Genomic DNA, 55687 nt, shown 5'->3' on the forward strand with positions numbered 1-55687 from the left:
ATCATCCCGAACACCGGCTACCGCAAGCAGGGCGGCCATCCCGACGCAATGGCCTATGCACAAATCCGCTTTCCGCTCGAAAAGGCGCCCGCCTTCGTCCGCTCGCAATCCTATGCCAAGCGGGACAAGACGGAGAGCGCGACCGTCTATCCCTGGCGCGACAATTTCTGCGAGTCCCGCAGTTTCGAGGTCTGGCAATGCGCGGGCGGTTACGGCCATCAGGGCGAGGACATCCGCGCCGCCGACTGCCCGCCGCACGGCGAAGGCCGCGAGCCCTGCGATCCCAAGCAGCGCGGTGTCGTCGCCGTGCGCGACGCCATCGTGATCCGCGCGTCCAAGGACCAGGCCGCGACGCTTCAAGTCAACAGCCGCACCGAGCACATCCGTTTCCGCTACATGCACATGAATCCGCACGCAATGAACGCCGATGGCGTGCTCAATGGCCGCATCGTCACCGAAGGCGAGAAGATCGGTGTGATCTCGAATTATCTCGATCATCCCGCCGGCACCTCGATGCATCTGCATTTCGACGTGCAGGTGTTCACACGCGACGGCTGGATCTGGGTCAGCCCCTACGTCACCCTGGTCTCCGCCTACGAACGACTGATCCGCGCCCGCGGCCGGGAGGTCGGCCCGGAGATCGCGGTCACGTCGCAGCCGGTCGCCCATGCGCTGCCGGACGACGTGATCAAGCCGGATCTGCGCGAGGGATCGAGCGGCGAGGAGAATTGAGGGCTTGCTCGCTCCAATGAAGGGCGGTGCAAGAGCTTGTTGTCGCGCGCACCGCCGGCTCAAACAAAAACAGGGATCGGGGTGATGAGTGTCGGACTGATCGGTCTTCTCGACGATATCGCGGCGATTGCAAAGGTGGCAGCGGCCTCGCTCGACGATGTAGCGAGCCAGGCTGCCAAAGCGGGCGCAAAGGCGGCTGGCGTGGTCATCGACGACGCTGCCGTCACGCCGAACTACGTCATCGGTTTTGCCTCGAAGCGCGAACTGCCGATCGTCGGCAAGATTGCGGTCGGATCGCTGCGCAACAAATTGCTGATTCTGCTTCCCGCTGCCCTGCTGCTTGGTTATTTCCTTCCCACCGCGGTGACGCCGCTGCTCATGCTGGGCGGAGCCTTTCTCTGCTACGAGGGTACCGAGAAGGTGCTCGAAGCCGTGATGCCGCATCATGCGCACCACCACGAAGCCCAGCTCGAGCCGATCGCGCTGAATGCCCGGTCGGTCGAGGACGAGAAGGTCGCGAGCGCCATCAAGACGGATTTCATCCTGTCGGCGGAAATCATGGCGATCACGCTGGCGGCCCTTCCGGCGGGCAGCATCTGGATGCAGGCGCTGGTGCTGGCGCTGGTCGGCTTCGGTATCACGGTCGGGGTCTACGGCGTGGTGGCCCTGATCGTGAAGGCGGACGATGCCGGGTTGGCCCTTGCGCGCTATGACGGCGCCTCAGTCATTGGCGCCGCGATCCGCTCGCTTGGACGCGCGCTGGTCCGCGGTATGCCCACCTTCCTGGCGGTGCTGAGCACCATCGGCACTGCCGCCATGATCTGGGTTGGCGGCGGCATCATCCTGCACGGCATCGAAAAATACGGCCCGCCGGTGGTCGGCCGCACGGTCCATGCCGCAACCGAGGCGGCCGCGCACGCCCTTCCATCCGTTGCCGGCATCATCGAATGGTCGGTCGAGGCAGCCATCTCAGGCGTGCTTGGACTACTTGTCGGCGCCGTTGCGATTCCGGCAGTCCAATACGGTCTCTCGCCGGCATGGAAACGGCTGAGGCGATCGCAGGACCGCGCCTCCTAGCCGCCATCCGGGCGACGGGTGCGGGCTACTCCAAGAACGTCGTGAGCTGCGCGCCCTCGTCCGCAACGAACACCGCGATCAATTCCGCGGGCTCCGTCGCGCTGGCGTTGGCCGAGACCAGGTGCGTCGAGCCCGGCGGTTCGAAGAAGGACTGGCCGACGCCAAACGTCGCGACAGGACCGCCGCCGAGCTGGGAGCGGATCTCGCCCTTGGTGATGTAGGCCGTCACGGATCCAGCGTGACGATGCGGCCGTGAAAACCCGCCCGGACCATAGGTCACCCGCACGATGGTGACGCGCTTGCCCGGCACGTTCGGCAATGCGTAGGAGCCGATCGGTTCGACCTTGTCGAGCGGCGAGCTCTCCGCCGCCGTGGCGCAGAGCGGCGCCAGCGCGCCGGAGACGGCATCCATCGTCACCGGCAGCGCTTTGCCGATCGCCAGCGCACAGGCCAGCCCTGCAACGACGGCGAGCGCCGTCGAACGCGACGGCGCCGGACGCTGTACGGCAGATAAACTCATTGCTGTCATCATAACCTCCCTTCGTGCCGATCAGGATGCCGCAGCATTCGCGGCCACCGGCCGCGGCGCCGGCGTCCAGCGAAAGGCAGCCCCAAAGCGATTCCAGACATTGATCGAGGCGACCGCCGAGGTCAGGTACATCAGCTCGGTCTCGGAGAACTCCCGGGCAGCTTCGGCATAGACGTCCTCGCTGACGCCGTCGGGCAGGACAGTCAGCGCCTCGGCCCAGGCCAGCGCGGCGCGCTCACGCGGCGAAAAGATCGGCGCCTCGCGCCAGACTGCGACCAAATGGAGCTTGTCGACGGGAACGCCGATCCGTTCCGACAGCAGGACATGATGCTGCACGCAGAAGGCGCAGCCATTGATCTGCGAGGCGCGCAGCTTGACGAGCTCGATGAGCTGCTTGTCGAGGCCGGCTTTGGCCGCAAGCTGACCCAGCGCCAGCACCAGATCATAGACGTCAGGAGCGATCTTCTTGAAATCCTCGTATTCGCTACGGGCATGTGACATTGCCGTTCACCTCGTCTTATTGTATGAAGGCTTACATCTTATAAGAGCTCTTATATGTCACGCAAGTCCGCAGCCGCCGCAAGACCCAAAACCGCGTACAAGGCGACCGCACCTAGCGGCGACGTGCGTGTACCCGCGCCCGGAGAAGGCAAGCGTGGCGAGCAAGGTTATCTCGGCTATCTCCTGCGCCAGGCCCATGCCGCGGTCCGCCTGACGATGGAACGGGCGCTGGCCGATCTCGGCGTGACATCGCCACAATTCGCGGTGTTGACCATGCTCAACGCGTATCCGGGACTATCAGGCGCCGACGTCGCCCGCCTCACCTTCCTGACGCCCCAGACTGTCGGCGTCATCATCCGCAACCTCGAACGCGACGGCGCGATTCTGATGACGCCCCATCCAGTCCACGGCCGCATTCAGCAATGGACGCTGACGCCGCGCGGCGCGACGCTGCTGAAGGACTGCCGCGAGCGTGTGATCGCGCTCGAGAAGCGACTTACTCGGGGTTTGGATAGCAAAGCGGAAACGACAATCCGGCGCTGGCTCGCCGGAATTGCGACTGATTTACAGCAGGACCAGGTGGATTGACGTTCGTCTCTGGCGAAGCCCTACCCGTCCTTCAACGCGTCCTTGACGTCGCCGGCGGGCCAAGTCTCGGTCGCGACGATCACCCGCACGCGGGATCGATCCGTGGCATTGACCAGCACGTGCGAAGTCACCCGGTCGCGGCTCGGCTCCAGGTGCAGAGTGGTTTCGGGCTTCCAGCTCAGCGTGATCGCCAGATCGCCCGGAAAAATCTGCCAGCGCGATCCGTCGTCGAGCTCGACGACATGGCTTTCCGCATGCGCTTGTATCTTCATTCCACCTCGAATTCTCGATGACAGGCTGCGTGCGCGGAAAAGGCCCCGGCGATCAGCCGGGGCCTGCTCCGTTAGTCGTTGTCGTGATGAATCACGGTCTTTTCGCGATTGCCGAATTCATCCTGCTTCTTGATCACCGTGGTGCGATCAGAGGGCTCGCGCTCCCTGATGACGGTGGTGCGGTCGCGATCACGGTCCCGCTCGCGATACTCGTGGGACTGACCGACCGTCACACCGGCGCCGACCGGGCCGACGTGAACGCCGACTTCATCTGCGAACGCGGGCGTCGCGACGGCGGTGATCATGGCGGCGGCAAACAGACATGTCCTCATCATCTTCTCCTCCTTCCGGATACGGAGTGAATGCAGGACTGCGACAGTTTGTTCCGACAGAAGCATGATCCCGGGCCGCGCAGAATCAGCCACGCGGCTGTTCCAGGAACCGACCCACACAGGCCATGTTTCGGGCTACAATGTGCCCATGACGCACGCTGATTCCTCCCTCCATCCGACTCGCCGCAGCCTGCTGCAATCGACGTTCGGTGCAGCCGCTCTGCTCGCATTCCCGACACGCGTCCTCGCCGCGCCTCCAGGCTTCGACGAATGGCGCGAGAGCTTCCGCGCACGTGCGATGGCCAAGGGCATTTCGGCCGCGACCTGGCAACGCGCGATGGGACGGGTCGAGCCCGACATGAGCGTGTTCAAGCAGATGCGCAGCCAGCCCGAATTCCACGAGCAGGTCTGGCAATACATCAATCGCCGCGTCTCCGACTGGCGCGTCATCAACGGCAAGATTGCGCTGAAGAACAACGAGGCGCTGCTGGCGCGCATCGAGCGGGATTTCGGTGTCGAGCGCGGCACGCTGCTGGCGCTGTGGGGCGTCGAGTCCGCTTATGGCGATCCCCTGGTGCAGCAGAACCACATGACGCCGGTATTTCCCTCGCTCGCCGCACTCGCCTGGAACGAGCCGCGCCGGAAGGCCTATTGGGAGACCGAGCTGATCAACGCGCTACGCATCGTCGACAAGGGCTGGAGCACGCCCGAGCAGATGCAGGGCTCCTGGGCCGGCGCGATGGGCCATTCGCAATGGATGCCGGAAGTCTGGCTCAATGTCGGCATCGACTATGACGGCGACGGCAAGGTCTCGCCCTTCGGCAAGCCCGACGACGCGCTGGGTTCGACCGCAAAATATCTCGTCAACCGCGGCAAATGGCATCGCGGCGAGCATTGGGGCTATGAGGTGCGCGCCGCCGGCAATATGAGCGGCAGCCGCACCTATGCGGCCTGGGCGTCAGCCGGCGTCACCCGCGCCGACGGCCAGCCGTTCCCGCAGCCAAACGCATCCGCGCAAATGTGGACGCCGGTTGCGGGCGGACCGACCTTCCTGCTCGGACCGAATTTCTATTCCGTGAAGAGCTACAACCCTTCCATGAACTATGCGCTCGCGATCTGCCATCTCGGCGATCGCTGCCTGGGGGCGCCGCCCTTCATCCAGCCCTTCCCCGGCTCCGAGCGCGCGCTGACGCTCGCCGAGGTGCAGGAGATGCAGACGCGCTTGACGAAAGCCGGTTTCGACACCGGCGGCACCGACGGCCGGGTCGGCAACGACACCATGAAGGCGATCAAGGATTTCCAGCAGCGCGCAGGGATTGCGCCGGCGGACGGCTATGGCGGGCTGAAGGTGCTGGCCAAGCTGCGGCAGGGGTCGTAGGTACGCCGTCATTCCGGGGCTCGCGTAGCGAGAACCCGGAATCCATTCCTCCACATTGCTTGCTGCACGATAGATTCCGGGCTCGCGCCGAGTGGCGCGCCCCGGAATGACAGCCTGCCTCAATGCCGGTACTGCGGCTCCTCGGCATCCAGTTGCCTGCGGATCGCGGCGAGATGCAGCCGCGCGGATTCGGAATCGCCCTCGCGCATCTGCCTGTAGGTCTCGGCCGCGATCGCGGGATCGACCGGCAGCACCTTGCGGCCCGTCGACATCGCCAGCACCTGTACCTCGGCGGCGCGTTCGAGGTAATAGAGATCGTCCCAGGCTTCCGCGATGGTGGGCGCCAGCACCATCACGCCGTGATGCTTCATGAAGACGATGTCGGCATCGCCGACGGCGGAGGCGATGCGCGCACCCTCCCGATTGTCGAGCGCAAGGCCGTTGTAGTCGCGGTCGACCGCGGTGCGGCCGTAGAATTTCAGCGCGGTCTGGCCGGCCCAGATCAAGGGATCGCCCTCGGTCATCGACAGCGCCGTCGCATAGGGCATGTGGGTATGGAACGCGACCTTGGCGCGCGGCAGGCGCTTGTGCATCTCGGCATGTATGTAGAACGCGGTCGCCTCCGGCACGCCCTCGCCGTCGAGCACGTTGCCGTGGAAGTCGCAGATCAGCAGCTTGGACGCGGTCAGCTCGCGGAAGGCGTAGCCGTAGGGATTAACGAGGAACAGATCGTCATGACCAGGCACGACGGCCGAGAAATGGTTGCAGATGCCTTCCTCAAAACCGTTGCGCGCGGCCATGCGGAAGCAGGCGGCGAGATCCTCGCGTGCGGTGCGAATTGCATCGGTGGCGAGGTCCGGCCGGTTCGAGCGGAATGGCGCTGACGCGGGTGAGGAAGCGTGGAGGCTGTGCGCCATGGCGAAGGACACCTCTGTCGGTCGAAAGCTGCCGTCTTGTACAGGGGCTGCGCCTGCGCGTCAGCCCCTGCGACCGCCACCCTGCCCTGCGCGGCTCAGGCCCGCCGCGGCACGCCGCCGGCATTCATGCCGCCGTCGATGACGAGCTCGCTGCCGGTGACGTAGCGCGAGGCATCGGAGGCCAGATACAGCACGCCTGAGGCGATCTCCACCGCCTCCCCCGCGCGGGCGAGCGGCGTGACGACCTTGGCACGCTCCTCGGGATCGATCGGCGCGTTCTGGCCGGCGCCGGTCGCACCGGTCGGGATCTTGCCCCAGATCGGGGTATCGATGATGCCGGGATGCACGGAATTGACTCGGATGCCGTCGCCGGCCGCCGCGCATTCCATCGCGATCGACTTGGCGAACAGCCGCACGCCGCCCTTGGTCGCCGAATAGGCGGACAGACCCGGCGAACCGCGCAGGCCCGCGAGCGAGGACATCATGACGATCGAGCCGCCGCCATGCTTGCGCATCAGCGGCAGGCAATGCTTGACCGAGAGAAACACGCCGTCGAGATTGATCGCGTTCTGCTTGCGCCAGTCGGCGAGCGTCATGTCGACGATCGATGGCACGGCGATGCCGATGCCGGCATTGGAGACGAGAATATCGAGCCTGCCGTAGAGCTTGGCGATTTCGGCGACGATATCGATCCAGCGCTCCTCGCTGGTGACGTCCTGTTCCAGGAATACCGCCTTGCCGCCGGCTTTCGTCACGCGCTTGGCGAGCTCGGGCCCGCGCAGCTCATCGATGTCGGTGATGACAACGGTCGCGCCCTCGCGCGCGAACAGCTCGACGATGGCCTCGCCGATACCCGAGGCGCCGCCGGTCACCAGCGCGACCTTGCCCTCAACCTGCCCTGCCATGTTCACTCCCTTTTTTGTTGTTTGAGGCCGTTATCTTTTACGCATGATCTCTGCGCAAACGCGTTCCGCGTTTGTCGCATCAGATCTTGCGTCATCTAATCACGGATGGCCCCTGGTCCGGTAGCGCGACGTCGATGACGCGGAACTGCACCCGCTCGACGCCCTGGTAGCGGTCGACCGAAAGCGAACCGGCGACATGCAGCTGCTGGCCGCGGTTGGCGAGCAGCGCGTTGCCGAGCTTCTGGCCGATCGAGCGGAACGCAATGCCGTTGACGATGGCGCCATCGCCCGACTTGAAGCGCAGACGCAGATGCGCCTGCCCGACCTCGTCGGCAAAAACGAGCTGGTGTGCCGGCAGCGCCAGCACGGCTTCCGGATTGCCGCTGCCGAACGGACCGGCACGGTTCAACGTCGCCGCAAGCTCAGTCGTCACCGCGCGCGCGGAGACCGCGCCGTCGATATAGAGCTCGTTGACGTGGCGCGCCTCGGCGACGTCCTGCGCCAGCGCGTTCTCGAGATAGGCGCGAAATTCGGCGAGCTTCTCTTTGCGGAGCGTCACGCCCGCAGCCATCGCGTGCCCGCCGCCCTTGAGCAGAATGCCGTCAGTGACCGCCTGTCGCACCGCCTTGCCGATATCGACGCCCGCGATCGAGCGGCCCGAGCCGGTGCCGATGCCGCCTGGCTCCAGAGCAATGGCGAAAGCGGGCCGCGAGAACTTTTCCTTCAGCCGGGAGGCCACGAGGCCGACGACGCCGGGGTGCCAGCCTTCGGACGCCGTGACGATGACGCTGAGCTTGTCCTCGAGCCCGATCGAGGCCAGCGCCTCGGCTTCGGCTTGCGCTTCGGCCGCCTGCTCGATAACGCGGCGCTCGCTGTTGAGGCGGTCGAGCTCGGCGGCGATCCGCGCGGCCTCGACGCTGTCGCCTTCCAGCAATAGCCGCACACCGAGATCGGCGCGGCCGATGCGACCGCCGGCATTGATGCGAGGCCCCAGCATGAAGCCGAGATGCCAGGCCTCCGGCGGCCCGTTGAGCCGCGCCACATCCATCAGCGCGGTATGGCCGACATGGTCGCGGCGCCGCATCGCGATCAGCCCCTTGGCGACGAAAGCGCGGTTGAGGCCGATCAGGGGCGCGACGTCGGCAACCGTCCCGAGGGCGACGTGATGCAGCATGCCGAGCAGATCGGGCTCGGGCATCTCCGTGCTCCAGAAGCCGCGCTGACGCAGCTCGCGGTTGACCGCAACCAGCGTCACCAGCACGAGACCTACAGCGGCGAGATGGCCGAGGCCGGAGAGATCATCGAGCCGGTTCGGATTGACCAGCGCGTCAACCTCCGGCAGCTCGGTGCCGGCCTGGTGATGGTCGATCACGACCACGGACATGCCGAGCCGTCTTGCTTCGGCGAGCGGCTCGATACTGGTGGTGCCGCAATCGACGGTGACGAGCAGCGTGGCGCCCTTTGCCGCCAGGCCACGAACCGCTTCGACATTGGGCCCGTAGCCTTCGAAAATGCGGTCGGGAATGTGGATCAGCGGATCGAGCCCGCAATGGCGCAGGTGCCAGGCGAGCAGCGCTGCCGAGGTCGCGCCGTCGACGTCGTAATCGCCGAAAATCGCGACCTTCTCGCCCTTCGCCGCGCCGTCCGCGATCCGCTTCGCCGCGGCCTCCATTTCCGTCACGGTAAAGGGGTCCGGCAGGAGCTTGCGGATGGTCGGATCGAGGAAGTCGGCGACTGCGTCGATGTCGACGCCGCGGCCGGCCAATACCCGGGCCAGCAGTTCGGGAAGCTGGTGCCGCTGCACCATGGCGAGCGCCTGGGCCGCTCCGCGGGGATCCAGCCGGTCGCGCCAGAGCTTGTCGGTCAGCGAGCGCGCAACGCCGAGAAACGCCTGGGGCGCTTCGACGGGCAAGGCGGTTGCAGGCGGCGTCATGGGTCGCAATTGGTTTGAGGAACCCGGAGCCGACGGTATCGGTCCGGCTTGCAGGACGATTGACCCGGAATCCTCAGGGATTTGCAATCTCCGCGCCGCACAAAGCGGTGGATTGCCGATTTGCTGCGCCGACTGACTATCATTTGGGCATTCGGCGGAACAGCAAATTAAGCAGGCGTTAGGCGGAATCCTCGAAAAAGAATCGTATTCGATCTGTAAGCGATTGTTCCGGGTTCATTGCAGATCAGACCTCATTGCCAAGGGAAATCCCCGATGTCTGCTGCGCTGGGTCTGAAAGCCAAGCCGATCGCCACCGAACCCGCTGACGATGATTCCGACATCTCCGCGCTGATCAACCGCCTCACCGCGGAGGTCAACCAGATCGCGGTCGACAAGACCAAGTCGATCCAACAGATCACCAACCAGATGAAGATGCTGGCGCTGAACGCGCTAATCGAGAGCTCGCGCGCCGGCGCGCAGGGCGCGGGTTTTGCGGTGGTGGCGCAGGAGGTGCGCGGCGTCGGCCAGCAGGTCGAGACCATCGCGCGCGAGCTCGAAAGCCAATTGACCAAACGCACCGGCGATCTCGTCGCCTCGATCGACCGCATGAGCCAGCGCTCGCGCGGCGAGCGGATGGTCGACCTGTCGCTCAACGCCATCGAGCTGATCGACCGCAACCTCTATGAGCGCACCTGCGATGTGCGCTGGTGGGCGACCGATTCCGCCGTGGTCGATTGCGCGGCCTCGCCGACCGCCGCAGCGATTTCCCACGCCTCGCAGCGCCTGGGCGTGATCCTCGGCGCCTACACCGTCTATCTCGATCTCTGGCTCTGCGACCTCGACGGCAACGTCATCGCCAATGGCCGCGCCGACCGCTTTCGCGTGGTCGGCCAGAACGTCGCCCACACCAAATGGTTTCGCGAGGCGCGAACCTTGCGCTCCGGTGACGACTACGTCGCCGGCGACGTCGAGAACCAGCCGCTGCTGGGCAATGCGCAGGTGGCGACCTATTGCGCCAGCGTCCGAGCCGGCGGTCAGGCCCACGGCGCCCCGATTGGCGTGCTCGCCATCCACTTCGACTGGGAGGCGCAGGCTCGCGCCATCGTGCAGGGCGTGCGCGTCGGCGACAGCGACAAGGCCCGCGTCCTGCTGGTCGATTCGAATTTCCGCATCATCGCGGCGTCCGACGGCCAGGGCATCCTCAGCGAGCGCATCTCGATCTCGCTGAACGGCCAGCGCTCCGGCTTCTACCATGACCGCTCGGGTGCCCTGGTCGCGTTCCATGCGACCCCGGGCTATGAGACCTATCGCGGGCTCGGCTGGTACGGCGTGATCGTCTGCGGGGCGTGAGACAGCCGGCCGATTCAAAAACCCGAAAACAACCCCATGCACAGTAGCCAAAGGGCTGCTTTCATTGGTGTTTTCAGCTGGGCTTGCTTCCTCGTTCTCTCAAACATTTTGACACGTCGGGCAAAACAGGGGCAATCTGCGAGCATCGCAGATCGTGTTTGCGGCATGAGGGAACGACCCTTCGCGGTTTTGTGACATCGCCCCCCGGCTTCTGAAGCAGTTTCCGGCAAGCCGCGCCCGTTACAGGCAAGAGGCCCGCGTCCGTGATCGAATAGAGTCGCCTCGCATCACGTTAATCGACGTGAGCGAGTCCGCCCTGGCTAACCATCTCGCGCTCGTCACATGCCAAGGAGACATGCCATGAAGATCGTCGTGATCGGCGGAACCGGATTGATCGGATCCAAGCTCGTGGCGAAGCTCAAGCAGCGGGGCCATGACGCGGTAGCGGCCTCGCCGAAATCAGGTGTGAACGCCGTGACCGGGGAAGGCCTCGCGGCGGCGCTGGCCGGCGCGGATGTCGTGGTCGACGTGGCCAATGCGCCGTCTTGGGAGCCCGCCGCCGTGCTCGAGTTCTTCGAGCGCTCGAGCCGAAATCTCGCCGCGACCGAGGCCGCCGCAGCCGTCAAGCATCACGTCGCGCTCTCGATCGTGGGGACCGACCGCTCGCCCGACATCGCGTATTTCCGTGCCAAGCTCGCCCAGGAGACCATCGTCAAGGCCTCCGCGGTCCCCTACTCTATCGTCCGCGCCACGCAGTTCTTCGAATTCCTCGGCGCCATTGGCGAGGCGGGAGCGGCCGGAGACAAGATCGTCGTTCCATCGGCGCTGTTTCAACCGATCGCCGCCGACGACGTGGTCGATTGCCTCGCAGAGATCGCAACGGGGCGGCCGCTGAATGGCACCATCGACATCGCAGGCCCCGAGAAGGCTCCCTTCAATGAGTTCGTCGCGCGCCGCCAGAAAGCCTCCGGCGACAGCCGTACGGTGGTCGGCGACCCAAAAGCGCAATATTACGGCGCCTCCATTCAGGACACATCGCTGAACCCGCTCGGCGAGGCTCGGCTCGGGAAGACGCCGCTCGCAACATGGCTCGCGCGCCTCTGAGGGGCCGCCAGTCCCGCAATCAATAAAGAAACGGCAATGAAGGAAATCCCATGCGCAGATTGCTGATCGCAACGGCGGTTTACGCCGCGTCTGTCCTGACGGTCCATGCGGCCGAGACGGCAGCACCATCGGCCAAGGTCACCGTCGTATTTGACCAGGCGCTGCCAAATGTCCCCGGCAAGAGCATGAAGGGCGTGCTGGTCGAATATGGTCCCGGGGGCTCGTCGCCGGCCCACATCCACGCGCCCTCCGCCTTCATCTACGCCACCGTCCTGGAAGGCGCGATCCGCAGTCAGGTCAATGACGGCCCGGCCAAGGTCTTTCAAAAGGGGGAGAACTTTTCCGAAAGCCCCGGCGACCGCCACGGCATCAGCGCGAACGCCAGCGATACCGAGCCTGCCAAGCTGCTGGCCGTGTTCGTGGTGGATACGGCCGACAAGCAGCTGACGACGCCTCTCGCGAAGTAGCGCCAGACCGGCAGGCTGGCTGGCGATTGCCACCAGCGTCAATTGGGACTCTCGACGAAAACGACTGGCGTGCCTTTCGACAGGCTCGCCGCGACGCGTTCGGCGTCCCAATTGGTGAGACGCACGCAGCCGTGAGATTCCGCCTTGGAGATCTTGCCCGGCGAAGGCGTGCCGTGAATGCCGTAGCCTTCAGCCGACAGGTTGATCCAGACAGTGCCGACCGGATTGTTCGGACCAGGCCTGATCTTGAAGGGTGTGCGGGAACGGACGCCCTTGAAGTGATAGTCGGGATTATAGCGATAGTACGGATTGCGGCTGATTTCCGTGACTTTGAGCGTGCCCGAAGGCGAAGGCTTGTCTTCGCTTCCGACCGTCGCGGGATAGAATCCGATCATGACATTTGATTTATCGAACAGCTTTACCGTCTGCCTGACCTTGTCGACCTCGACCCTGTCGGCCTTGGCAGGTGCACCATTGCCCTCGTTGCCAATGTTCACCACGACGATAATCTCGCCCGCCCGGTCGAAATGGCGCCCGGGGTTGAGCATCTCCAGGAGTTGCTCGCTCATGTGAAACTTCTCGGCCAGCGCTTCGCGCGGGCTGGTGTAGCCGAGCTTCGGGATGTCCTTCATGTCTTCCATCTTCGACGGGAGTCTGGTCAGGAAAGGACCCGCCACGTCCTGCTGGGCGATGGTGTAGGTCGCGGTCGCCGGCCGGTCATCCGCTTGCAGCGCCTTCCAAACATCGTCCGATAGGGTATCGGAACTCGGCAATTGCTGCGCTTCCGCATAGGCCCGCAGCGCTTTCCTGGCATTCTCTCCGAACTTGCCGTCGATCTCGCCTAGCGAGAAGTGCGCCCGATCCAGGAGGACCTGCAAGCGCACGCCCGCCGGGGTCGGCTTCTCATTCGAAAGGCTCTTCTTCGTTGGCTGGGCAGAATTGACGGCATCCGCCGACATCTCGGCAGCAAACGCTGGCGGGGCCGCCAGGGCAAAGACAAGTAAGATGCAAATCTGCCCCGTTTTCGTCAGGGACATCGCCGCCTCCTTTCAGGTTTCCTGCGGTTGCATGTTGAACCCTGGGGCTGCAGCGGCAACCAGCTCGCGATACCGTTGTTCATACTGCCGCGCCATTCGGCGTGCGGTGAAGCGTTCCTCGAAGCGGGCACGCACCTTCCTTCGATCCAGCTTGCCCAGTTCGTCGACGGCCTTGACCGCCTGCTCCTCGTTCTCGACGATGAAGCCGGTCACACCGTGTTCGATCACCTCAGGGACGGAGCCGGAACGGTAGGCGATCACGGGCGTGCCGCAAGCCATCGCCTCGATCATGACCAGCCCGAAAGGTTCCGGCCAGTCGATCGGAAACAAAAGCGCGGCCGCCTCGCTGAGGAAGGCCTGCTTTTTGACGTCATCGACTTCACCGATGAGCTGGATCTTCTCGCCGTCGATCCGGGGCTCGAGGTGCTTCCTGAAGTAGGCGGTCTCGGCGCGTGGGATCTTTGCGGCGATGCGGAGAGGCATCCGGGCCGCGTGCGCGATCCGGATAGCGTCCTCCGGCCCCTTCTCGGCGGTCAAACGACCAAGAAATGCCAGATAGGATCCGTCCTCATAGGAGGGGCGCAACAGCTCCGACGGCAATCCGTGCTGAATCGTTCCAATCCATTTCGCATCGGGAAGCGGCAAGCGCTGGTGATCGGAAATCGACACGAAGCTTGCCTCGGGGAATTGCCGGATCACGTCCGGTAACCCCGGCAGGTCGAGGCGGCCGTGCGTGGTCGTGAGGAACGGCACGCCAAGGCGAGTGAGCAGCGGCAGTGGCAGCCAGTCGACATGCGCGTGGATCACGTCGAATTCCCTCGCCCGCTTCGCGATCGCTTCCAGCAGCATCGCGCTGGCCGCCCCGGGATCCGTGCCCTTTCGGCCCAGTCGCAGCGCGCGTGGCCATACCGGGTGAAGCTTGCCGGTCGTTCGGGAGTCGCCACTGGCAAATAGCGTGACGTGGTGTCCAAGCTTGACGAGGTCGTCGACCAGCCAGGCGACTACCCGCTCGGTGCCGCCGTAGAGCTTTGGAGGGACGCTTTCGGCCAGGGGAGCAAGCTGAGCGATGCGCATGATAGCCGGCCGCTATATCGCTGATCGGACGATCAGCACGATGGCTGCGGACAGGAGGTTCGAAATCGCGAGCAACGTCCAAGCCGGTCTGGCGCTTGCGCGCGCCAGGCGGCACAGGAGTCTCTCAAGCGACATCAACATGAGTCATCGGAAAGCCGCTCGAGATAGGCAAGCCCGAAACCCGTGAGTTCCTGGGCGTCGCCGTCGCTCTCTCGCGCTTCCCGTCTCCCTCGCAGATGGCGCTCGAGCAGGCAGCGACGGCCGTCGGCAGCATCGACATCGCGATGCCGCGCGCGGTACACGCACCATGCGGTATCGACCGCTGTTCGTAGCGGGCCGTCGTCGACCATGTTCCCAGCTCCGACGTGAAGATGTTCATGGGACGCCAACTCGTCGCGACGGCGGAAGTTTCCAGTTTTTCCCGAAAGTCTAATACTGCCCGCAAGGCGAGTGCAGCAAGCGCTTGCTCCCTGGTGCGTGCAATCAGGCGGCGCGCCGCGCGGCCATCCCCGCGGCGAGCAGCAACGCGGCCCGGCTGGCTCCGATCGACGCGACGCCTTGCCCGGCGATGTCGTAAGCCGTGCCGTGCGCTGGCGTGCAGATCGGGAATGGAAAGCCGCCGAGCAAGGTCACGCCGCGGTCGAAGCCCATCAGCTTCATCGCGATCTGGCCCTGGTCGTGATACATCGTCAGCACGGCATCGAAAGCGCCGGCCTTGGCGCGCAGGAAGACGGTGTCGGCCGGGAACGGCCCCTCCGCGGCGATGCCCTCGCGCTGGCCGGCCGCGACCACGGGCGCAATGATATCGATCTCCTCGCGGCCGAAATTTCCGCCATCGCCCGCGTGCGGATTGAGACCGGCGACGGCGATGCGCGGCCGCGCGAAACCGCCGTTGCGCATGCAGGCATCGGTCAGCTGGAGCGCACGATGGATGCGTTCGCTGGACAACTTTGCAGCAACGTCCCTCAGCGGAATATGGGAGGTGACTCGCGCGTTCCACAGCCGGTCCAGCACGTTGAACTCGCTCGCCGCGGTCTTGAGGCCGACCACTTCGGCCGAAAACGCGATCTCGTCGTCGTACTCGGCGCGGGCAAGCCGCATCGCCTGCTTGTTGAAGGGGGTGAAGCAGACCGCCTCGACGCGGCCGTCGCGGCCGAGCTCGAGCGCGTGCTTGTAGTTCGCCAGCGCAAATTTTCCGCCGGCAAGGGTCGCGGTCTTCGGCTCGACCTCCTTGGGATCGAGTTGGCCGAGATCGACGAACAGCGCCTCGCCCCCCGCCGCGCGAAGATCGGCCCCTTGCTCCACCATCTTCAGCGCCGGCCTGACGCCGGCAATGCGCGCGCCCTCCTCGAAGATGCGGCGGTCACCGATCACGACGAGCCGGCAGCCCGCGCGGATGTCGTCCTGCGCCACCAGCTTGGCCGTCAGCTCCGGGCTGATGCCGGCGGGATCTCCCATTGCCAACGCAATCAGCGGCTTTGCGGTCATATGATCACCTTCTCCTGGGCGGTCGTTTCGGTCACGGGGGCGGGCTTGCGCCAGAGACGCGCGAGCTGCAACGCGAGCGGAAGCAGCAGCAGCGCGATGCCGGCCATGATCAGGCATGTCACCAGCTTGTTCGCAACGAAGATCCCGAGCGATCCCTTCGACATCAGCATCGACTGCCGGAACGCATCCTCGGCCTTGTCGCCGATGACGATCGCGAGCACCAGCGGGGCCAAGGGATAGAACAGCTTCTTGAAGAGATAGCCGACGATTCCGAAGCCCAGCATCATGACGACATCGAGATAGGAGTTCGACACCGAATAGGCGCCGACGACGCAGATGATGACGATCAGCGGCGCGATGACGACGAAGGGAATCCGCATCAAGGCGGCAAACACCGGTACGGTCAGCAGCACCAAGGCGACGGCGACGATGTTGCCGACATACATCGAGGCGATCAGGCCCCAGACGAAGTCCTTCTGGTCGACGAACAGCATCGGCCCGGGATTGAGGCCCCAGATCATCAGCCCGCCCATCATGACGGCCGCGGTCGCCGAGCCGGGAATGCCGAGCGAAAGCATCGGCAGCAGCGCGCTGGTGCCGGCGGCATGGTCAGCCGTCTCCGGCGAGATGATGCCTTCGACCTCTCCGGTGCCGAAATAGCGGCCCCGGCGCGAGAAGCGGCGGGCGATGCCATAGCTCATGAAGGACGCCGCGGTCGGCCCGCCCGGGGTGATCCCCATCCAGCAGCCGATTGCGGCGCTGCGCAGCAAGGCAACGCCATGCCGCGGCAGGCGGCCGACCGCGCGGAGCACCTCGCGCCAGTCGATCTTCGAGGACACCGCGCGGGCGTGGAATTCCTCTTCGACCGCAACCAGCAGTTCGCCGATGCCGAACAGGCCCATCACCGCGACGACGAAGCTCACGCCCTTGACGAGCTCGTCGACGCCCATGGTGAGGCGGACGCTGCCGGAGACGGTGTCGATGCCGATCGCGGCGATCGCAAAGCCGATCGCCAGCGCCACGAGGGTCTTGATCGGCGCGGCGCCGCCCATGCCGACGAAGCTGGCAAAGGCCAGGAAGTAGACGGCAAAGTATTCCGCCGGCCCGAAGGCCAGCGCGACCTGCGCCACCCAGGACGCGAGGAAGGTAATCAGGATGACGCCGATCAGCGCGCCGAACGCGGCCGAGCCGAAGGCGGTGGCGAGCGCCGTGGTCGGCCTTCCGTCACGCGCCATCGGATAGCCGTCGAAGGTGGTCGCAACCGACGACGGCTCGCCGGGAATGTTGAACAGGATCGAGGTGACCGAGCCGCCGAATAGCGCCCCCCAATACATGCTGGAGAGCAGAATGATCGCCGACACCGGCTGCATGCCGAAGGTCAGCGGCAGGAGCAGCGACACCCCGTTCGGCGCACCCAGCCCCGGCAGCACGCCGACGAGAATGCCGAGCAGCACGCCGACGACCATCAGCACCAGATGCGGCACGGTGACCGCGATGCTGAAGCCGTGGAGGAGTTCCCCGAGATTGTCCATCGGCCCTCCGTCAGAACCCGAAGGCGGCTGCGAGCGCGCCGTGCGGCAAGCTCACCTGGAACATGCGCTCGAACACCACGTAGAGCGCGAGCGCCGTCGCCGCCGCCATTCCCAGCGCGCGCGGCACCGATTGATGTCTGGGGATCGCCAGCACCGCGAAGACATAGAGCGCCGAGGCGACGTACATCCCGGCGAGCGGGATCGCGGCCACGAAGATCGCGGCCGGCACGAACAGGCCGGCAAGCCGGCGCAGCTCGATCGGCGTGATCGCGATGGGAACGTTTGCCAGGGACGCAACCGGCAACACGCCCCGCACCAGGTTGTAGAGGCTGCCGAGCACGATGACGATGCCAGTCAGGAACGGAAACGTGCCGGCATCGACGCCCGCGCTCGACCAGCCGATGCCGTTGTCGAGGCTGGAGACGACGACGGCGACACCGAAGCTGCCGGTGAGGACGGCGGTCGCAAGTTCAAGCGCGCGGCGCGAGATCATGGAGGGCTCCGCTCAGAGGTCGGGCAATTGCCCGCTGTAGCCACGCATCCTTCACCGGCGCTCGGTGTCGTCCCTGCGAACGCAGGGACCCATAACCCCAGGGAGGAATTTGACGAAGACTCGAGGTCACGTCGGTACAGCGACCGACACTTCTCGCCAGATCACGCGGTATGGGTCCCTGCGCCTCCGCGCGCAATTGCGCGCTAGGCAGGGACGACAGCGGCGGATTTGGCATGATGGTCGACATGCTGCGGGAAGCCCTGCCCACATCGTCACCCCCGCTGCATGCGCCCCGCCTCACTTGACGAGCCAGCCCTGCTCGCCCGCCACCTGCTTGACGTGCTCGAGATCCTCCTTGATGAACTTGTCGAACTCGGCACCCGTCAGGAAGGTGTCGACCTGGGACGTCTTCTCGATGTAGTCCTTCCACTCCGGCGTCGCCTGCACCTTCTTCATGAGGTCGACATAGAACGCGGCCTGGTCCGGCGTGACCTTGCCGGGCAGCCACACGGTGCGCGGCTGCTCATATTGCTTGATGTCGAGCCCTTGCTCGACGCAGGTCGGAACATCGCCCCAGCCTTCGGTCGCGGTGACCTTGGCGCCCTGCGGCAGCCGCTTCGGGCTGAAAACGCAGAGCGGCCGCTGCGTGCCGCCGCGCCATTGCCCGAGGCTTTCGCTGGGATTGTTGACGTGAGAATCGAGATGTCCGCCGGCGAGCTGCACGGCGGTCTCGGCGCCGCTCTTGAAGGGGATATAGGTCAGCTTGACCTTGCCGGCCTTCTCGATCATGCGCGTCAGCACCTCGTCGGTGTCCTTCGACTGGGCGCCGCCCATCTTGAACTCGCCCGATCCGGCCGCCTTCAGATAGTCACCCGCCGTTTTGTAAGGCGCGTCCTGCTTGACCCAGAGCAAAAACTCGTCCTGCGCCATCGCCGCTACGGGGGTGAGATCGGTGTAGTTGAAGGCGACCTTGGAGACGAGCGGCTGCTGCCAGGCGTTCGAGGTGCCGAAAATCACCTTGTAGGGATCGCCGGCGGAGGCCTTGCCATAGACATAGCCTTCCGCGCCGCTGCCGCCGCCCTTGTTGACGACGACGATCGGCTGCTCCGTCAGCTTGTGCTTGGTGATGATGTTCTGCACCGCGCGGGCGAGATTGTCGGTCCCGCCGCCCGGTCCGGCGGTGGCCACGAACTCGATCGGCTTTTGCGGTTGCCAGGCGCTGAGCGCCGGCATCGTGCCGGCGAGCATCGTCGCGGCTGCGGAGAGCAGAAATATCGACGTCCGACCCATGATTTCCTCCAGCGGATCTTGCCTTTTATCGTTGTCGTATCGACGCCCGGTCAGGCGACGCGTTCCTCGCGTCTTCCTGCGCCTAAGACGATTGCGCCTTCTTTTTCGAGCGCTTCGATTTGCTTCTGGTCGAACCCGTACTCGGCCAGCACCTCGCTCGTATGCTCACCATAGACCGGCGCGCCCGAGAGGACTTTGCCTGGGGTCTCCGAAAACTTGACGGGCAGACCGATCGTCTTCACCGGGCCGAGCGTGGAATGCTCGACCTCGACGACCATCTCGCGCGCCAGCGTCTGGGGATCCCTGAGCGCCTCCAGCATGTCATGCACCGGTCCGCACGGCACGCCCTTCTCGTCCAGCGCCGCGAGCCAGTACGCTCGCGACCGGGTGCGAAAGCGCTCGCTCAGGACCGCTTCGAGCACTTTCAGATTTGCCATGCGGTCGGCCCCGGTGACGAAGCGCGGATCGGCGGCGAGTTCGCTGGCGCCAAGGGCTTCCAGCATCAAGAGCCAGTGCTTCTTGTTGGCGCCGCCGACCACGAGCCAGCCGTCGGAAGCCTCGAACGCCTGGTAGGGCGCATTGAGCGGATGGGCCGACCCCATGGCACGCGGTGCCGTGCCGGCGGCGAGTGCGATGGTCGATTGCCAATAGGTTTGCACCAGGGCGGCCTCATAGAGCGAGGTCTCGACCCACTGCCCCTCGCCGGTCTTGAGGCGATGTGTATAGGCTGCGAGGATGCCCATGCTGGCGAGCAGGCCGGCGGTGATGTCCGAGAGCGGCGGGCCGCATTTGACCGGCGGACCGTCGGGGCGTTCGCCGGTAAAGCTCATGATGCCGCTCATGGCCTGCGCGACGAGGTCGAAGCCGCGGCGGTGCTTGTAGGGACCGGTGCGGCCGAAGCCCGACAGCGAGCAGTAGATCAGCGCCGGGAATTGCTCGTGCAGCGCCTCGTAGCCGAAGCCGAGGCGCTCCATCGCGCCCGGCGCAAAGTTCTCGACCAGCACGTCGGCATCAGCGATCAGCCGCCGTAGCACCTGCTTGCCGCCTTCGGTCTTCAGATCCAGCACGATGCCGCGCTTGTTGCGGTTCATCATCAGGAAGGAGGCCGCCTCCTCGCCGATCTTCGGCGGTACCGAATGGCGGGTGTCGTCGCCGTTCGGCGATTTCTCGATCTTGATGACGTCGGCGCCCATGTCGGCGAGCATCAGGGTGCAGGTCGGCCCGGCCATGACATGGGTGAGGTCGACGACCCTGAGGCCGGCAAGCGGTCCCGAACGGCGAGAATTGGATTGCGATCGATCGCTTTGCATCGGGCCCGTCCTATTGGCCGCGCCATTGCGGCGCGCGCTTGTTGAGGAAAGCATCGAGCCCTTCGCGAAAATCCTGGCTCGTGTAGCACATCAGGATGAGATCCTCGCCTTCGTCTCCCGTCAGCCGCTGTTGCAGCCGGCCGACCGCCTGCTTGGTCGCATTCAGCGTCAGCGGCGCATGACTGGCGACGAGCCGGGCCACTTCGTCGGCGCGCCGGTCCAGCGCAGCCAGATCCTCGACGATCTCGCCGAGCAGTCCGACGCTCGCCGCCTCCGTGGCATCGACAAGACGTGCGGTGAAGATCAGGTCCTTGACGCGCGCGGCGCCGATGAGTGCGGTGAGACGGCCGACATTGGACATCGACAGGCAATTGCCGAGCGTCCGGGCGATGGGGAATCCAATCTGGGCACTGCGTGTGCCGATGCGCAGGTCGCAGGCCGCGGCGATGCCGGCGCCTCCGCCGGTGCAGAACCCGTTGATCGCCGCGATGGTCGGCACCCGGCACTGTTCGAGCGTGGTCAGGACGCGATCGATACGGTTCTCGTAGTCGATCGCATCCTGCGGCGACTTGAACTCGCGGAACTGGTTGATGTCGGTGCCCGCGGCGAACGCCTTGTCGCCGGCCCCGCGCAGCACCAGCACCTTGATCGCATGATCGCTGTTGGCCTCTTCGCAGATCGCGGCGAGCCGCTCGTACATGGCGAAAGTGAAGGCGTTGCGGGCCTGGGGGCGGTTGAAGGTGATCCGCCCGATGCCGTCGTTGCATTCAAAAACGAGGTCGTCTGCCCCTACCGCCCGGTCCATTTCCTCATATCCTCTTGTTTTTTACATTTTTGAATGCAAAATCTGCGATTAGCAAGCTGGAACTTCGAAATATCGATCGAATACCCCAGTTTTGCATTCAAATTGGAGTGCTAGTCCCCCCATGCTTCACGAGGACGTCGTCGGCCGTATCCGGGCCATCCTGCTCGATGGCGAAATTCCGCCTGGCGCGCGGATTCCCGAACGCGAGCTATGTGAACGGCTCGAGATCTCGCGCACGCCGCTGCGCGAGGCACTCAAGGTGCTGGCCGCCGAAGGCCTCGTGCAGTTGCTGCCGCATCGCGGCTCGCGCGCGGCAAAGCTGACCGACAAGGACATGCGCGACCTGTTCGAGGTCTGCCAGGGCCTGGAGGCCCTCGCCGGCGAGCTCGCCTGCGAACGCATCACGGACGCCGAGATCGACGAGATCGCCGCCGCGCATGCGGCCATGGTGCTGCATTATCGCGACGGCGATCTGATCCAGTACTACCGCGGCAATCGCGCCATCCACGAGGCCATCGTCACCGCAGCCGGAAATCCCGTGCTCGCGGGGCTCTACACATCAGTGACAGCGCGCATCCGGCGCGCGCGCTACGTCACGCCGATGACGCCGCAGCGCTGGGCGCTCGCCGTGAAGGAGCATGACGCCATCCTGAACGCGCTCCAGCGCCGCGACGGCCTCGGCCTCTCCCACATTTTGCGCGCGCATCTCCGCCACAAGCGCGAAGAGGTCTTCCAGGCGGGTTTTGCCGAGACGGAAGGGAACGATCTCACGCTGAAAATTGCGTAAGGCGCAATTCGCGTTGTCCTGGCCAGTGAGTGCGTCACACGTGGCCTTCCCGCCCGGCAGCTCGTTCTCGCTCCGCGTGAATCTGCGCACTAATTCCACTTGCTAGCTTGTCGCGGCCGGAGCAGCATACTTCTCTGCCGACCTGCGGCCGCGTGGCCCGATCAGGCCGGTCCCAACGCGCGAACAATCGCGCAAAACAAAAGACAAAAGCGGAGGAAACGCATGACAATCGATGTCTCCCGTCGATCCCTACTCGCGCTCGGAGCTGGCCTTGGTGCCAGCGCCATGCTCGGCACCAGCGCGATGGCGCGGGCTCCCAAGCTCGGCACCCAGACGCCCTACTGGCACCGCTTCGTTCTCGGCGATGCCGAGGTCACCGTCGTGTCCGACGGGCCGCTGCCGCTCGGCGATCCCTCCGGAACCTTCACCGGCGTTCCCAAGGAAGAGGTGAAGAAGATGCTGGCGGACAATTTCCTGTCGCCGGACAACGTCGTGCTCGAACAGAACTCGCCGATCGTGAACACCGGCGACAAGCTCATCCTGTTCGATACCGGCATGGGCTCATCGAAGATGTTCGGCGCCAGCACCGGCCGGCAACAGAAGAGCATGACCGAGGCCGGCATCAAGCCGGGGGACATCGATGCCGTCGTGTGCTCGCATGCCCATATCGACCATATCGGAGGCATCGTCGACGAAGGCGGCAAGCCGCTGTTTCCGAACGCGCAGATCTACATCTCGCAGACCGATTTCGACTTCTGGACCGACGAAGGCAAGCTCGGCAGTCCGGCCAAGGACTTCGTCGTTCACGCCCGCAAGAACCTGCTGCCGGTCCGTGACCGGATCGTGTTCTTCAAGGACGGCCAGGAATTCCTGCCGGGCGTGCAGGCGATCTCCGCGCCCGGTCACACCGTCGGCCACACCATCTTCTTGGTGTCGTCGGCCGGCAAGTCCTTCGCCTTCCTCGGCGACCTCTCGCACCATTCCGTGCTGCTGCTCGAGCGGCCGCGCATGGAATTCTCCTACGACACCGATCCGAAGCAGGCCGCGGAATCGCGCGTCAAACTGCTGACGATGCTTGCGGCCAACAAGACCCCGGTGATGTCCTATCACTTCGCCTGGCCGGGCTACGGCCATGTCGCCAAGGCCGGTGAAGGCTTCCACTATTATCCCGAACCGATGCAGATGACCTTGTAGCTCGTCAGGTCCGGGCGGCGCGTGCGCCGCCCGGACCATGACTGCTCCTATTCCGCGGGCTCCGCGACCCCAGGAAGATTCGAGGTGGCGACGTCCGCCCGGGCACCGGGGAATATCCGCTTCACCAGCACGAACAGGGCTGGCACGAAGAAGATGCCGAGCACGGTCGCCGCGATCATGCCGCCGGCGACGCCGATGCCGACCGCATTCTGGCTGGCCGAGCCGGCGCCGGTCGCCACCGCCAGCGGCAACACGCCGAGGATGAAGGCGAGCGAGGTCATCAGGATCGGGCGCAGGCGCTGACGTGACGCGTGCAGGGTGGCATCGACGAGGCTCCGGCCGGCCGCGATCTGCTCCAGCGCGAATTCGACGATCAGGATCGCGTTCTTCGAGGCAAGACCGATCGTCGTGAGCAGACCGACCTGGAAATAGACGTCGTTGGCCTGGCTGAACAGCGTCGCCGCGAGCAGCGCGCCGAGCACGCCGATCGGCACCGTCAGCATCACCGCGAATGGGACGGACCAGCTCTCGTAGAGTGCCGCAAGGCTCAGGAAGACGATCAGCAGCGAGATCGAATAGAGATACAGCGTCTGGCTGCCGGTGAGCCGTTCCTGGAACGACAATCCGGTCCATTCGTGGCCATAGCCCTTGGGCAGCCTGGCCATCTGCTCCTCCACCGCCTGCATGGCAACGCCCGAGCTGATGCCCGGCCCCGCCTGCCCCTGCAACTCGACGGCGGCAACGCCGTTGTAGCGCTCGAGGCGCGGCGAGCCAAAGCTCCAGCGATCGGTAGCGACCGCCGAGAACGGCACCATCGAGCCCGAGGCGTTGCGCACATACCAGCGGCCGATGTCGCTGGTATCCATGCGGAACGGCGCATCGCTCTGCACATAGACCTGCTTGACGCGGCCGCGGTCGATGAAGTCGTTGACATAGGCCCCGCCCCAGGCCGCCGACAATGTGGTGTTGAGATCGCTGAGGTTGACGCCGAGCGCGGTGGCCTTGGCCTGGTCGACGTCGAGGTTGAATTGCGGCGTATCGTCCTGACCGTTCGGCCGGGCCTGCGCCACGCGCTTGTCCGCCGCGAGCTGCCCGAGCAGCTGGTTGCGCGCCTGGATCAGCGCCTCGTGACCGTTGCCGCCGGTGTCCTGGAGATAGACGTCGAATCCGCCGGCATTGCCGAAGCCGGGGATCGACGGCGGCAGCACCGCGAACACCATGGCGTCGCGGATTTTCATGAACGCCCCCATGGCACGGCCGGCCACGGCCTGCGCCGAGGCCGCAGGACTCTTGCGCTCGTCGAACGGCTTCAGGCTGACGAAGGCGAGGCCGACATTCTGCCCCTGCCCCGCGAAGCTGAAGCCGCTGACCGCGAACACGCCGTCGACGGCATCCTTCTCGTTGTCGAGATATTGATGCTCGACCTGCTTGATCACGTCGAGCGTGCGCGTCGACGTCGCGCCGACCGGGAGCTGGATCAGGGTCATGATCGTGCCCTGGTCCTCGTCGGGCAGGAACGAGCTCGGCAGCCGCTGGAACAGCAAGACCATGCCGGCGACGATCGCCGCGAAGGCGATCATCACCCCGGCGATGCGCCTGATCGCGGCGCCCGTGGTGCGCTGATAACCGTCGGCCATGCGGTCGAAGCCGCGGTTGAACAGGCCGAAGAAGCCGCGCTGCGCGCCATGGTGTTGCGGCGGCTTCAGGATCGTGACGCACAAAGCCGGCGTCAGGATCAGCGCGACCAGCACCGACAGCAGCATCGCCGTGACGATGGTGAGCGCGAACTGCCGGTAGATGATGCCGACCGAGCCGTTGAAGAACGCCATCGGGATGAAGACGGCCGAGAGCACGACGCCGATCCCGACCAGGGCCCCGGTGATCTCGCGCATGGATTTCTCGGTCGCCTCGCGCGGGCTAAGCTGCTCCTCGGCCATCACGCGCTCGACGTTTTCGACCACGACGATGGCATCGTCGACCAGGAGGCCGATCGCCAGCACCATCGCGAACATCGTCAGCGTATTGATGGAATAGCCGGCGAGCGAGAGCACGCCGAAGGTCCCGAGCAGCACCACCGGCACGGCAATGGTCGGAATGATGGTGGCGCGCCAGCTCTGCAGGAACACGAACATCACGACGAAAACCAGCGCGATCGCCTCGAACAGCGTGTGGATCACCTTCTCGATCGACAGCTTGACGAAGGGCGTGGTGTCGTAGGGGTAGACGACGCGGAGCCCCTCCGGCATGGTGGCGCTGAGCTGGGCAACGCGCGCCTTCACCGCTTCCGAGGTCGCGACCGCATTGGCGCCGGTCGCAAGGCTGATGCCCATGCCCGCGGCCGGCTTGCCGTTGTAGCGCGCGGCGGAATCATAGGACTTCGAACCGAGCTCGACCCGCGCGACGTCGCCGATACGGACCGTCTGACCGGTCGTGGCCGTGCGCAGGATGATGTCCTTGAATTGCTCGACCGTCTGCAGGCGGCTCTGCGAGGTGATGGTGGCATTGAGCTGCTGGCCGCCGACAGACGGCAGGCCGCCGAGCTGGCCGGCGGTCACCTGCGTGTTCTGGGTCTGGATCGCCGCGGTCACGTCGCTGGGCATCAGATTGTATTTGGCCAGCTTGTCGGGATCGAGCCAGATGCGCATGGCGTATTCGGCGCCGAACAACGTCACCTGCCCGACGCCGGCAACGCGACTGATCGGATCGTTGACCGAGGAGGCCACGTAGTCGGCGATGTCGCTGGCGGCAAGCCGACCGTCCTCGGAGACGAAACCCAGCACCATCAAGAAGCTCGCCGAGGACTTCACGACCTTGATGCCCTGCTGCTGCACGACCTGCGGCAGCAGCGGAGTTGCAAGCTGCAGCTTGTTCTGCACCTGCACCTGGGCGATGTCGGCATCGGCCCCGTTGGTGAAGGTCAGCGAGATCTGCACTTGGCCCGTCGAGGTGCTCGACGACGACATGTATTGCAGATAGTCGAGACCGGTCATGTTCTGCTCGATGACCTTGGTCACCGAGTTCTCCGCGGTCTCGGCATTGGCGCCGGGATAGGTCGCCGTGATCGTGACGACGGTCGGCGCGATCTGCGGATATTGCGCGATCGGCAGCCGCATGATCGCGAGCACGCCGCCCAGCATGATCAGGATGGCGATGACCCAGGCGAAGATCGGCCGCTTGATGAAGAAATGGGACATGACGGTTACTGCTCGGCTGTGGCGGCTGCAGGCCGCGCGTCGGCCTGCCGCGTCGGATTCACGGTGAGGCCGGTTGCGGGATTGACCGCGACCTCGACGGTCTTGACCGGCGCGCCGGGGCGAGCCTTCTGCGTTCCCTCGACGACCAGGCGGTCGCCCGCCTTGGCGCCGGAACGCACCAGCCAGTTGCTGCCGACGTCCTCTCCGAGTTCCAGCGTCCGCTGCTCGACCTTGCCGTCCTTGTCGACGAACATCGCCACCGCCTGCCCCAGCGGATTACGCGAGACCGCCCGCTGCGGCACCAGGATCGCGGCCGTGTCCACGCCGGCGACGACGCGGGCGCGCACATACATGCCCGGCAGCAGCGCCCGCTCGGGATTGGCGAAGACCGCGCGCGACGAGACCGAGCCGGTGCTCTCGTTGACACTGGCATCGGTGAAGCCGTACTTGCCCTTGTGGCCGTAAGCCCTGCCGCTCTCCATCAAGAGCTCGACCTGCACGCCTTCGGCAGGACGCTTAAGCCGGCCACTGGCGATCTGGTTGCGCAGGCGTTCCATCTCGGAGGTCGACTGATCGAGGTCGACATAGACAGGGTCGAGCTGCTGGATCGTCGTCATCGCGGTCGCCTGGCTGGCGGTGACCAGCGCACCGGGCGTGATGCTCGACTTGCCGATCCGGCCCGAGATCGAGGCCGTGACCTTGGTGCGATCCAGCGAGATCGCAGCCGTGTCGCGGTTGGCCTCCGCCGCCTTCACGTCGGCCTCGCCCTGCTTGTAGGCGGCGACCGCATCGTCGACATCCTGCTGGCTCGCCGCATTGGTTTGCAGAAGCTGGGTCTTGCGCGCGGCCTTGAGCTTGACGCTGACGAGCGTTGCCTCCGACCTCTGCACCGCGGCCTCGGCGCTGGCCAAGCCCGCCTTGTACTGCACCGGATCGATCTCATAGAGCAGGTCGCCTTCCCTGACCTCGGCGCCTTCCACGAAGTCGCGCTTGAGCAGAATGCCCGTGACCTGCGGCCGGACCTCGGAAACCTGGTAGGCGACGACGCGGCCCGGCAGCACCGTCGAGATCTTCGCTTCCTGCGGTTTCAGGGTCATGATGCCGACCTCTGGCACCATCTGCTGCAATGCCGCTTGCGGGTTCTGCTCCCCGCAAGCGGCAAGCAGCAGGGCAATCAAGGGAACAGCGCGGACGATCGGGGAACGCATGAGACGATCCATGGGTAAGTTGCGGCCCCTGAAGGGCATCGCGCGGAAACATTTGGAAACTATTCAGTTTCCATTGGGAAACTTGGTAGTTTCCTTCCCTGAAGTCAAGTGCTAGGCTGCCTGCACAACGGCGTTCAAGCAGTCGTGAAGCAGCTCAAATTCAAGCGGGTACGTCCATGGCGAAAGAAGCCAGCAGTCAGAGGCGCATTGCTCCGCCGTCGGAGCGGACCAAGCCGACCGTGGGCCCCGCCCCCGACGCTCGCATGAGGCAATTGCTGGCGGCGGCGAAGGACACCTTCACCAGCAAAGGGTTTGCCGCGACGACGATGGACGACATCGCCGGTGCCGCCGGGATGTCGAAGAAGACGCTCTACAAATTGTTCGAGAGCAAGACCGAGCTGTTCCGCGCCATGCTGCTGCGCAGCTTGCCGGAAGCCGATTACGCAGACACCCCTTCGGAAGGATCACCAGTGATCCGGCTTCGAAACATGCTGCGCGAGGCGGCCAACGTCGCGCTGTCGCCTGGCGAGATCGCCCTGCAGCGTTTGATCATCGGTGAACGTCAGGCGTCCCCGGAGCTGGGGCGTATGTTCGCCGAGGTCATCATGGAAAGCGGCACGGAGCATATCGTCGAGCTACTGAAGGCAGTTCGCCTGGAGCCCCGTTTTGAGGGCGTGCCGCTCCGCCTCATTGCCGAAATGCTGTTCGGCATGGTGTTCAGCCACGATCATTTCAGGCTGCTGACAGACACCGCATTCAAGTTCAATCGCCGCGCCCTGGACCGGCGGATCGATCTTGCCATTGCAACCTTCTGTGCGGCCGACGAATAAGCGTGAGCCGCCTCGCTCGGCTTGGAAGAAGGTCAGCAGCCGAGCCTATCGGCGATCCCGCCAAAGTCCTTGGCGACGATGTCCCACTTGCCGGTGGCTTCGAAATCGACCTTCTGGAGCGGACCGTACTCCGTCGGCCGTGCGACGAACGCGGTCTTCAGGCCGTTCTTCTGCGCCGCCGCGAGATCGCCGTTGTGGGCGGCGACCATCATCACCTCCTCCGGCTTGAGGCAGAGCAGCCTTGCTGCGCCCAGATAGGTTTCCGGATCGGGCTTGTAGTGCTCGAACAGCTCGGCCGACATGACGAGATCCCACGGCAGGCCGGCAAACTTCGCCATGTTGGTGAGCAGCGCGACATTGCCGTTCGATAGCGGCGAGATCACGAATTTCGACTTCAGCCGGGTGAGGCCCGCGACGCTGTCTGGCCAGGGATTGAGGCGATGCCAGCCCTTGGTGAGATAATCGAGATCGGCGTCAGTGAGGCCCTTGATCGCGAACTGCGCGACCAGCTTCTCTAGCGAGCGGCGGTGCAGATCATCCAGCATGACATAGCCGCGCTCGGGATGTTTGCGCACATCGTCCATCGAGGCCATGTACATGCCGCGCCAGCCGTCGACGAGCGCCGTCCAGTCGGCACTGATGCCGCGCTGCCTGCTCCACCACATGAAGTCGGTGATGAGGCTGGTGCGCCAGTCCACAACCGTGCCGAAGACGTCGAAGACAAGGGCTTTGACGGCGGAGAGTTCGGACATGGCGCTTCCCGTGATTGTTCTTGTTGTCATTCCGGGATGCGCCGTTAGGCGCAGGCCCGGAATCCATACTCCCGATCGTGGTTATGGATTCCGGGCTCGACGCTTTGCGTCGCCCCGGAATGACGGGCAGTTGTTATGCCCTACTTAGTCCAGATGGAACTTCGCAAGCTCGCGATGCTCGGCCTTGATGTAGCGCACGGTGCCGGTGACCGAACGCATCACCACCGTCTCGGTCTCGATCACGCCGTCCTTGCGAAATTTGACGCCCGAGAGCAGCGAGCCCGTGGTGACGCCGGTGGCGGCGAACAGGCAGTCGCCGCGCGCCATGTCCTCGATGCCGTAGATCATCTTGGGATCGTTGACGCCCATCTTGGCGGCGCGTTCACGCTTCTCGTCGGAATCGAGGATGAGACGGCACTGCATCTGGCCGCCGATGCAGCGCAGCGCCACGGCCGCGAGCACGCCTTCCGGCGCGCCGCCGGTGCCGAGATACATGTCGACGCCGGTGTTATCGGGGTCGGCGCAATGGATCACGCCGGCCACGTCGCCGTCGGTGATCAGGCGCACGGCGGCGCCGGTCGAGCGCACGCTCTCGATGATGCTGGCATGGCGCGGACGATCGAGCACCAGAACCGTGATGCCGTCGGGCTGGACACCCTTGGCCTTGGCGAGACGGCGGACGTTGTCGGCCGGCGTTGCATCGAGATCGACGACGCCCTTGTTGTAGCCCGGCCCGATCGCGAGCTTCTGCATGTAGACGTCGGGGGCGTGCAGCAGCGTACCGCCGTCGGCCATCGCCATGGTGGCAATCGAGCCCGGCATGTTCTTGGCGCACAGCGTGGTGCCTTCGAGCGGATCGACCGCGATGTCGACCTGCGGGCCGGCGTTCAGGCCGACCTTCTCGCCGATGAAGAGCATCGGCGCCTCGTCGCGCTCGCCCTCGCCGATCACGATGGTGCCCTCGATCGGGAGCTTGTTGAGCTCGCGGCGCATCGCATCCACCGCAGCCTGGTCGGCCGCTTTCTCGTTGCCGTGCCCGCGCAGCCGCGCCGACGACACCGCCGCCCGCTCCGTCACCCGCACGATCTCCAGCGTGAGGATGCGCTCGAGCAACGCGTGCGGGGGGACTGAAATATGGGTCGACATCGGCTCACTCCTTCGAAACGGTTTTGGACAGAAGTCTCTGCCCGCATCAACTCTCAACGCCCACGGTTCGTTCGTTCAAACCGCCTCATTGTTTCAGCATGACCTTTCCGGAAAACCGCTTCGCACTATGTGCTGGCGCGGTCCTTCGGATCCGGGACATGCTCAGTTCTTCTCGATCCGGATCACCTGCGGCCGTCCGCTGATCACCTTGTCCTTCTGCACGGCGGCGAGCGCGCGGCGCACCGCGTCCTCATGCGTCGCGTAGGTGATCAGGATGACGGGCACAGGAACCGCCTTGCCGTCGGCTGGCGCAGCGCCGCCATTGGGATGACGCTGCACGATCGACTCGATCGAAATCTTCTGCTCTGCCAGCCGCGTCGCGATCGCAGCCGCGGTGCCGGGGAAATCGCGCGCCAGAAGGCGGATGTAATAGCCGCCCTCGTGCCGCTCCATCGGCGCCTTCTTGGTGTCGCGCAAATGAGAAATGGGCCGGCCGAACGGATTGGCGCGGATTCCGCGCGCGACATCGGCGATATCGGCGACGACGGCGGATGCCGTCGCGGCACCGCCGGCGCCGGGGCCGACCAGCGTGATCGGCGGAATGCCCTCGCCGTCGATTGTGACCGCATTGGTGACGCCCATCACCTGCGCGATCGAGGAGGATTTCGGAACCATGGTCGGATGCACGCGCTGCTCGATGCCCTTGGCGGTGCGCACCGCAACGCCGAGCAGCTTGACGCGGTAGCCGAGATCGGCCGCCGCGCGCAGATCTTCCGGCGCGATGGAGGAGATGCCTTCGACATACACCGCGCTTTGAGCAACTTTCGTGCCGAAAGCGAGGCTGGCGAGAATGGCGAGTTTTTGCGCGGTGTCATGGCCGTCGACGTCGAAGGACGGGTTGGCCTCGGCATAACCGAGCCGCTGCGCATCCGCGAGGCATTCGGCGAAGGACAGGCCTTCCTGCTCCATCCGGGTCAGGATGTAATTGCAGGTGCCGTTGAGGATGCCATAGACGCGGTTGATGCCGGTTCCGGCAAGACCCTCGCGCAACGTCTTGATGACGGGGATCGCGGCGCCGACGGCTGCCTCGTAATTCAGCGCACCGCTGTGCTTTTCAGCGGCCTTTGCCAGTTTCAAACCGTGCTTCGCGAGCAGCGCCTTGTTTGCCGTGACCACTGACTTGCCGGCGCTGAGCGCGGCCTCGACCGCCGACAGCGCGGGATCGCCGGCGCCGCCCATCAGCTCGACGAAGCAATCGATGCCGGGATGCGTGGCCAGCGCCAACGGATCCTTGACCCATTCGACGCCGCGCAGGTCGATGCCGCGCTTCTTCGCCTTCGAGCGCGCGGTGACGGCGACGACGCGGATACCGCGGCCGCTGCGGCCTGCGAGCACGCGGGCCTGCGTTTCAATCAAACGGACAACTTCGGCGCCCACGGTGCCGAGCCCCGCTATGCCCACTTTCAGGGGTGCAACCATGATGACTTAGAAAACCTGCCGAAGAGAACTTAACGCCGATTGGCGAGCGGAACGACGTTGTGCAACGTTTCGATGCCGCTTTCAAGGAAGCGTCGCACGCCGCGCGCGGCCTGCCTGATCCGTTGCTCGTTTTCCACCATGGCGATGCGGACATATCCTTCACCATGCTCGCCGAAGCCGACGCCGGGCGAGACCGCAACGCCGGATTTCTCCACCATCAGGGTCGCGAATTGCATGCTGCCGACGCTGCGGAAGGCTTCGGGCAGCGGCACCCAGGCGAACATCGAGGCCTCCGGCGGCGGGATCTCCCAGCCGGCGCGGCCGAACGATTCCACCAGCGCATCGCGGCGCTTGCGGTAGGTGTCGCGCATCTCCTTGATGCAATCGTCGGGACCGTTCAGTGCGGCGGTCGCCGCGACCTGCACCGGCGTGAAGGCGCCGTAATCGAGATAGGATTTGACGCGGGCGAGCGCTGCGATCACGCGCTCGTTGCCGACCGCAAAGCCCATGCGCCAGCCGGCCATCGAATAGGTCTTCGACATCGAGGTGAACTCGACGGAGACGTCCATCGCGCCGGGCACCTGGAGCACCGAGGGCGGCGGATTGTTCTCGTCGAAATAGACCTCGGCATAAGCGAGATCGGACAGGATCAGGATCTCGTGCTTCTTCGCGAACGCGACGAGGTCCTTGTAGAAATCCAGGCTCGCGACATAGGCGGTCGGGTTCGAGGGATAGCAGACGACGAGCGCCAGCGGCTTGGGGATCGAATGCACGATCGCCCGCTCCACCGCCTCGAAGAACTGCGGCGTCGGCTCCGACGGCACCGAGCGGATCACGCCGCCCGCCATCAAAAAGCCGAAGGCGTGAATCGGGTAGCTCGGGTTCGGACAGAGGATGACGTCGCCGGGCGCGGTGATCGCCTGCGCCACGTTGGCAAAGCCTTCCTTCGAGCCCAGCGTCGCGACGATCTGGGTGTCGGGGTTGAGCTTCACGCCGAAGCGGCGGGCGTAGTAGCCGGCCTGGGCCCGGCGCAGTCCGGGGATGCCGCGGGACGCCGAGTAGCGATCGGTGCGCGGCTTGCCCAGCGTCTCCTTCAGCTTCTCAAGCACATGCGCCGGGGCCGGCAGATCCGGGTTGCCCATGCCGAGGTCGATGATATCGGCGCCGGCATTCCGCGCGGCCGCCTTGGCCCGATTGACCTGCTCGAACACGTAAGGCGGAAGGCGGCGGATGCGGTAAAATTCTTCCATGGCTCTCTGGGCTCCGGGGCAACCGGTCAGGACAGAATCGACAGGCCAGGACGGCGCTTCGGAAAGGCGTCCATTTTCGCCGTGAAAATTACTCAAAATCAAATGCTTAGAGCAATCATCGACGACGAAGACTGAAGTCGTTCGCCCTGACTCTCGGCTGAACGTGGTCTTTTAGCACGGCAAGGCGGGGGCGCCAGCGATTACCTTGGAGCGGCTCATTTCGCATCCTTGCCGGCGACGGCCTGGCGATCGCGCGCGGCGGCGAGCTCAGCCTCGATCTTGGCGCGCTGCTCCGGCGGGATGACCGCTTGATCACGATCCGGCGGCAGGTCGTGCACCGGCAGGTAGGTGCCGGGCTCCCTGGGATGCGCCTGCGCGTCCGCGGGGGTCATATCGGCGAGCTGGCTCGAGCAGCCGCCAACGGCGAGCGCCGCGATCAGCAGCGCGCAGCCGATCGGCAGCGTCTTTTGCAGGTCCCACAACGCCAACACTTGGGAAATCCCCTACTCGTCCCAAAGCACGGCCCCGGGCAACCTTACCCAAGACCGCGCCCAAGCTCAAACCATTGCTGCCCAAATGGTGCGAGCGAGAAAACAGCCATTGCCCACCAAGCCGAGCGGTGCGGCCCGAATGTGACGGAACCAAGAAGATTTGTCGCAGTGCAACACATCTTCGAGAGTGTTTAACGTCAAACATGCGAGCTTCGCGGTGACGAATACGGAATGAACCGTTACTGTTCTGCTCATGAGCATGGCCACGACCGATACGCCCAAACCCGAGACGAAGTTCGATGCGGAAGCCTTCGCGATGAATGTCGCGCGGGCGATGGAGAGCGGCGGCAAGGCGCTGGCCGCCTACCTCAAGCCGCGCGAGAGCGGCGAGGTGCAGGATCGCCCGCCGGCCGAGCTCGCCGAGGTCGTCAAGACCTTCACCTCGGTCGCCGAATACTGGCTGTCGGATACGTCCCGCTCCTCCGATCTGCAGACCAAGCTCGCCAAGGACTATCTCGACCTCTGGGGCTCGGCGGTGCGCCGCATGGCCGGCCAGGACGCAGCGCCCGCGATCGCGCCCTCGCCGCGCGACAAGCGCTTTGCCGACCCGGAATGGAAGTCGAACCAGTTCTTCGATTTCGTCATGCAGCTCTATCTGCTCACGACCAGATGGGCGCAGGAGCTGGTGCGCGACGCCGAAGGGCTCGATCCGCAGACCCGCCGCAAGGCGGAGTTCTACGTCCAGCAGGTCATCAACGCGATCTCGCCGTCCAACTTCGTGCTGACCAATCCGGAGGTGCTGCGCGAAACGGTGGCCAGCAGCGGCGAGAACCTCGCCCGCGGCCTGAAGATGCTGGCCGAGGATATCGCAGCCGGAAAGGGCATGCTGAAGATCCGCCAGTCCAACCCGGACAACCTCGTCGTCGGCGTCAACATGGCGACGACGCCGGGCAAGGTGATTTACCAGAACGAGATGATGCAGCTGATCCAGTATTCGCCGACCACGGAGACGGTGCTGCGCACTCCGCTCCTGATCGTGCCGCCCTGGATCAACAAGTTCTACATCCTCGATCTCAAGCCGGAGAAATCCTACATCAAGTGGTGCGTCGACCAGGGCATCACCGTGTTCGTGATCTCATGGGTCAATCCCGACAAGCGGCTCGGCAACAAGAGCTGGGAAGACTACATGAAGGAAGGCCCGCTCACGGCGATGGACGTGATCGAGAGGGTCACCGGCGAGATGAAGGTGCACACCGCCGGCTATTGCGTCGGCGGCACCATGCTCGCGACCACGCTGGCCTGGCTCGCCGAGAAGCGCCGCCAACGCGTGTCGTCGGCGACGTTCTTCGCCGCACAGGTCGACTTCACCCATGCGGGTGACCTCCTGGTGTTCGTCGACGAGGAGCAGATCGCGGCGCTCGAGCAGGACATGAAGGCGGCCGGCGTGCTCGAAGGCTCGAAGATGGCGATGGCCTTCAACATGCTGCGCTCCAACGATCTGATCTGGTCCTACGTCGTCAGCAACTACCTGAAGGGGCAGCAGCCGAGCGCGTTCGACCTCTTGCACTGGAATTCGGACGCGACGCGCATGACCGCGTCGAACCATTCCTATTATTTGCGCAATTGCTATCTGGAGAACCGGCTCTCCACCGGCACGATGGTGCTCGACAACACGCTGCTCGATCTCTCCAAGGTCAAGGTGCCCGTCTACAACCTCGCCACCCGCGAGGACCACATCGCGCCCGCTGAATCGGTGCTGTACGGCTCGCAGTTCTTCGGCGGTCCGGTGAAATACGTGCTGTCCGGCTCGGGCCACATCGCCGGCGTCGTCAATCCGCCCGCCTCGAACAAGTACCAGTACTGGACCAACGACAACATCAAGGACGTCAACGTCGCCCAATGGATGAAGGACGCGGTCGAGCACAAGGGCTCGTGGTGGCCGGATTGGCGTCAATGGCTGGGCGAGCTCGATCCGGAGCAAGTCCCGGCGCGCAGCGTCGGCAGCGACGCCCTGCCGGCGATCGAGGACGCGCCCGGCAGCTATGTCAGGGTTCGCGCATAGCGGAATCTTCCGCGCTTTTGTATAGACTCGCGCTCAACGCAGCGACGACAGAGGGGACCCGACCATGACGCGCGAATTGTTCTGGCTGACACTGACGGTGATCCTGACCGGGATCCTCTGGATCCCCTACACCATCAACCGCTGCCAGGTCCGCGGCCTCAGCGGCGCCATGGCCAACCCCTCGCGCGGCGACAAGCCGCAGGCGGAATGGGCGAACCGCCTGATGTTCGCGCATGACAACGCGGTCGAGAACCTTGTGCTCTTTGCGCCGCTGGTACTGATCCTCAACGCGATCGACTATTCCTCGAAATGGACCGTGCTGGCCTGCGCCGTCTATTTCTGGTCGCGCGTCGCGCATCTGATCGTCTACGCGCTCGGAATTCCCGTGTTCCGCACCCTGGCCTTCACCGTCGGCTTCCTCGCCCAGGCCGTGCTGGCGCTGGCGATCTTCAAGGTGGTTTGATTTCGTGTCCCGGACGCGCGAAGCGCGAGCCGGGACCCAGAACGCCGCAAACGAAACAGAAAACATGGGCCCCGGCTCTGCAGCGCACCGCTGAAGGAGCGCTGCGCTGCGTCCGGGGCGCGAGACTGCCCTACTCCTCCGGCAATCCCAGCATCAGCCGCATGTTCTGCACGGCGGCGCCCGAGGCGCCCTTGCCCAGATTGTCGAGCCGGGCGACCAGCACCGCCTGGTGATATTTGTCGCTGGCGAAGACGTAGAGCTCGAGCATGTTGGTCTCGTTGAGCGCCTCCGGCTCGATCCGGCCGCCTTTGGCCGCCTCGTTCTGGAGCGGCATCACCTTGACGTATTTCGAGCCGACGTAGCGCTTGGCGAGCGCAGCCTGCAGATCGGTACCGCCGGGCTTGCCGGGCAGCGTGTCGAGCTGCAGAGGCACCGAGACCAGCATGCCCTGCCGATAGTTGCCCACCGACGGAATGAAGATCGGCCGCCGCGTCAGGTTCGAATAGAGCTGCATTTCCGGCAGATGCTTGTGCTCGAAGCCGAGGCCGTAGAGCTCGAAGGACGGCGCGCTGCCGTCCTCGAAGCTCGCGATCATCGACTTGCCGCCGCCGGAATAGCCGCTCACCGCGTTGACGGCGACGGGATAATCGGGCGGCAACAGGCCGGCATCGACGATCGGCCGCAGCAGCGCAATCGCGCCGGTCGGATAGCAGCCGGGATTGGAGACCTTCTTCGCCGCCTTGATCTTGCCGGCCTGGTCAGCCGTCAGTTCCGGAAAGCCGTAGGCCCAATCGGGCGCAACCCGGTAGGCGGTCGAGGCGTCCAGCACCTTCGGGCCCGAAGCGCCCATGCTGTCGACCAGCGCAACCGTTTCCTTGGCGGCATCGTCGGGCAGGCAGAGGATGACGAGATCCACCTCCTCCATCAGCGCCTTCTTGGCCGCGGGGTCCTTGCGCTTGTCGTCGGCGATCGTCCTCACGACGACGTCGTTCTGGAGTTTCAGCCGCTCGTTGATGCCGAGCCCGGTGGTGCCGGAGCCGCCGTCGACGAAGACGGTCGCGGGTTTGGTGGCAGCGCCCTTCGGGGCCTGTTTGATGTCAGCGAGGCTCATGGTGCGCTCCCTTCGAGCATGTTCGTGTCGTCTGCAAAAACCTGCGGCCTGGCCTGCCGCATCAAAAGTGAGATCTGCTTGGCGTCGGCATCGCCGGCGCCGAGCGCATTGGCGATCGCCGTGTAGTCGGCGTCGGACTTGTGCTGGTTGAGCTTGAAGCTGCCTTCGACCTCCTCAACCGTCATCACCAGACCCACGATCGCCTTCTTCATCGCCTCGAGCCGTCCGGCCGTCATCTTGTCCGATGTCCACGGCTTCTTCGGCCGCAGCCAGTTCTCGAACTTGTCGCTGAGCGTGTCGATCTGCACCGCCAGCTCGTCGTCAGACAACATCCGCACCGGCCCGCTCAGATGCACCGACTGGTAGAGCCAGGTCGGCACCTGGTCCGGCGAGACGTACCAGTCCGGCGATACATAGGCATCGGGGCCATTGATCGCGAGCAGCCAGGATACCGTGCCGTCCGCGAGCTTTAGCAGCGGATTGTGACGGGCGACATGAAAGGCCGCCTGCGGCGTGCCATCGGCCGCATAGGTCAGATAGAACGGCAGCGGGGAAGCGACCGGCTTGTGACCGTCAAAGGCGCACATGGTGCCGAAGCCGCGCTCTTCGGCGAACTTCAGGCTTGCGGCGCGGTCCTGCTTGAAAAAGGGTGGCGTGTACATCGTGGTCTCCTGCTGGGCCTCCTTGGGGGGCCGCCGGATCAGATCGCGCTGACAGGAGAGAGAATGCCGCGGATCGGATCCAGCGGCAAAGACGATGATCTCAAACGCGATCGACCGCCCAAACCGCTAAAGAGCGGCGGCGGCGACGAGCGAACAGGATGGTCGCGGCGTTGATCATGGCGCGCGGCTATAAGGCCAGATCGGGTTTCCGTCAAGGTTTCGGCGTCAGATCACCCGCCAGATCCATTCCATGATCTTCGCGAGCACGTCGCCGAACATCAGGAGCACGGCGGACCAGATCAGGGCCGAGACGAAATTGGCGGCCTGGAAGCTCCAATAAGGCATCTCGAAGATGCCGGCCGCAAGCGGCACCGAGGCGCGCAAGGGCCCGAAGAAGCGGCCGATGAAGATGCTGGGGATGCCCCAGCTGCGCACGAAAGCCTCGCCCCTGGGCAGGAGCTCCGGATAGCGCGAGAGCGGCCACATCTGGGCGACCTTCTCCTTGTAGCGGTAGCCGAACCAGTACGAGACCCAATCGCCGAGCGCCGCGCCGAGGCCGCCGGCGATCCAGACCGGGTAGAAGCTGATGCCGCTCGCCCCGATCAGCGCACCGATCGCGACCAGCGCGCCCCAGGCCGGGACCAGCAGCGAGATGAAGGCGAGCGATTCCCCGAAGGCGAGCAGGAACACGATCGGAGCCGCCCAGGCCTGGTGAACGCGCACGAAATCGGCCAGGGCGTGCGCAAATTGCTCCATCTAAAAAAAGCCTTCCCGCCCCGTCTCAAGGTGCTGCTCGATGAAAAAGACTGGTAAGCCAAGGGCTTGTGTGACATCAAGTCACAAAACTCGCTCGGCGCCGACGGTCCGGTCAAATTGCCGGGAATTGCAGGGCCTGCGGCGTAAAATCGCCGGGATTGGCTCCCAACCAAACCGCCCGGCCCGCCCCGCGGTAACCTTTCCAAGTCAGAAGTGGCATAGTCGGCCTAACCGATTCGCCGCTTATGCGGCCCTCAAAGCGTATCAAGATATATGTCCAAACAGTTGAAACCCAAAGCAAAAGACGATTTTTTCGGCGGCGATGAGCCAAAGCCGCGCACGCCTGCGAAGGCGGCTTCGCGCGGAACCGGCGGCGAAGCCGACTACACGGCAGCCGACATCGAGGTGCTCGAAGGCCTGGAACCGGTGCGGCGCCGACCCGGCATGTATATCGGCGGCACCGATGAGAAGGCGCTGCATCATCTGTTCGCCGAGGTCATCGACAACTCGATGGACGAGGCGCTGGCGGGACATGCGACCTTCATCGGCGTCGAACTCTCCGCGGACGGCTTCCTGACCGTCACCGACAACGGCCGCGGCATCCCGATCGACCCGCATCCAAAATTTCCGAAGAAATCGGCGCTCGAAGTCATCATGTGCACGCTGCATTCGGGCGGCAAGTTCGACAGCAAGGTCTATGAGACCTCCGGCGGCTTGCACGGCGTCGGCATTTCCGTAGTGAACGCCCTCTCCTCGCTGCTCGAGGTCGAGGTCGCGCGCAGCCAGAAGCTCTACCGCATGACCTTCGAGCGCGGACACCCCAAGGGCAAGCTCGAGGATCTCGGCAAGATCAACAACCGCCGCGGCACGCGCGTCCGCTTCAAGCCCGATACCGACATCTTCGGCGCCAAGGCTGCGTTCAAGCCGCAGCGCCTGTTCAAGATGACGCGCTCGAAGGCGTATCTGTTCGGCGGCGTCGAGATCCGCTGGAATTGCGCGCCCGAACTGCTCAAAGGCGTCGAGGACGTACCGGCCGAAGCGACATTCCACTTCCCCGGCGGCCTCAAGGATTATCTGGCGGCAGCAATTCACGCCGACACGCTGGTCCACCCGGATATCTTCTCCGGCAAGTCGGGCCGCAACGGCGCGCATGGCGCCTGCGAATGGGCGGTGGCCTGGACCGCGGATGCCGACGGCTTCCTCTCTTCCTACACCAACACCGTCCCGACACCCGATGGCGGCACGCACGAATCCGGCCTGCGCAGCGCGCTGCTGCGCGGCCTGAAGGATCACGCCGAGCGCGTCGGTCAGGGCAAGCGCGCCTCGTCCATTACGTCGGAAGACGTGATGGTCGGTGCCGCCGTCATGCTTTCCGTGTTCGTGCGCGAGCCCGAATTCCAGGGCCAGACCAAGGATCGTCTCGCCACCGCGGAAGCGCAGCGCATCGTCGAACAGGCGATGAAGGATCCGTTCGATCACTGGCTGTCGGGCAATCCGAACATGGCCAACAGGCTGCTCGATTTCGTGATCGACCGCGCCGAGGAGCGGCTGCGCCGCCGCCAGGAAAAGGAGACGGCGCGCAAGACCGCCGGCAAGAAGCTGCGGCTGCCCGGCAAGCTCGCCGACTGCACCGATGCCGGCACCGAAGGCTCCGAGCTCTTCATCGTCGAAGGCGACTCGGCCGGCGGCAGCGCCAAGCAGGCGCGTGACCGCAAGACTCAGGCCGTGCTGCCGCTGCGCGGCAAGATCCTCAACGTCGCCTCCGCCGGCAAGGACAAGCTGACGGCCAATGCCCAGCTCTCCGACCTCGTGCAGGCGATCGGCTGCGGCCAGCTCCTGCAATACCGAGAAGAGGATCTGCGCTATCAGCGCATCATCATCATGACCGACGCCGACGTCGACGGCGCGCACATCGCTTCGCTGCTGATCACATTCTTCTACCGGCAGATGCCGCGGCTGATCGACGAGGGTCACCTCTTCCTGGCCGTGCCGCCGCTCTACAAGCTCACGCACGGCACCAAGTCGGTTTACGCGCGCGACGACAAGCACAAGGAAGAGTTGATCAAAAGCGCGTTCAACGCCAACGCCAAGGTCGAGGTGAACCGCTTCAAAGGCCTCGGCGAGATGATGCCGGCGCAGCTCAAGGAGACCACCATGGATCCGAGGAAGCGCACGCTGCTCAAGGTGGTGCTGCTCGCCGACGATCGCGACACCACGGCGGATTCGGTGGAACGGCTGATGGGCACCAAGGCCGAGGCGCGCTTCGCCTTCATCTCGGACAAGGCCGAATTTGCCAGCGAGGAGCTGCTGGACGTTTGAGCCCTCGGCCCTGTAGCGCTCCGTCAAGAGCCCCGGCGAAAAGCCGGGGCTCTTTTGCTTTGCGGGGGCGATGACGTCGCTGCGGTCCGTATGGCCTTGAGCGATTCCCGGAATCGTCGTTGCGACTCGGCCAACGACTCACGGCGCTCAGGCGGAGGCGCGACTGCCTCCATTTCGGACAAGGCCGGATTTGCTAACGAAACCTTACCCAAGGTTGAATTCCAAAAACCTCGGTAAGGCTTTGAATTTATGTAACTATTACAGATCTTGACAGCCGCGGCGGAAATACCCGCGTATCGGCGTTTTCCGGCAACTGTGCCTGCCCGGCAACAGCATTCCGGCGGGAAACGTCTATAGTCCGAGCATCAGATGACACGAACTTCAGTGCGCTCGCGCTGCTACACAGACCAAGGTTGGGGATTTTAACATGAAGAAGGTTTTGCTCGCTCTGACCGCGGTTGCCGCGATGACCGGTTCGGCCTCGGCGGCCGATCTCGGTGCCCGTCCCTACGTGAAGGCCCCGATGCCGGCGCCCGTCGCCAACTGGACCGGCTTCTACGTGTTCGGCGGCGGCGGCGGCGGCCTCTCCAATGCCGACCAGCACGTCCAGACCACCGTTGGTGCGGTTCCGCTGACGATCGACCAGCGTCAGGGCGGCTCCGGTTGGTTCGGCACCGTCGGCGCCGGTTACGACTGGCAGTTCAGCGGCACCTGGGTCGCCGGTGTGTTCGCTGACGGCCAGTTCGGCAGCATCCGCGCCACCATCCAGGATCCGATCGTCGGCATCACCGGTAACCAGAAGCTGGAAACCTCCTGGGCCGCGGGCGTGCGCCTCGGCTGGCTGGTCGCCCCGAACGTTCTCTCCTACGTCAACGGTGGTTACTCGGGCGCCCACTTCGGCCAGACCAACTTCACGACGCTGGGCGGCACTCCCGCCGGCATCCACCTCAACAGCTACAACCGCAACGGCTGGTTCGTCGGCGGCGGTGTCGAGAACAGCCTGAACATCTTCGGCGTCTCTTCGCCCGGCTGGTTCATGAAGACCGAGTATCGTTCGGCCTTCTACAACGCCAAGACCTCGAACGAGCTCTTCGACGGTACCAACGCGCTGGTCGGCCGCGACATCCGCGCCAACAGCTGGAACCAGACGATCTCGACCTCGCTGGTCTACCGCTTCAACTGGACCGGTCCGGTCGTCGCCAAGTACTGATCCGACCAAGTACTGATCCGAACGCAAGTTCAGACGTCAAAGCCCCGGCATCGCCGGGGCTTTTTCGTTATGGTCAGTCGGCGACCAAGCTCGACTTCAGCGTCGTACGCAGCGGCGAGCTGAGCTTTGATCACTCACATAACGTTGGTGACCGCCTGCCCCCCGCATCGCGACATGCGCTGGGCTTCGCCGCGTTGGCTTCTGCCGGCGGCGCCATTGTATCCGGACCAAAGCTACGGCTACTGTGGGCCCAAGCTCTCCTGACCGTGGCGATTGATGCCGCGGGTCGCGACGGAAGCGGACCGACGGGGAGGAATGCATGCGCAGATTTCTGCTTGTAGCAGGCCTGTTTGCCCTCGCCGTCGGGCTGCTCTGGATCGGACAGGGCACGGGTACGGTGCCCTGGCCGCGATCGAGCTTCATGGTCAACCAGCTGCATTGGGCCGGCTATGGCGCCGCCGTGGCCGGCTTCGGGCTGGTGCTGATCTGGCAGAGCAACCAATAAAAGAAACCAGGGAATACAAGCATGACATCCAGCCGGTTCGAGCTCCGCGGCAAGGTCGCGGTCGTAACAGGAGGCAATGGCGGCATCGGGCTCGGCATGGCGCGCGGCCTTGCCGATGCCGGCGCCGACATCGCCGTGGTCGGACGCAACGAGGCCAAGTCCAAAGCAGCCGTCGAAGATCTCAGGCAGCGCGGCGTCAAGGCGATCGCGATTGCGACCGATGTCACCGATAGGGCCGCCATCGAAGCCATGATCGCGCGCGTGGTGAAGGATCTCGGCCGCATCGACATCCTCGTCAACAATGCCGGAATGAGCATCCGCAAGCCGCCGCACGAGCTCGAGCTCGACGAGTGGAACAAGGTGATCGACACCAACCTCACCAGCGCCTTCCTGTGCTCGAAGCTTGCTTATCCGGCCTTGAAGGCGTCAGGCAACGGCAAGGTGATCAACATCGGCTCGATGATGTCGATCTTCGGTGCGAGCTTCGCCACCGCCTATGCGGCGAGCAAGGGCGGCATCGTGCAGTACACGCGTGCCTGCGCCAATGCCTGGGCGCCCGACAACATCCAGGTCAATGCGATCCTGCCGGGCTGGATCGACACCGACCTCACCCGCGGCGCGCGGCAGCAGGTGTCAGGATTGCACGAGCGGGTGCTGGCGCGCACGCCTGCGGGGCGCTGGGGCGACATCGACGATTTCGCCGGCATCGCCGTGTTCCTGGCATCGTCCGCGTCGAACTTCGTCACGGGCACCGCGATCCCCGTCGATGGCGGTTTCTCGGTGATGGCCTGAGGCCGGGCCTGTCGGCCATTCAACAACGCAAAAAAGAAGCCCCGGACAAATCCGGGGCTTTAATTTAGGCAGTGCTTTTTTTGATCGTTGGTCGCGTTGCGTCGTCGACGTGCTCAGTAACGGGCAATGACAGGTGCGTCGAACTTGTAGCTCGCGCGCACGACGGCCCACTGGATGTCGCGCGGCTTGGCATCGAAGGTGTAATTCCCCGACGTGCCGCCGAGCTGATAGGTCTGGCTGCCGAAGGCAGCGTAATTGTATTCGAGGCCGACGATCCAGTTGCGGGTGACGCCATATTCCCAGCCGGCGCCGACGGTCCAGCCGTTGGCCCAGTGGGTCTGTCCGCCCGAGCCCGACACACCGACGGTGTCGCTGACCGACAGACGGTTGTTCGCGCCGGCATAGCCGCCCTTGACGTAGAAGAGGTTGTTCTGCACGGCGAAGCCGGCGCGGCCGACCACGGTCGCGAGCACGTTGGTGCGCCAGGAGAACACGTCGTCGCCCGCACCGAACGCGGTGTTCGTGAACGAGCCCTTGTTGTCGAGGCCGGAGATCGTGCCTTCCATGCCGAACACGTAGTTGTTGGCTTGCCAGTTGTAGCCGATCTGGGCGCCGCCCATGATTCCTGCGCTGCGCTGACGATAGCCCTCGCCCGGGACGAGATCGCCGAACGGCGCACCGGTCCCGTTGTTGATGAACTGCTGGTTGGTCCATGCACCGCCGATGTGACCGCCGACATAGAAGCCGGTCCAGTTGAACAGCGGCTCCGCATAGGCGGGCGCCTTGGTGTAGCGCGCACCGAGATCGGCGGCGGAGGCCGCGCCCGCCGAAACCAGAGCGGTCGTGCAGGCGAAGGCGGCAATCAATTTGTTACGCATGGTACAACCCCGTGTCCTTTGATGGACGCACGGTCACAGACGGGTGTTACTAAAATTCGAATCAACAGAGTTAACGCGGCGCATGGGCACGCGCTGGTCCGCAGATCCGTCGGCGCTGTTGCTCGCCCGCAACGCCGCACGCGCGATTTAACGCGACATTATCCCTACCGAATTCCGCGCTACGATGCCGCTCTCGAATGTACGTGCTCGGGCCGCACGCCGAGCGCAAGCAGGCGCGCCGGAATGCCCTGCAGCCACGGCAGCGCGGTGATGAGGCGCACGATCAGCGGCACTTTGAGCGGCCGATCGCGCTCCTGCAAGGCACCGCTGATGATCTTGTTCTGCACGATCACCTGCATGCGCTGGGTCATCTTCACCGGGAACTCGCGGCGACGGCGCACGGCATCGAGATCGTTTTCGGACGGGCAGCCGTGCTGCATCTTGTCCGCCAGCAGATTGGCGGTCGCGACTGCGTCCTGCACGGCGAGATTGACGCCGACGCCGCCGACCGGAGACATCGCATGCGCGGCATCGCCGATGCAAAGCAGACCCGGCCGCGTCCAGCGCGTCAGGCGGTTGATCGCGACGGTAAGCAGCTTGACGTCGTCAAAGCTCTTCACGTCGGCGATGCCCGACCTGAGGATCGGGGCCATGCGCACGACGTCGTCGAGCAGTGCCTGCAGTCCCCTCGCCTTCACCGCTTCGTGCTGTCCCTTGGCGATGACATAGGCGCACTGCCAATAGTCGCCGCGATCGAACGTGATCATCATCTTGCCGGGCTCGACGCGCGCGAACACGCTTTCCGTCTCGTCGGCCTTGCGGCCGGCGCGGATCCACAGCACGTCCATCGGCGCGCCGATCTCCTCGACGCCAAGGCCGGCGCGCTCGCGCACCGTCGAATGCCGGCCGTCGCAGGCGATGGTGAGATCGGCTTCGATGTCGACGACGCCGTCAGGCGTTTTCGCCCGCACCCCCGCGATCTTCTCGCCGCGGCGGATCAGATCGACCGCCTCCGTGCTCATCATCACCTCGAGTGAGGCAAAGCGCCGGCCGGCCTCGCGCAGGAAATTCAAAAAATCCCATTGCGGCATGAAGGCGATGAAGGGGTATTTGGTGTGGAGCCGGCGGAGATCGGCGATGCGCACCGGCGTACCGCCGAACAGGCCGTCCATCTTCTGCAGGCGTTGATGCGGCAGCTTCAGGAAGCCGTCGATCAGGCCGAGTTCGTCCATGACCTCGAGCGTCGAGGGATGTACGGTGTCGCCGCGGAAATCGCGGAAGAAATCCGCATGCTTCTCCAGCACCACGACCTCGATGCCGGCCCGCCCCAGAAGATAGCCGAGCATCATGCCGGCCGGCCCGCCGCCGACGATGCAGCAACGGACTCTTTTCGTCCGGTTCGGTTGTTGGTCGGAGGTCATTGCAGCCGCTATCCACGATGCGAGTATCGATCAAGATATGCCGGACGATTGTAACGCCGGTTCAGGTCGATCGCAGCCTCAATCTGGACGGGTCTCGGCTAGGACGGCTGGCAGCTTCGGATCACCCCGGCCCTCGCGCCCCCGAATAAACCGCGGGCCCCGTTGTTGTGGGGAATACGACCCAAACGGCATCAGCGGGAACGTTCAACGTGGCATGGTTGCTTGCAGGCGTGGCAGCCTGGCTGGCCATCAACATCGCGCTCGTCTATCTGCGCACGCGGCGAAGCGGCAATGCGGAAGAGAGCGAGCCGAAGGTCTAGCTTTGCCTGCGGCGACGGCCGCGCGCGGCTCAGCCTTTCTCGTCAGAGCAGCCGGTCGCCACTTGCGAGGCAACGAGAAAGGCCCGCGCTGCGCGGGCCTTTCATGCAGCAGAGCCAGATTATTTCTGATCTTCATTGCTGGTCCCGGAGCCCGGAGTGCCGATCGGCAATCCGTTCGGCGCGTGACCAACACCAGCGTTCCGCTCGGCTTGCGCCGCTGTCGGCGACGTGCCGTTCGCAGTCGGCGACTGAACGTTCGGATTGTTCTGACCTCTGTTGGTGTTGACGTTGGCCCCGGTGGTGGTGCTATGCGTCCCCATTCCTGAAGGAGCCGACGGCCCTGAATTGGCGCTGCTGGATGACGTGCCTACTCCAGCACCCGAGCTGGCCGCGGATCCCGCGCCGGCGCCGCCGGTCCCCGTACCGGCAGCGGCACCCGCGCTGGCGCCGCCCGCACCACCGCTGCCCGCACCACCGCCGCCTCCCTGGGCAAAAGCGGACGTCGAAAGTGCAGCGCATGCGAAAGCTACGAGGATGGACTTGCGGATCATGGATCGTCTCCCTGGTTTGGTGGACAATCCAGGTGACCAAGGAGTTGTTCCTTCGCCTGCGGGGAACAGGCGCCCGCTACCTCAAGGCTTCGACTTCCGTTCCCATGGGCGCTTGCCGTCGGCGTCGCGGTCCCAGGGACGCGTCATCGGAGCTCCCTTTTCATCCTCGGCGGCCTTCGCACGGTCCGCCTGGACGCGTTCCCGGTCGGTCAGTGGCGGCGTGGGGATGGGAGTAGTTTGCGCCAGAACCGGAAGCGTCGTGAGGAGCGCGACGAGGAGGAATTTTGTCATCCCCGGCTCTAACATTTCCACCGTTGACTTGTCCGATTTAAGTTAGTCCATCCCGCCACGCCCGCCCGATCGATACGCCCTCAATTATTGCTGCGGTTCGCGCTGCGGAAACTCTTGATCTCCGAGACGCTGCCGTCGCGATAGGTCAGCTCTACGGAGACGGATTGTGTGCTCGGTGCGAGCTTCATGTAGAGCGGCATGCCCGCAGTGATCGCACTGGGGTCGCGCATGTCGCAAGCAGGCATCTTCAGCACCTGGTTGGGCACGGCAGTGTCGATGCCGATGCGCACCTCGCGGATGGCGCAGCGATAGGACACGAGGTGCGTGTAGTAGACCAGCAGCCCGTTGAACTCGCGGAACGACAGCCAGCTCGTCGATGTCATGTCGAGGATCTTGCGCTGGTCGCGGATCAGCGCGGCCTCGGGATCGAACCGGATCGGGAACGGCCCCTGCATGTCGCCGGACTGATCGACATAGCGGACCTCGATGGTGCCGGCCGCAGCATCCGGCGGCAATTCGATCGACGGGTTCGGCATCCGCTTGCGCGTGCGCGGATCGAGCGTGTCGATGAAGCCGGTCTCGCGGAAATCGCCCTTGCCGGCCATGCGCCAGGAAATGCCGAGCGTCGGGTCGGCGAACGAGAACACCACGCTCCAGCCGCCATTGTGCCGCGAGAAGCTCGCGATCGGCGCGTTGAGGGTCTCCTCCTTCGGCAGTTGCGGCACCGACACCGGCGGTAGCGCCGCGAGCTTCTGCGGTGGCGGATCAGCCGGCCGCGCGACGGCATCCTTCGCCATGCCGCTGAGGAAGACGTCGTCGACCATCTGGTCGAAATAGACCGGCACCTGCCTGTGCTTGACGGTATCGGCCATCTCGCTGACGGCACGGCGGGTGCGCTGCGCCACCTGCACGAGGTTCTCGCCGGGCTGAAGCAGCTCCTTGGCGAAAGTGCGCGTGAACACCGAATTGGGATTGGCGTCGTCGTTGGAGAGGCGATCGAGCGCGGTCTGGCGGGGACCAGCCGAAAACACCGAGAACACACCTTCGGGCAGCTGCACCATCGGAGCAAGCCCGCCGCCACCGGCCACCGCGCGGGTACCCTTGCGCTCGAACGGGTTGTTGCGGCAAGCGTCGAACACCAGGATCGAGGTTCGCGCCTTCTTGTTCTGGAGGCGCTCGACGATGCGGTCGGCCAGGATCGAGGCGTCACGCACCAGCTCTTCCTGCCCTTCGGTCGCCGCCGGCACGTCCGTCGGCAGCAAGTAGTTCTGGCCTGCGATCTCGAAGCCGTGGCCGGCGTAGAAGAAGAACGCCGTGTCACCTGGCTCGATCGCCTTGTCGAAGGCGAGCAGGGTCTCGGAAAATTGCTGCCGGCTCTGGTTCTCGGCGATCATCACCGAGAAGCCGAGCTGCTTCAGCGTGTCGCCCATGGTGCGGGCGTCGTTGACCGCCTTGAGCAGCTTCGGGACGTTCCTGTAGTCGTTGTTGCCGACGACGAGCGCGACACGCTTCTCGGCATGGGCGGGAGCTGCGAAGCCGCTCAGGCCCGCCGCCAGGCCAAGGGCCGCCAGAATTCTGAAAAGCCGACGCGTCATCGCAAGATTCCCGTTGCAGAACGGCGCCAAGCCGCTTCCCTCGAACAGCAGTTCATTGGACCCCCTGCCGCTGTGTGATAGTCGGCCCAGACGTAACCGTGGTTCAAGGAACCTGGGCCGCGGTTCCATGATCTGGCTATGGCAGATTCCCGTGGAATCTGCTCTTTCTAGGGCAATTGCGCTGCAAGTGAGGGCTGCCGTGTATCGCTGGTGTACCGACGAGGTCGAGCCGCACGATCGCTTCGACTATTGGCGCGAGGTGCGCTCCAAGGGATTGTTCGGTGTCACTGCCGAACTCGCGCGCGAACGGCGCGCGGACTTCTTCGGCGAGTTCTCGCTGCGCCAGCTTGGCGGCGCCGGCCTCGTCGAGCTGAAGGCCTCGCAATATGCGGTCGAGCGCAGCACCTCCGACATCGCCTACGCACCCGGCGACAGCATCTGCGTCTACCAGCAGCTCGGGAGCGGCGGCTGGTTCGGCGGCATGCGCGGCAACGACTTCGCGATCGCCCCCGGCAGTTTCGCCACCAGCCATACCGACCTGCCCTACCGCACGGCGCCGCTCGGCGCCGGGGGCTTTCACCTGCGGATCCTGAAGATTCCGGTCAGCACCATCCCGGCGCAGGACAAGCGCATGCGCGAGCTTGCGCCCCGGACGTTCGGCGACCCCACCCTGGCGCCCCTGCTCGGGGCCTGCTTTGCCGAGCTCGGCGAAGCCTCAACGGATCAGGGCGACAGCGATGCGACCTCTCTCGTCCAGGCTTTGGCCCATCTGGCGCTGATCGAGCGCGGCATCGTCAGGCCCGGCAGCCGGCGCGGACAGGCCGCGCTGCGGACCGCCCGCCTCTCGCGGGCCCGGCGCCTGATCGCGGGCCACCTGCAAAACCCGGATCTGGCACCGACGATGGTGGCCGACGAGCTCGGCGTGTCCGTGCGCCACCTGCACATGCTGTTCGAGACCGCGGCGAAGAGCTTCTCACAGACCGTGACGGACGAACGCCTGAAACAGAGCCGCCGCCTGATGCGTGAGGCACCCGAGCGGCTGATCGCCGACATCGCGACCTCCTGCGGCTTCGAGAGCCTGGCAACCTACTACCGGGTCTTCAATGCCGCTTATGGCATGGCCCCGGGTGACTTCCGGGCGCAGGGCTCGGATAGGCGTTAGCCGCCGTTTTGGCGGCTCAGGCCGGAGCGCGGGGTTGGGCGGAAAAACCCCAGTCGCACCCGCTATTTGGTAAAAACCTCAGGTTTTTTAGGACCTTCCCGCGCCCGCTCCATTGACTTTGGCCGATTCCCGCCTATGTTCCGGGGCGACGCGGCTCAGATCGAAGACCGATTCCTGAGCCTGGCGCTTTGTTCGCGTGAGTCAGCACCCCCAGCTTCTTTGAGAGCGCGCCGTTTCGGGGTGGAACGCGACAGCCTTATTACCCTCGATTCCGAACGGCGGTTTCGACCAGAGGCTCAATGTCCTTTTCAGATCTCGGACTGTCCGAAAAAGTCCTCGCCGCAGTGGCGGCCACCGGTTACACCACCCCCACCCCCATTCAGGAACAGGCGATCCCCCACGTCCTCGCACGCAAGGACGTGCTCGGCATCGCCCAGACCGGCACCGGCAAGACCGCGGCCTTCGTGCTGCCGATGCTCACCATCCTCGAGAAGGGCCGGGCCCGGGCGCGCATGCCGCGCACGCTGATCCTCGAGCCGACCCGCGAGCTCGCGGCCCAGGTCAAGGAAAACTTCGACCGCTACGGCGCCGGCCAGAAACTCAACGTCGCGCTTCTGATCGGCGGCGTTTCCTTCGGCGACCAGGATGCCAAGCTGACGCGCGGCGTCGACGTGCTGATCGCCACCCCCGGCCGTCTGCTCGACCACACCGAGCGCGGCGGTCTGCTCCTCACGGGGGTCGAGCTGCTCGTCATCGACGAGGCCGATCGCATGCTGGACATGGGCTTCATCCCCGACATCGAACGCGTCTGCAAGCTCGTCCCGTTCACGCGACAGACCCTGTTCTTTACCGCGACCATGCCGCCGGAAATCCGGCGCATCACCGAAGCCTTCCTGCACAATCCGCAGAAGGTCGAAGTGTCCAAGCCTGCCACCACTGCCGTGACCGTCACGCAATCCCAGGTGCCAGCCGGGCGCGAGGCGCACGAGAAGCGCGAGCTGCTTCGCCGCCTGCTGCGCGAAGCCAAGGATCTCAAGAACGCGATCATCTTCTGCAATCGCAAGCGCGAAGTCGCCATCGTTCACAAATCGCTCCAGAAGCATGGTTTCAGCGTCGGCGCACTGCACGGCGACATGGACCAGCCGGCCCGCATGGCGGCGCTCGAACAGTTCCGCAAGGGAGAGCTACCGCTCCTCGTCGCCTCGGATGTCGCCGCCCGCGGCCTCGACATTCCCGAGGTCAGCCACGTCTTCAATTTCGACGTTCCCCACCATCCCGATGACTACGTCCACCGCGTCGGCCGCACCGGCCGCGCCGGTCGCACCGGCACCGCGATCTCGATCGTGACGCCGCTCGACCAGAAGTCGATGGTGGCAATCGAGAAGCTGATCGGCCAGAGCATTCCGCGCGCCGAAGGCGACTTTGAAATCCACGCCGAAGCCTCCGATGGGACCGAGCGTCCGCGCGAGTCGCGTGGCCGCGAACGTTCACGCGGCGGACGCGGCAAGCCGCAGCGCGGCCGCGACCGTGAGCGCAGCCACGAGCCGCGCGAGCCCCGTGGCGAGGCAAGACATGCTTCCGAGGCCAAACATTCTTCTGAAGCAAGACATTCTTCCGAAGCAAAGAGTTCTTCGGAGGCAAGACAGCCCGCCGAAGCAAGGCATCGTTCCGACGACAAGCGCAGGGCGGAGCCGCGTCACGACGCGCGCCAGCAGGCCAATAATTCGCACGTGCCGTCGATCGGCCGTCCCGAACCCCGCCGCCAGCGCGAAGCCGACAGCGAGCCGGGCGATCACTCGCATCTGCCGGCGTTTCTGCTGCGGCCGGTCCGCTCCCCCGCCGGAGCCTGAGGCGCGAGGCGCCCCAGGTTTCGGTTGAGCAAAGCCGCCGCACAATTTTTTAGATGCATTCGTGAACGTATATTTACGGGGTGTTCACGATCGTCCGTTAGCCTACGAACATAATTTAAGCATTGCTGCGGTCGACGGCGCACCGACCGCTGTGGGGTATGTTCCGTGGTCAAGGTTCTCGACGAACACGAACGCACGATGGCGTTCGCCGAGGTAGCGCTCGGGCAGATCCGATCGCTGCGGCAGACGGCAATTCCCCGCAACTATGAGATTTGGTACGTCTACGCCACCGGCTACAACGCGCCGCTCAACAAGATCGTCAATGAGACGCTGGCGCGCAGCGGCAAGCTGACTGAAGCCGATCTCGAGCAGATCTACGAGACCTATCTCTCCCACATCAAGACCACCGACCGCATCGACAAGGTCGGCGCGCGCGTCATCGGCGAGATCGACGACGTGATGAAGGTCTTGAGCGATGCACTCGGCATGACCGGCTCCTACGATGCCAGCCTGTCGGGGGCCACAGAGAAACTGGCGTCGGCCAAGAACCGCGAGCAGATCAAGGCGATCGTCGAGACGCTGCTCCGTTCGACCAGCGAGATGCGCGAAACCAACAAGACGCTGGAAGACCGGCTGACGCTGTCGAAGAACGAGATCAGCAATCTCCAGCAGAGCCTGGAGGCGATCCGCGCCGAGAGCCTGACCGATCCGCTCACGGGCCTTGGCAACCGCAAATATTTCGACCGCATGATCGACATGGCGGTGCAGAGCGCCCTCGCCTCGGGCGAGCCGCTGTCGCTGCTGCTGTTCGACATCGATCATTTCAAGTCGTTCAACGATTCCTACGGCCATCTCACCGGCGATCAGGTGCTGCGGCTCGTCGGCCTGTCGCTGAAGCAGACCATCAAGGGCCAGGACATCACCGCGCGTTATGGCGGCGAGGAATTCGCGGTCGTGCTCCCCAACACCGCACTGCGTCAGGCCCTCACGGTGGCCGACCACATCCGCCGCGCAGTGATGGCGAAGGAATTGAAGAAGAAGTCCACCGGCGAGATCCTCGGCCGCGTCACCATCTCGGTCGGAGTCTCCATGCTCAAGCAGGGCGACGACACCGACGCGCTGATCGAGCGTGCGGATGCCTGCCTCTATGCCGCCAAGCGTAACGGCCGCAACCGCGTGATCTGCGAAGCCGATCCGGAATACGCGGTCGAGACCCACAGCCGGGTGGCGTGACGCGATCGCGGCATGCCGAACGGCTGTGCTTGACATTCCAACGTGACGACCGCCATCTTCTGCGCCGCCAGACCGCGAGCGTTGAGGACTTGTCGTCGTGCCCAATCCCCATGATTTTCACACGCCGCAACCGTCCTACACCAGGGACGAACTGCTGAAATCGAGCGACGGCGGCTATTTCGGGCCGGGCAATGCGCAACTGCCGGCCCCGCCGATGCTGATGATGGACCGCATCACGGAAATCAGCCTGGACGGCGGCGAATTCGGCAAGGGCCATATCGTCGGCGAGCTCGATATCGTGCCGGACCACTGGTTCTTCGATTGTCACTATCGAGGTGATGCGATGATGCCGGGAAGCCTGGGCCTGGATGCGATGTGGCAGATGGTCGGCTACTGGCTCGGCTGGTCGGGCTCACCGGGCAAGGGCCGCGCCATCGGCGTCGGCGAAGTCGAGTGCACGGGCACCATCACTCCGGAGACGCGACGCGTGCGCTACGAAGTCGCCATGCGGATGGTCCGCCGCGGCAAGCTGGTGCTCGGAATTGCCGATGGCCGTGTGCTGGCAGATGGCATATCGATCTTTGTGGCGAAGGATATGCGAGTTGGTCTGACTAAGGCTACAGACTGAGATCCCGTAGGGTGGGCAAAGGCGCGTAGCGCCGTGCCCACGATCTCTCGCGATGACATCCTGATCGTGGGCACGCTCCGCTTTGCCCACCCTACCGCACCTTCCTTTTGGCTGCCTTCTTGGCCAACCGCTTCTTCGGCGCGGCTTTTTTTGCCGCCGCCTTTTTCTTCGGCCGCGTCTTCACCTTGGCGCGCTGGGCGGCGGCGAGTGCCGCCCTCGCCCATTGGGCGAGCTCGGCGGAATCGTCGAACAGGCGCGCCGGCAGCTCCCAATAGGAGTTGACCACCACGGTCCTGGCGCGGGTCGAGTACTGAAACGGCTTTGAGCCTTCGGCTTCAAAGTCCGGGATCGTCACCTCGTCGGCGCGCAAGAACAGGCCGGCACGCAGTGACAGCGCGAAGTTGATGCCGTCGGCGGAGATGCCGTAGCCGGAGAACATTTTCCGGATGGTGACGGGCCCGAAATCGGCAAACAGGTCGGTCAGGAATTCGCGGTCCATGCCAAGCTATCTCCCCATCGTCGTCCCGGCGAACGCCGGGACCCATTACCCCAGGGAGGAGTTCAGCGAAGACTGCCAGTGGTGCCAGTGGTGGTACTAACACCGCCCATGATCGAGAGATCACGCGGTATGGGTCCTGGCGTTCGCCAGGACGACAGCGGTGGGAATTGCGAGAGCCGGGCTTACCCGTCGATCTTGGCCGGCCGCAGCTCTACCGACTCGCCGCAGCCGCAGGCGGAAATCTGGTTCGGATTGTTGAAGACGAACTGGGCCTGCATCTTGTCGGCCTTGTAGTCCATCTCGGTGCCGAGCAGGAACAGCACGGCCTTGGGATCGACCAGGATCTTGACGCCCTTGTCCTCGACGACCTCGTCGGTCGGGCGGACGTCGTGGGCGTATTCGACCGTGTAGGACTGGCCGGCGCAGCCGCCGTTCTTCACGCCGACGCGCAGGCCGACGATCTCCGAATCGGCGCGCTGGGTCAGCTCGGTGATGCGCTGGGCAGCAGCGTCCGTCAGCCGCATCACCTGCGGGCGCGGCCGCCGCGGCTTCGGAGTGGATGCTGGTGTCGCCTGGGTCATCTTATCTATCTGGTCCGTTGCGGAGCAAATTCAATGCTGAGATTACGCGTCACCACATGTTGAGCACGAGGCGCGCCTCGTCGCTCATGCGCTCGGGCGACCACGGCGGCTCCCAAACGACCTTGACGTCGACCACGCCGACGCCGGGGACGCTGGCAACCGCGTTCTCGACCATGGTCGGCAGCTCGCCGGCGGCCGGGCAGTTCGGCGTCGTCAGCGTCATCTGGACGTCGACGGAGCGATCGTCCTTGATTTCGACCTTGTAGATCAGGCCGAGCTCGTAGATGTCGGCCGGGATTTCCGGGTCGAACACGGTCTTCAGCCCGGCGATGATCTCCGTGGTCAGCCGCTCGGTCTCCTCCGGCGGCAGCGCCGAATGGGTCTCCATCGGACTAGCTTTGATTTCGGCCGTGTCACTCATGCGAACAAATCCCGCGCCTTCAAGAGCGCCTGTGCCAGATGATCGACTTCTTCCCGCGTATTATACATGCCGAACGAGGCTCGGCAGGTGGCCGTTACGTTGAACCGCTCTAAAAGCGGCATGACGCAATGGGTGCCGGCGCGCACCGCGATGCCCTGGCGGTCGATCACGGTGGCGACATCGTGGGCATGCGCGCCCTTCAGCTCGAAGGAGATCACCGGGCCCTTGCCCCGTGCCGTGCCGATCAGCCGCAGCGAATTGATCTCGCGGAGCCGATCCTGGGCATAGGTGGTGAGATCGTGCTCGTGCGCGGCGATGCGCTCCTTGCCGATCGAATTGACGTAGTCGATGGCAGCGCCAAGGCCGACCGCCTCGACGATCGCGGGCGTGCCCGCCTCGAATTTGTGCGGGGGGTCGCCATAGGTCACGACATCGCGCGAGACCTCGCGGATCATCTCGCCGCCGCCGTTGAAGGGACGCATCGCGACGAGGTGGTCGTACTTGGCCCAGAGGATACCGATGCCGGTCGGCCCGTAAACCTTGTGGCCGGTGAAGACGTAGAAATCGCAGCCGATGTCCTGGACGTCGACGGGCAGATGCACCGCGCCCTGGCTGCCATCGACCAGCACGGGAATGCCGCGCGCGTGGGCGATTCTGACGACCTCCTTGACCGGCACGATGGTGCCGAGCGCGTTCGACATCTGCGTGATCGCGACCAGCTTGGTCTTGGCCGTCAGCAGCTTCTCGAACTCGTCGATGAGGAAATTACCCTCGTCGTCCACGGGCGCCCATTTGATCACGGCACCCTGGCGCTCCCTCAGGAAGTGCCACGGCACGATGTTGGAGTGGTGCTCCATGATCGAGATGACGATCTCGTCGCCTTCCCCGATGTTCGGCCCGCCCCACGACGAGGCGACCAGATTGATCGCCTC

The 55687-nt window shown here is 64.8% G+C and carries 54 protein-coding genes (2 of these 54 only partly in view); 20 read left to right on the forward strand and 34 right to left on the reverse strand.

Going from position 1 to position 55687, the window contains the following annotated elements; translation table 11 throughout:
* Together XI04_RS24645 and XI04_RS24650 are read left to right on the forward strand one after the other, a co-directional pair.
* Positions 1-732: the 3' end of a M23 family peptidase gene (locus XI04_RS24645; RefSeq protein ID WP_271609152.1), read on the forward strand. Its footprint begins 891 nt before the window's first position; only the last 732 of its 1623 coding nucleotides appear in the window; its start codon lies off the left edge, out of view; it ends in the stop codon at positions 730-732.
* A gap of 84 nt (positions 733-816) precedes the next feature.
* The gene (locus tag XI04_RS24650; protein WP_028144774.1) at positions 817-1809 is read left to right on the forward strand and encodes a DUF808 domain-containing protein; all 993 of its coding nucleotides are present in this window, start codon (positions 817-819) and stop codon (positions 1807-1809) included.
* Positions 1810-1834: 25 nt separating this feature from the next.
* Here XI04_RS24650 and XI04_RS24655 read toward each other — a convergent pair whose 3' ends face one another.
* Together XI04_RS24655 and XI04_RS24660 are read right to left on the reverse strand one after the other, a co-directional pair.
* A complete protein-coding gene (locus XI04_RS24655) occupies positions 1835-2338 on the reverse strand; it encodes a cupin domain-containing protein (RefSeq protein WP_028144775.1) in 504 nt (167 codons plus the stop codon).
* 21 nt (positions 2339-2359) lie between these two features.
* Positions 2360-2839: a carboxymuconolactone decarboxylase family protein gene (locus XI04_RS24660; RefSeq protein WP_028144776.1), complete on the reverse strand. Its 480-nt coding sequence runs from the start codon at positions 2837-2839 to the stop codon at positions 2360-2362.
* 54 nt (positions 2840-2893) lie between these two features.
* Between XI04_RS24660 and XI04_RS24665 the strand changes: the two genes are divergently transcribed.
* The gene (locus XI04_RS24665; protein ID WP_028144777.1) at positions 2894-3427 is read left to right on the forward strand and encodes a MarR family winged helix-turn-helix transcriptional regulator; all 534 of its coding nucleotides are present in this window, start codon (positions 2894-2896) and stop codon (positions 3425-3427) included.
* A gap of 20 nt (positions 3428-3447) precedes the next feature.
* Here XI04_RS24665 and XI04_RS24670 read toward each other — a convergent pair whose 3' ends face one another.
* Positions 3448-3699 carry a hypothetical protein gene (locus XI04_RS24670; protein ID WP_271609151.1) on the reverse strand — a complete coding sequence of 84 codons (252 nt, stop codon included), beginning with the start codon at positions 3697-3699 and terminating at the stop codon, positions 3448-3450.
* 71 nt (positions 3700-3770) lie between these two features.
* Positions 3771-4031, reverse strand: coding sequence for a hypothetical protein (locus XI04_RS24675; RefSeq protein ID WP_212476054.1), 261 nt, complete (start codon positions 4029-4031; stop codon positions 3771-3773).
* 148 nt (positions 4032-4179) lie between these two features.
* Between XI04_RS24675 and XI04_RS24680 the strand changes: the two genes are divergently transcribed.
* On the forward strand, positions 4180-5409 hold the full coding sequence (locus XI04_RS24680; RefSeq protein WP_212429163.1) for a lytic murein transglycosylase: 1230 nt from the start codon (positions 4180-4182) through the stop codon (positions 5407-5409).
* 119 nt (positions 5410-5528) lie between these two features.
* Here the strand turns inward: XI04_RS24680 and XI04_RS24685 are convergent, their stop codons facing one another.
* From XI04_RS24685 to recJ, 3 genes are all read right to left on the reverse strand, one after another.
* A complete protein-coding gene (locus XI04_RS24685; protein ID WP_028144781.1) occupies positions 5529-6326 on the reverse strand; it encodes an aldolase in 798 nt (265 codons plus the stop codon).
* Between the two features lie 95 nt (positions 6327-6421).
* Positions 6422-7231, reverse strand: coding sequence for an SDR family NAD(P)-dependent oxidoreductase (locus XI04_RS24690; protein ID WP_271609150.1), 810 nt, complete (start codon positions 7229-7231; stop codon positions 6422-6424).
* Positions 7232-7322: 91 nt separating this feature from the next.
* Positions 7323-9164, reverse strand: a complete 1842-nt coding sequence (gene recJ, locus XI04_RS24695; RefSeq protein ID WP_038946684.1) for a single-stranded-DNA-specific exonuclease RecJ — start codon at positions 9162-9164, stop codon at positions 7323-7325.
* A gap of 273 nt (positions 9165-9437) precedes the next feature.
* Between recJ and XI04_RS24700 the strand changes: the two genes are divergently transcribed.
* The 3 genes from XI04_RS24700 to XI04_RS24710 all read left to right on the forward strand — a co-directional run bounded on the left by XI04_RS24700 (position 9438) and on the right by XI04_RS24710 (position 12085).
* Positions 9438-10514, forward strand: coding sequence for a methyl-accepting chemotaxis protein (locus XI04_RS24700; RefSeq protein WP_271609149.1), 1077 nt, complete (start codon positions 9438-9440; stop codon positions 10512-10514).
* Positions 10515-10874: 360 nt separating this feature from the next.
* The gene (locus tag XI04_RS24705; RefSeq protein ID WP_095424221.1) at positions 10875-11618 is read left to right on the forward strand and encodes an SDR family oxidoreductase; all 744 of its coding nucleotides are present in this window, start codon (positions 10875-10877) and stop codon (positions 11616-11618) included.
* Between the two features lie 50 nt (positions 11619-11668).
* Positions 11669-12085: a cupin domain-containing protein gene (locus tag XI04_RS24710; protein ID WP_028144786.1), complete on the forward strand. Its 417-nt coding sequence runs from the start codon at positions 11669-11671 to the stop codon at positions 12083-12085.
* A 38-nt stretch (positions 12086-12123) separates the two neighbouring features.
* Here the strand turns inward: XI04_RS24710 and XI04_RS24715 are convergent, their stop codons facing one another.
* The 9 genes from XI04_RS24715 to XI04_RS24755 form a co-directional block, all read right to left on the reverse strand.
* On the reverse strand, positions 12124-13122 hold the full coding sequence (locus XI04_RS24715) for a L,D-transpeptidase family protein (protein ID WP_038970221.1): 999 nt from the start codon (positions 13120-13122) through the stop codon (positions 12124-12126).
* Positions 13123-13134: 12 nt separating this feature from the next.
* A complete protein-coding gene (locus XI04_RS24720) occupies positions 13135-14196 on the reverse strand; it encodes a glycosyltransferase family 4 protein (protein ID WP_271609148.1) in 1062 nt (353 codons plus the stop codon).
* A gap of 134 nt (positions 14197-14330) precedes the next feature.
* A complete protein-coding gene (locus tag XI04_RS24725) occupies positions 14331-14546 on the reverse strand; it encodes a hypothetical protein (protein ID WP_081494253.1) in 216 nt (71 codons plus the stop codon).
* 133 nt (positions 14547-14679) lie between these two features.
* Positions 14680-15684, reverse strand: a complete 1005-nt coding sequence (locus XI04_RS24730; RefSeq protein ID WP_271609147.1) for a 4-hydroxythreonine-4-phosphate dehydrogenase PdxA — start codon at positions 15682-15684, stop codon at positions 14680-14682.
* Positions 15681-17216, reverse strand: a complete 1536-nt coding sequence (locus tag XI04_RS24735; RefSeq protein ID WP_095424225.1) for a tripartite tricarboxylate transporter permease — start codon at positions 17214-17216, stop codon at positions 15681-15683. Before XI04_RS24735 ends, XI04_RS24730 begins: the two co-directional genes overlap by 4 nt.
* Positions 17217-17226: 10 nt before the next feature.
* Positions 17227-17709 carry a tripartite tricarboxylate transporter TctB family protein gene (locus tag XI04_RS24740; protein ID WP_271609146.1) on the reverse strand — a complete coding sequence of 161 codons (483 nt, stop codon included), beginning with the start codon at positions 17707-17709 and terminating at the stop codon, positions 17227-17229.
* Positions 17710-18006: 297 nt separating this feature from the next.
* Positions 18007-18999 (reverse strand): Bug family tripartite tricarboxylate transporter substrate binding protein, encoded by a 993-nt coding sequence (locus XI04_RS24745; RefSeq protein WP_038946677.1) that lies wholly within the window; start codon positions 18997-18999, stop codon positions 18007-18009.
* Positions 19000-19049: 50 nt separating this feature from the next.
* Positions 19050-20309 (reverse strand): CaiB/BaiF CoA transferase family protein, encoded by a 1260-nt coding sequence (locus XI04_RS24750; RefSeq protein WP_271609145.1) that lies wholly within the window; start codon positions 20307-20309, stop codon positions 19050-19052.
* A 10-nt stretch (positions 20310-20319) separates the two neighbouring features.
* On the reverse strand, positions 20320-21114 hold the full coding sequence (locus XI04_RS24755; RefSeq protein ID WP_028144794.1) for an enoyl-CoA hydratase/isomerase family protein: 795 nt from the start codon (positions 21112-21114) through the stop codon (positions 20320-20322).
* A 121-nt stretch (positions 21115-21235) separates the two neighbouring features.
* Here XI04_RS24755 and XI04_RS24760 point away from each other — a divergent pair, with 121 nt between their 5' ends.
* Together XI04_RS24760 and XI04_RS24765 are read left to right on the forward strand one after the other, a co-directional pair.
* Complete coding sequence (locus XI04_RS24760; protein WP_028144795.1) at positions 21236-21901, forward strand: GntR family transcriptional regulator; 666 nt, start codon at positions 21236-21238, stop codon at positions 21899-21901.
* 222 nt (positions 21902-22123) lie between these two features.
* Positions 22124-23095, forward strand: coding sequence for an MBL fold metallo-hydrolase (locus tag XI04_RS24765; protein ID WP_028144796.1), 972 nt, complete (start codon positions 22124-22126; stop codon positions 23093-23095).
* Between the two features lie 47 nt (positions 23096-23142).
* On the opposite strand, the gene XI04_RS24770 is transcribed toward XI04_RS24765, so the two are convergent.
* On the reverse strand, positions 23143-26289 hold the full coding sequence (locus XI04_RS24770; RefSeq protein WP_095424227.1) for an efflux RND transporter permease subunit: 3147 nt from the start codon (positions 26287-26289) through the stop codon (positions 23143-23145).
* A 5-nt stretch (positions 26290-26294) separates the two neighbouring features.
* A complete protein-coding gene (locus XI04_RS24775) occupies positions 26295-27497 on the reverse strand; it encodes an efflux RND transporter periplasmic adaptor subunit (RefSeq protein WP_271609144.1) in 1203 nt (400 codons plus the stop codon).
* Between the two features lie 176 nt (positions 27498-27673).
* Here XI04_RS24775 and XI04_RS24780 point away from each other — a divergent pair, with 176 nt between their 5' ends.
* On the forward strand, positions 27674-28327 hold the full coding sequence (locus XI04_RS24780) for a TetR/AcrR family transcriptional regulator (RefSeq protein ID WP_028144799.1): 654 nt from the start codon (positions 27674-27676) through the stop codon (positions 28325-28327).
* Positions 28328-28359: 32 nt separating this feature from the next.
* Here the strand turns inward: XI04_RS24780 and XI04_RS24785 are convergent, their stop codons facing one another.
* The 5 genes from XI04_RS24785 to XI04_RS24805 all read right to left on the reverse strand — a co-directional run bounded on the left by XI04_RS24785 (position 28360) and on the right by XI04_RS24805 (position 33445).
* A complete protein-coding gene (locus tag XI04_RS24785; protein WP_028144800.1) occupies positions 28360-29079 on the reverse strand; it encodes a haloacid dehalogenase type II in 720 nt (239 codons plus the stop codon).
* A gap of 144 nt (positions 29080-29223) precedes the next feature.
* Positions 29224-30225: a class II fructose-bisphosphatase gene (gene glpX, locus XI04_RS24790; protein ID WP_018323059.1), complete on the reverse strand. Its 1002-nt coding sequence runs from the start codon at positions 30223-30225 to the stop codon at positions 29224-29226.
* Between the two features lie 162 nt (positions 30226-30387).
* The gene (locus XI04_RS24795; protein WP_028144801.1) at positions 30388-31704 is read right to left on the reverse strand and encodes a homoserine dehydrogenase; all 1317 of its coding nucleotides are present in this window, start codon (positions 31702-31704) and stop codon (positions 30388-30390) included.
* Between the two features lie 29 nt (positions 31705-31733).
* Positions 31734-32954, reverse strand: a complete 1221-nt coding sequence (locus XI04_RS24800) for an LL-diaminopimelate aminotransferase (protein ID WP_028144802.1) — start codon at positions 32952-32954, stop codon at positions 31734-31736.
* Between the two features lie 215 nt (positions 32955-33169).
* Positions 33170-33445, reverse strand: a complete 276-nt coding sequence (locus tag XI04_RS24805; protein ID WP_271609142.1) for a hypothetical protein — start codon at positions 33443-33445, stop codon at positions 33170-33172.
* Positions 33446-33698: 253 nt separating this feature from the next.
* Here XI04_RS24805 and XI04_RS24810 point away from each other — a divergent pair, with 253 nt between their 5' ends.
* Together XI04_RS24810 and XI04_RS24815 are read left to right on the forward strand one after the other, a co-directional pair.
* Positions 33699-35507, forward strand: coding sequence for a PHA/PHB synthase family protein (locus tag XI04_RS24810; RefSeq protein WP_038970212.1), 1809 nt, complete (start codon positions 33699-33701; stop codon positions 35505-35507).
* Between the two features lie 64 nt (positions 35508-35571).
* On the forward strand, positions 35572-35970 hold the full coding sequence (locus tag XI04_RS24815) for an MAPEG family protein (protein ID WP_038970211.1): 399 nt from the start codon (positions 35572-35574) through the stop codon (positions 35968-35970).
* A gap of 130 nt (positions 35971-36100) precedes the next feature.
* Here the strand turns inward: XI04_RS24815 and argC are convergent, their stop codons facing one another.
* From argC to XI04_RS24830, 3 genes are all read right to left on the reverse strand, one after another.
* Entirely contained in the window at positions 36101-37081 is a 981-nt protein-coding gene (gene argC / locus XI04_RS24820) for an N-acetyl-gamma-glutamyl-phosphate reductase (RefSeq protein WP_038970210.1), read from the reverse strand.
* The gene (locus tag XI04_RS24825; RefSeq protein ID WP_028144807.1) at positions 37078-37743 is read right to left on the reverse strand and encodes an FMN-binding negative transcriptional regulator; all 666 of its coding nucleotides are present in this window, start codon (positions 37741-37743) and stop codon (positions 37078-37080) included. The genes argC and XI04_RS24825 overlap by 4 nt, the downstream gene beginning before the upstream one ends.
* Positions 37744-37968: 225 nt before the next feature.
* Positions 37969-38499, reverse strand: a complete 531-nt coding sequence (locus XI04_RS24830; protein WP_038946665.1) for a DedA family protein — start codon at positions 38497-38499, stop codon at positions 37969-37971.
* A 273-nt stretch (positions 38500-38772) separates the two neighbouring features.
* On the opposite strand from XI04_RS24830, the gene parE reads away from it, so the two are divergent.
* From parE to XI04_RS24850, 4 genes are all read left to right on the forward strand, one after another.
* Positions 38773-40818: a DNA topoisomerase IV subunit B gene (parE, locus tag XI04_RS24835; protein ID WP_028144809.1), complete on the forward strand. Its 2046-nt coding sequence runs from the start codon at positions 38773-38775 to the stop codon at positions 40816-40818.
* Between the two features lie 427 nt (positions 40819-41245).
* Positions 41246-42028 carry an outer membrane protein gene (locus XI04_RS24840; RefSeq protein ID WP_018323049.1) on the forward strand — a complete coding sequence of 261 codons (783 nt, stop codon included), beginning with the start codon at positions 41246-41248 and terminating at the stop codon, positions 42026-42028.
* Between the two features lie 319 nt (positions 42029-42347).
* On the forward strand, positions 42348-42533 hold the full coding sequence (locus XI04_RS24845; protein ID WP_038946664.1) for a hypothetical protein: 186 nt from the start codon (positions 42348-42350) through the stop codon (positions 42531-42533).
* A 21-nt stretch (positions 42534-42554) separates the two neighbouring features.
* Positions 42555-43325 (forward strand): SDR family NAD(P)-dependent oxidoreductase, encoded by a 771-nt coding sequence (locus XI04_RS24850; RefSeq protein WP_028144811.1) that lies wholly within the window; start codon positions 42555-42557, stop codon positions 43323-43325.
* A gap of 113 nt (positions 43326-43438) precedes the next feature.
* Here XI04_RS24850 and XI04_RS24855 read toward each other — a convergent pair whose 3' ends face one another.
* From XI04_RS24855 to XI04_RS24870, 4 genes are all read right to left on the reverse strand, one after another.
* Positions 43439-44203, reverse strand: a complete 765-nt coding sequence (locus XI04_RS24855) for an outer membrane protein (protein WP_028144812.1) — start codon at positions 44201-44203, stop codon at positions 43439-43441.
* Between the two features lie 179 nt (positions 44204-44382).
* A complete protein-coding gene (locus XI04_RS24860) occupies positions 44383-45624 on the reverse strand; it encodes an FAD-dependent oxidoreductase (RefSeq protein ID WP_038946663.1) in 1242 nt (413 codons plus the stop codon).
* A gap of 952 nt (positions 45625-46576) precedes the next feature.
* The gene (locus tag XI04_RS24865) at positions 46577-46786 is read right to left on the reverse strand and encodes a hypothetical protein (protein WP_271609141.1); all 210 of its coding nucleotides are present in this window, start codon (positions 46784-46786) and stop codon (positions 46577-46579) included.
* An 80-nt stretch (positions 46787-46866) separates the two neighbouring features.
* Entirely contained in the window at positions 46867-48381 is a 1515-nt protein-coding gene (locus XI04_RS24870) for a caspase family protein (RefSeq protein WP_038946661.1), read from the reverse strand.
* A gap of 199 nt (positions 48382-48580) precedes the next feature.
* On the opposite strand from XI04_RS24870, the gene XI04_RS24875 reads away from it, so the two are divergent.
* From XI04_RS24875 to fabA, 4 genes are all read left to right on the forward strand, one after another.
* The gene (locus tag XI04_RS24875; RefSeq protein WP_028144816.1) at positions 48581-49543 is read left to right on the forward strand and encodes a helix-turn-helix domain-containing protein; all 963 of its coding nucleotides are present in this window, start codon (positions 48581-48583) and stop codon (positions 49541-49543) included.
* A gap of 299 nt (positions 49544-49842) precedes the next feature.
* Positions 49843-51393: a DEAD/DEAH box helicase gene (locus XI04_RS24880; protein WP_028144817.1), complete on the forward strand. Its 1551-nt coding sequence runs from the start codon at positions 49843-49845 to the stop codon at positions 51391-51393.
* Positions 51394-51558: 165 nt separating this feature from the next.
* A complete protein-coding gene (locus XI04_RS24885) occupies positions 51559-52626 on the forward strand; it encodes a GGDEF domain-containing protein (protein ID WP_028144818.1) in 1068 nt (355 codons plus the stop codon).
* A gap of 97 nt (positions 52627-52723) precedes the next feature.
* Positions 52724-53254, forward strand: coding sequence for a bifunctional 3-hydroxydecanoyl-ACP dehydratase/trans-2-decenoyl-ACP isomerase (gene fabA / locus XI04_RS24890; protein ID WP_028144819.1), 531 nt, complete (start codon positions 52724-52726; stop codon positions 53252-53254).
* A 91-nt stretch (positions 53255-53345) separates the two neighbouring features.
* On the opposite strand, the gene XI04_RS24895 is transcribed toward fabA, so the two are convergent.
* The 4 genes from XI04_RS24895 to XI04_RS24910 all read right to left on the reverse strand — a co-directional run.
* The gene (locus XI04_RS24895) at positions 53346-53753 is read right to left on the reverse strand and encodes a TfoX/Sxy family protein (RefSeq protein ID WP_038946656.1); all 408 of its coding nucleotides are present in this window, start codon (positions 53751-53753) and stop codon (positions 53346-53348) included.
* Positions 53754-53935: 182 nt separating this feature from the next.
* Positions 53936-54334 (reverse strand): HesB/IscA family protein, encoded by a 399-nt coding sequence (locus XI04_RS24900; RefSeq protein ID WP_018323036.1) that lies wholly within the window; start codon positions 54332-54334, stop codon positions 53936-53938.
* A gap of 49 nt (positions 54335-54383) precedes the next feature.
* The gene (locus tag XI04_RS24905; protein ID WP_018323035.1) at positions 54384-54755 is read right to left on the reverse strand and encodes an SUF system Fe-S cluster assembly protein; all 372 of its coding nucleotides are present in this window, start codon (positions 54753-54755) and stop codon (positions 54384-54386) included.
* Positions 54752-55687, reverse strand: partial view of a cysteine desulfurase gene (locus tag XI04_RS24910; protein WP_028144820.1) — the 3' portion only. It continues 312 nt past the right edge of the window; the window shows 936 of its 1248 coding nt (coding positions 313-1248); the start codon falls outside the window, past its right edge; the stop codon is at positions 54752-54754. Before XI04_RS24910 ends, XI04_RS24905 begins: the two co-directional genes overlap by 4 nt.

Source organism: Bradyrhizobium sp. CCBAU 11430, from assembly GCF_028128855.1.
Classification (GTDB): domain Bacteria; phylum Pseudomonadota; class Alphaproteobacteria; order Rhizobiales; family Xanthobacteraceae; genus Bradyrhizobium; species Bradyrhizobium ottawaense.

What these genes read in the sequence shown, in the direction of transcription:
- XI04_RS24650 (WP_028144774.1), top strand. Translation starts at nt 817, where the DNA reads ATGAGTGTCGGACTGATCGGTCTTCTCGACGATATCGCGGCGATTGCA.
- XI04_RS24655 (WP_028144775.1), bottom strand. Translation starts at nt 2,338, where the DNA reads ATGACAGCAATGAGTTTATCTGCCGTACAGCGTCCGGCGCCGTCGCGT.
- XI04_RS24660 (WP_028144776.1), bottom strand. Translation starts at nt 2,839, where the DNA reads ATGTCACATGCCCGTAGCGAATACGAGGATTTCAAGAAGATCGCTCCT.
- XI04_RS24665 (WP_028144777.1), top strand. Translation starts at nt 2,894, where the DNA reads ATGTCACGCAAGTCCGCAGCCGCCGCAAGACCCAAAACCGCGTACAAG.
- XI04_RS24670 (WP_271609151.1), bottom strand. Translation starts at nt 3,699, where the DNA reads ATGAAGATACAAGCGCATGCGGAAAGCCATGTCGTCGAGCTCGACGAC.
- XI04_RS24675 (WP_212476054.1), bottom strand. Translation starts at nt 4,031, where the DNA reads ATGAGGACATGTCTGTTTGCCGCCGCCATGATCACCGCCGTCGCGACG.
- XI04_RS24680 (WP_212429163.1), top strand. Translation starts at nt 4,180, where the DNA reads ATGACGCACGCTGATTCCTCCCTCCATCCGACTCGCCGCAGCCTGCTG.
- XI04_RS24685 (WP_028144781.1), bottom strand. Translation starts at nt 6,326, where the DNA reads ATGGCGCACAGCCTCCACGCTTCCTCACCCGCGTCAGCGCCATTCCGC.
- XI04_RS24690 (WP_271609150.1), bottom strand. Translation starts at nt 7,231, where the DNA reads ATGGCAGGGCAGGTTGAGGGCAAGGTCGCGCTGGTGACCGGCGGCGCC.
- recJ (WP_038946684.1), bottom strand. Translation starts at nt 9,164, where the DNA reads ATGACGCCGCCTGCAACCGCCTTGCCCGTCGAAGCGCCCCAGGCGTTT.
- XI04_RS24700 (WP_271609149.1), top strand. Translation starts at nt 9,438, where the DNA reads ATGTCTGCTGCGCTGGGTCTGAAAGCCAAGCCGATCGCCACCGAACCC.
- XI04_RS24705 (WP_095424221.1), top strand. Translation starts at nt 10,875, where the DNA reads ATGAAGATCGTCGTGATCGGCGGAACCGGATTGATCGGATCCAAGCTC.
- XI04_RS24710 (WP_028144786.1), top strand. Translation starts at nt 11,669, where the DNA reads ATGCGCAGATTGCTGATCGCAACGGCGGTTTACGCCGCGTCTGTCCTG.
- XI04_RS24715 (WP_038970221.1), bottom strand. Translation starts at nt 13,122, where the DNA reads ATGTCCCTGACGAAAACGGGGCAGATTTGCATCTTACTTGTCTTTGCC.
- XI04_RS24720 (WP_271609148.1), bottom strand. Translation starts at nt 14,196, where the DNA reads ATGCGCATCGCTCAGCTTGCTCCCCTGGCCGAAAGCGTCCCTCCAAAG.
- XI04_RS24725 (WP_081494253.1), bottom strand. Translation starts at nt 14,546, where the DNA reads ATGGTCGACGACGGCCCGCTACGAACAGCGGTCGATACCGCATGGTGC.
- XI04_RS24730 (WP_271609147.1), bottom strand. Translation starts at nt 15,684, where the DNA reads ATGACCGCAAAGCCGCTGATTGCGTTGGCAATGGGAGATCCCGCCGGC.
- XI04_RS24735 (WP_095424225.1), bottom strand. Translation starts at nt 17,216, where the DNA reads ATGGACAATCTCGGGGAACTCCTCCACGGCTTCAGCATCGCGGTCACC.
- XI04_RS24740 (WP_271609146.1), bottom strand. Translation starts at nt 17,709, where the DNA reads ATGATCTCGCGCCGCGCGCTTGAACTTGCGACCGCCGTCCTCACCGGC.
- XI04_RS24745 (WP_038946677.1), bottom strand. Translation starts at nt 18,999, where the DNA reads ATGGGTCGGACGTCGATATTTCTGCTCTCCGCAGCCGCGACGATGCTC.
- XI04_RS24750 (WP_271609145.1), bottom strand. Translation starts at nt 20,309, where the DNA reads ATGCAAAGCGATCGATCGCAATCCAATTCTCGCCGTTCGGGACCGCTT.
- XI04_RS24755 (WP_028144794.1), bottom strand. Translation starts at nt 21,114, where the DNA reads ATGGACCGGGCGGTAGGGGCAGACGACCTCGTTTTTGAATGCAACGAC.
- XI04_RS24760 (WP_028144795.1), top strand. Translation starts at nt 21,236, where the DNA reads ATGCTTCACGAGGACGTCGTCGGCCGTATCCGGGCCATCCTGCTCGAT.
- XI04_RS24765 (WP_028144796.1), top strand. Translation starts at nt 22,124, where the DNA reads ATGACAATCGATGTCTCCCGTCGATCCCTACTCGCGCTCGGAGCTGGC.
- XI04_RS24770 (WP_095424227.1), bottom strand. Translation starts at nt 26,289, where the DNA reads ATGTCCCATTTCTTCATCAAGCGGCCGATCTTCGCCTGGGTCATCGCC.
- XI04_RS24775 (WP_271609144.1), bottom strand. Translation starts at nt 27,497, where the DNA reads ATGCGTTCCCCGATCGTCCGCGCTGTTCCCTTGATTGCCCTGCTGCTT.
- XI04_RS24780 (WP_028144799.1), top strand. Translation starts at nt 27,674, where the DNA reads ATGGCGAAAGAAGCCAGCAGTCAGAGGCGCATTGCTCCGCCGTCGGAG.
- XI04_RS24785 (WP_028144800.1), bottom strand. Translation starts at nt 29,079, where the DNA reads ATGTCCGAACTCTCCGCCGTCAAAGCCCTTGTCTTCGACGTCTTCGGC.
- glpX (WP_018323059.1), bottom strand. Translation starts at nt 30,225, where the DNA reads ATGTCGACCCATATTTCAGTCCCCCCGCACGCGTTGCTCGAGCGCATC.
- XI04_RS24795 (WP_028144801.1), bottom strand. Translation starts at nt 31,704, where the DNA reads ATGGTTGCACCCCTGAAAGTGGGCATAGCGGGGCTCGGCACCGTGGGC.
- XI04_RS24800 (WP_028144802.1), bottom strand. Translation starts at nt 32,954, where the DNA reads ATGGAAGAATTTTACCGCATCCGCCGCCTTCCGCCTTACGTGTTCGAG.
- XI04_RS24810 (WP_038970212.1), top strand. Translation starts at nt 33,699, where the DNA reads ATGAGCATGGCCACGACCGATACGCCCAAACCCGAGACGAAGTTCGAT.
- XI04_RS24815 (WP_038970211.1), top strand. Translation starts at nt 35,572, where the DNA reads ATGACGCGCGAATTGTTCTGGCTGACACTGACGGTGATCCTGACCGGG.
- argC (WP_038970210.1), bottom strand. Translation starts at nt 37,081, where the DNA reads ATGAGCCTCGCTGACATCAAACAGGCCCCGAAGGGCGCTGCCACCAAA.
- XI04_RS24825 (WP_028144807.1), bottom strand. Translation starts at nt 37,743, where the DNA reads ATGTACACGCCACCCTTTTTCAAGCAGGACCGCGCCGCAAGCCTGAAG.
- XI04_RS24830 (WP_038946665.1), bottom strand. Translation starts at nt 38,499, where the DNA reads ATGGAGCAATTTGCGCACGCCCTGGCCGATTTCGTGCGCGTTCACCAG.
- parE (WP_028144809.1), top strand. Translation starts at nt 38,773, where the DNA reads ATGTCCAAACAGTTGAAACCCAAAGCAAAAGACGATTTTTTCGGCGGC.
- XI04_RS24840 (WP_018323049.1), top strand. Translation starts at nt 41,246, where the DNA reads ATGAAGAAGGTTTTGCTCGCTCTGACCGCGGTTGCCGCGATGACCGGT.
- XI04_RS24845 (WP_038946664.1), top strand. Translation starts at nt 42,348, where the DNA reads ATGCGCAGATTTCTGCTTGTAGCAGGCCTGTTTGCCCTCGCCGTCGGG.
- XI04_RS24850 (WP_028144811.1), top strand. Translation starts at nt 42,555, where the DNA reads ATGACATCCAGCCGGTTCGAGCTCCGCGGCAAGGTCGCGGTCGTAACA.
- XI04_RS24855 (WP_028144812.1), bottom strand. Translation starts at nt 44,203, where the DNA reads ATGCGTAACAAATTGATTGCCGCCTTCGCCTGCACGACCGCTCTGGTT.
- XI04_RS24860 (WP_038946663.1), bottom strand. Translation starts at nt 45,624, where the DNA reads ATGACCTCCGACCAACAACCGAACCGGACGAAAAGAGTCCGTTGCTGC.
- XI04_RS24865 (WP_271609141.1), bottom strand. Translation starts at nt 46,786, where the DNA reads ATGACAAAATTCCTCCTCGTCGCGCTCCTCACGACGCTTCCGGTTCTG.
- XI04_RS24870 (WP_038946661.1), bottom strand. Translation starts at nt 48,381, where the DNA reads ATGACGCGTCGGCTTTTCAGAATTCTGGCGGCCCTTGGCCTGGCGGCG.
- XI04_RS24880 (WP_028144817.1), top strand. Translation starts at nt 49,843, where the DNA reads ATGTCCTTTTCAGATCTCGGACTGTCCGAAAAAGTCCTCGCCGCAGTG.
- XI04_RS24895 (WP_038946656.1), bottom strand. Translation starts at nt 53,753, where the DNA reads ATGGACCGCGAATTCCTGACCGACCTGTTTGCCGATTTCGGGCCCGTC.
- XI04_RS24900 (WP_018323036.1), bottom strand. Translation starts at nt 54,334, where the DNA reads ATGACCCAGGCGACACCAGCATCCACTCCGAAGCCGCGGCGGCCGCGC.
- XI04_RS24905 (WP_018323035.1), bottom strand. Translation starts at nt 54,755, where the DNA reads ATGAGTGACACGGCCGAAATCAAAGCTAGTCCGATGGAGACCCATTCG.